Annotated in this window: 36 protein-coding genes, 6 pseudogenes and 1 riboswitch; of the genes and pseudogenes, 24 read left to right on the top strand and 18 right to left on the bottom strand. The window is 70.4% G+C overall.

Features of this window, described 5'->3' with window-relative positions:
- Positions 1-82: 82 nt before the first annotated feature.
- The 3 genes from ACFYWI_RS35195 to ACFYWI_RS35185 all read left to right on the top strand — a co-directional run bounded on the left by ACFYWI_RS35195 (position 83) and on the right by ACFYWI_RS35185 (position 2,080).
- Positions 83-1,273 carry a PP2C family protein-serine/threonine phosphatase gene (locus ACFYWI_RS35195; RefSeq protein ID WP_389239857.1) on the top strand — a complete coding sequence of 397 codons (1,191 nt, stop codon included), beginning with the start codon at positions 83-85 and terminating at the stop codon, positions 1,271-1,273.
- Positions 1,274-1,487: 214 nt separating this feature from the next.
- Positions 1,488-1,658, top strand: coding sequence for a hydrophobic protein (locus ACFYWI_RS35190; RefSeq protein WP_389239856.1), 171 nt, complete (start codon positions 1,488-1,490; stop codon positions 1,656-1,658).
- Between the two features lie 71 nt (positions 1,659-1,729).
- A complete protein-coding gene (locus tag ACFYWI_RS35185; RefSeq protein ID WP_389239855.1) occupies positions 1,730-2,080 on the top strand; it encodes a PRC-barrel domain containing protein in 351 nt (116 codons plus the stop codon).
- A 130-nt stretch (positions 2,081-2,210) separates the two neighbouring features.
- Here the strand turns inward: ACFYWI_RS35185 and ACFYWI_RS35180 are convergent, their stop codons facing one another.
- A complete protein-coding gene (locus ACFYWI_RS35180; RefSeq protein ID WP_389239854.1) occupies positions 2,211-2,717 on the bottom strand; it encodes a MarR family transcriptional regulator in 507 nt (168 codons plus the stop codon).
- A gap of 737 nt (positions 2,718-3,454) precedes the next feature.
- Here ACFYWI_RS35180 and ACFYWI_RS35175 point away from each other — a divergent pair.
- Entirely contained in the window at positions 3,455-3,811 is a 357-nt protein-coding gene (locus ACFYWI_RS35175; protein WP_389239853.1) for an ATP-binding protein, read from the top strand.
- A 181-nt stretch (positions 3,812-3,992) separates the two neighbouring features.
- Here ACFYWI_RS35175 and ACFYWI_RS35170 read toward each other — a convergent pair whose 3' ends face one another.
- On the bottom strand, positions 3,993-4,463 hold the full coding sequence (locus tag ACFYWI_RS35170; protein WP_389239852.1) for a MarR family winged helix-turn-helix transcriptional regulator: 471 nt from the start codon (positions 4,461-4,463) through the stop codon (positions 3,993-3,995).
- Between the two features lie 248 nt (positions 4,464-4,711).
- Here ACFYWI_RS35170 and lanKC point away from each other — a divergent pair, with 248 nt between their 5' ends.
- The 4 genes from lanKC (at position 4,712) to ACFYWI_RS35150 (ending at position 11,154) form a co-directional block, all read left to right on the top strand.
- Complete coding sequence (gene lanKC / locus ACFYWI_RS35165; RefSeq protein WP_389239851.1) at positions 4,712-7,309, top strand: class III lanthionine synthetase LanKC; 2,598 nt, start codon at positions 4,712-4,714, stop codon at positions 7,307-7,309.
- A 66-nt stretch (positions 7,310-7,375) separates the two neighbouring features.
- The gene (locus tag ACFYWI_RS35160) at positions 7,376-7,507 is read left to right on the top strand and encodes a SapB/AmfS family lanthipeptide (RefSeq protein ID WP_100111498.1); all 132 of its coding nucleotides are present in this window, start codon (positions 7,376-7,378) and stop codon (positions 7,505-7,507) included.
- 126 nt (positions 7,508-7,633) lie between these two features.
- Positions 7,634-9,397, top strand: coding sequence for an ABC transporter ATP-binding protein (locus tag ACFYWI_RS35155; protein WP_389239850.1), 1,764 nt, complete (start codon positions 7,634-7,636; stop codon positions 9,395-9,397).
- The gene (locus tag ACFYWI_RS35150) at positions 9,397-11,154 is read left to right on the top strand and encodes an ATP-binding cassette domain-containing protein (RefSeq protein ID WP_389239849.1); all 1,758 of its coding nucleotides are present in this window, start codon (positions 9,397-9,399) and stop codon (positions 11,152-11,154) included. The genes ACFYWI_RS35155 and ACFYWI_RS35150 overlap by 1 nt, the downstream gene beginning before the upstream one ends.
- A 10-nt stretch (positions 11,155-11,164) precedes the next feature.
- On the opposite strand, the gene ACFYWI_RS35145 is transcribed toward ACFYWI_RS35150, so the two are convergent.
- From ACFYWI_RS35145 to ACFYWI_RS35115, 7 genes are all read right to left on the bottom strand, one after another.
- Positions 11,165-11,752, bottom strand: coding sequence for a response regulator transcription factor (locus ACFYWI_RS35145; protein ID WP_389239848.1), 588 nt, complete (start codon positions 11,750-11,752; stop codon positions 11,165-11,167).
- A gap of 596 nt (positions 11,753-12,348) precedes the next feature.
- Positions 12,349-15,219, bottom strand: coding sequence for a condensation domain-containing protein (locus ACFYWI_RS35140; protein WP_389239847.1), 2,871 nt, complete (start codon positions 15,217-15,219; stop codon positions 12,349-12,351).
- Positions 15,209-17,020, bottom strand: coding sequence for an amino acid adenylation domain-containing protein (locus ACFYWI_RS35135; protein ID WP_389239846.1), 1,812 nt, complete (start codon positions 17,018-17,020; stop codon positions 15,209-15,211). Before ACFYWI_RS35135 ends, ACFYWI_RS35140 begins: the two co-directional genes overlap by 11 nt.
- Before the next feature lie 49 nt (positions 17,021-17,069).
- Positions 17,070-19,034 (bottom strand): non-ribosomal peptide synthetase, encoded by a 1,965-nt coding sequence (locus tag ACFYWI_RS35130; RefSeq protein WP_389239845.1) that lies wholly within the window; start codon positions 19,032-19,034, stop codon positions 17,070-17,072.
- Complete coding sequence (locus ACFYWI_RS35125) at positions 19,034-22,246, bottom strand: amino acid adenylation domain-containing protein (RefSeq protein ID WP_389239844.1); 3,213 nt, start codon at positions 22,244-22,246, stop codon at positions 19,034-19,036. Before ACFYWI_RS35125 ends, ACFYWI_RS35130 begins: the two co-directional genes overlap by 1 nt.
- A gap of 217 nt (positions 22,247-22,463) precedes the next feature.
- Positions 22,464-23,798, bottom strand: coding sequence for a condensation domain-containing protein (locus tag ACFYWI_RS35120; RefSeq protein WP_389239843.1), 1,335 nt, complete (start codon positions 23,796-23,798; stop codon positions 22,464-22,466).
- A gap of 118 nt (positions 23,799-23,916) precedes the next feature.
- Positions 23,917-25,242, bottom strand: coding sequence for an MFS transporter (locus ACFYWI_RS35115; protein WP_389239842.1), 1,326 nt, complete (start codon positions 25,240-25,242; stop codon positions 23,917-23,919).
- Between the two features lie 503 nt (positions 25,243-25,745).
- Positions 25,746-25,839: riboswitch (cobalamin riboswitch) on the top strand.
- Positions 25,840-26,041: 202 nt separating this feature from the next.
- Here ACFYWI_RS35115 and ACFYWI_RS35110 point away from each other — a divergent pair.
- The 7 genes and pseudogenes from ACFYWI_RS35110 to ACFYWI_RS35080 all read left to right on the top strand — a co-directional run bounded on the left by ACFYWI_RS35110 (position 26,042) and on the right by ACFYWI_RS35080 (position 35,974).
- Positions 26,042-26,553 (top strand): annotated as a pseudogene (locus ACFYWI_RS35110) (ABC transporter substrate-binding protein).
- Positions 26,554-27,016: 463 nt separating this feature from the next.
- Positions 27,017-27,901, top strand: coding sequence for a universal stress protein (locus tag ACFYWI_RS35105; RefSeq protein WP_389239840.1), 885 nt, complete (start codon positions 27,017-27,019; stop codon positions 27,899-27,901).
- 158 nt (positions 27,902-28,059) lie between these two features.
- Entirely contained in the window at positions 28,060-30,123 is a 2,064-nt protein-coding gene (gene tkt / locus ACFYWI_RS35100) for a transketolase (RefSeq protein WP_389239839.1), read from the top strand.
- A 76-nt stretch (positions 30,124-30,199) separates the two neighbouring features.
- A complete protein-coding gene (gene gnd, locus ACFYWI_RS35095; RefSeq protein ID WP_389239838.1) occupies positions 30,200-31,231 on the top strand; it encodes a phosphogluconate dehydrogenase (NAD(+)-dependent, decarboxylating) in 1,032 nt (343 codons plus the stop codon).
- A 3-nt stretch (positions 31,232-31,234) separates the two neighbouring features.
- Complete coding sequence (zwf, locus tag ACFYWI_RS35090) at positions 31,235-32,692, top strand: glucose-6-phosphate dehydrogenase (RefSeq protein WP_389239837.1); 1,458 nt, start codon at positions 31,235-31,237, stop codon at positions 32,690-32,692.
- Positions 32,693-32,849: 157 nt separating this feature from the next.
- The gene (locus tag ACFYWI_RS35085; protein WP_389239836.1) at positions 32,850-33,593 is read left to right on the top strand and encodes an HAD family hydrolase; all 744 of its coding nucleotides are present in this window, start codon (positions 32,850-32,852) and stop codon (positions 33,591-33,593) included.
- Positions 33,590-35,974: a glycoside hydrolase family 65 protein gene (locus tag ACFYWI_RS35080; protein ID WP_389239835.1), complete on the top strand. Its 2,385-nt coding sequence runs from the start codon at positions 33,590-33,592 to the stop codon at positions 35,972-35,974. Before ACFYWI_RS35085 ends, ACFYWI_RS35080 begins: the two co-directional genes overlap by 4 nt.
- A gap of 488 nt (positions 35,975-36,462) precedes the next feature.
- Here the strand turns inward: ACFYWI_RS35080 and katG are convergent, their stop codons facing one another.
- Entirely contained in the window at positions 36,463-38,652 is a 2,190-nt protein-coding gene (gene katG / locus ACFYWI_RS35075) for a catalase/peroxidase HPI (protein WP_389239834.1), read from the bottom strand.
- Between the two features lie 486 nt (positions 38,653-39,138).
- On the opposite strand from katG, the pseudogene ACFYWI_RS35070 reads away from it, so the two are divergent.
- Positions 39,139-39,395: pseudogene (locus ACFYWI_RS35070) on the top strand (transposase); the annotation flags it as partial.
- Here ACFYWI_RS35070 and ACFYWI_RS35065 read toward each other — a convergent pair.
- A pseudogene (locus ACFYWI_RS35065) lies at positions 39,391-39,550 on the bottom strand (acyltransferase papA2); the annotation flags it as partial. The pseudogenes ACFYWI_RS35070 and ACFYWI_RS35065 overlap by 5 nt on opposite strands.
- A 174-nt stretch (positions 39,551-39,724) precedes the next feature.
- Here ACFYWI_RS35065 and ACFYWI_RS35060 point away from each other — a divergent pair.
- A complete protein-coding gene (locus ACFYWI_RS35060) occupies positions 39,725-41,113 on the top strand; it encodes a hypothetical protein (RefSeq protein ID WP_389239833.1) in 1,389 nt (462 codons plus the stop codon).
- Here ACFYWI_RS35060 and ACFYWI_RS35055 read toward each other — a convergent pair.
- A complete protein-coding gene (locus ACFYWI_RS35055; RefSeq protein ID WP_389239832.1) occupies positions 41,103-41,522 on the bottom strand; it encodes a chaplin in 420 nt (139 codons plus the stop codon). The two genes, ACFYWI_RS35060 and ACFYWI_RS35055, sit on opposite strands and share 11 nt — an antisense overlap.
- Positions 41,523-41,723: 201 nt before the next feature.
- On the opposite strand from ACFYWI_RS35055, the pseudogene ACFYWI_RS35050 reads away from it, so the two are divergent.
- Together ACFYWI_RS35050 and ACFYWI_RS35045 are read left to right on the top strand one after the other, a co-directional pair.
- Positions 41,724-42,285: pseudogene (locus ACFYWI_RS35050) on the top strand (sigma-70 family RNA polymerase sigma factor); the annotation flags it as partial.
- 444 nt (positions 42,286-42,729) lie between these two features.
- On the top strand, positions 42,730-43,158 hold the full coding sequence (locus tag ACFYWI_RS35045) for a DUF6892 domain-containing protein (RefSeq protein ID WP_389239831.1): 429 nt from the start codon (positions 42,730-42,732) through the stop codon (positions 43,156-43,158).
- 417 nt (positions 43,159-43,575) lie between these two features.
- Here the strand turns inward: ACFYWI_RS35045 and ACFYWI_RS35040 are convergent, their stop codons facing one another.
- Positions 43,576-43,962, bottom strand: coding sequence for a VOC family protein (locus ACFYWI_RS35040; RefSeq protein WP_389239830.1), 387 nt, complete (start codon positions 43,960-43,962; stop codon positions 43,576-43,578).
- A 63-nt stretch (positions 43,963-44,025) separates the two neighbouring features.
- On the opposite strand from ACFYWI_RS35040, the gene ACFYWI_RS35035 reads away from it, so the two are divergent.
- Positions 44,026-44,991 (top strand): helix-turn-helix transcriptional regulator, encoded by a 966-nt coding sequence (locus ACFYWI_RS35035; protein ID WP_389239829.1) that lies wholly within the window; start codon positions 44,026-44,028, stop codon positions 44,989-44,991.
- Between the two features lie 312 nt (positions 44,992-45,303).
- Here ACFYWI_RS35035 and ACFYWI_RS35030 read toward each other — a convergent pair whose 3' ends face one another.
- Positions 45,304-45,957 (bottom strand): TetR/AcrR family transcriptional regulator, encoded by a 654-nt coding sequence (locus ACFYWI_RS35030; protein WP_389239828.1) that lies wholly within the window; start codon positions 45,955-45,957, stop codon positions 45,304-45,306.
- A 78-nt stretch (positions 45,958-46,035) separates the two neighbouring features.
- Between ACFYWI_RS35030 and ACFYWI_RS35025 the strand changes: the two genes are divergently transcribed.
- Positions 46,036-49,239: a carboxyl transferase domain-containing protein gene (locus tag ACFYWI_RS35025; protein WP_389239827.1), complete on the top strand. Its 3,204-nt coding sequence runs from the start codon at positions 46,036-46,038 to the stop codon at positions 49,237-49,239.
- Between the two features lie 67 nt (positions 49,240-49,306).
- On the opposite strand, the pseudogene ACFYWI_RS35020 reads toward ACFYWI_RS35025, so the two are convergent.
- Positions 49,307-49,531, bottom strand: a pseudogene (locus ACFYWI_RS35020) (transposase); the annotation flags it as partial.
- A gap of 914 nt (positions 49,532-50,445) precedes the next feature.
- On the opposite strand from ACFYWI_RS35020, the gene ACFYWI_RS35015 reads away from it, so the two are divergent.
- The 3 genes and pseudogenes from ACFYWI_RS35015 to ACFYWI_RS35005 form a co-directional block, all read left to right on the top strand.
- Positions 50,446-52,470, top strand: coding sequence for a protein kinase (locus ACFYWI_RS35015; protein ID WP_389239826.1), 2,025 nt, complete (start codon positions 50,446-50,448; stop codon positions 52,468-52,470).
- Between the two features lie 230 nt (positions 52,471-52,700).
- Positions 52,701-54,638 carry an FHA domain-containing protein gene (locus tag ACFYWI_RS35010; RefSeq protein WP_389239825.1) on the top strand — a complete coding sequence of 646 codons (1,938 nt, stop codon included), beginning with the start codon at positions 52,701-52,703 and terminating at the stop codon, positions 54,636-54,638.
- Positions 54,639-55,208: 570 nt separating this feature from the next.
- A pseudogene (locus ACFYWI_RS35005) lies at positions 55,209-55,616 on the top strand (sigma factor-like helix-turn-helix DNA-binding protein); the annotation flags it as partial.
- Between the two features lie 21 nt (positions 55,617-55,637).
- Here the strand turns inward: ACFYWI_RS35005 and ACFYWI_RS35000 are convergent.
- From ACFYWI_RS35000 to ACFYWI_RS34990, 3 genes are all read right to left on the bottom strand, one after another.
- Positions 55,638-56,033 (bottom strand): caspase family protein, encoded by a 396-nt coding sequence (locus ACFYWI_RS35000; protein WP_389239824.1) that lies wholly within the window; start codon positions 56,031-56,033, stop codon positions 55,638-55,640.
- Positions 56,034-56,289: 256 nt separating this feature from the next.
- Positions 56,290-56,844 carry a hypothetical protein gene (locus ACFYWI_RS34995; RefSeq protein WP_389239823.1) on the bottom strand — a complete coding sequence of 185 codons (555 nt, stop codon included), beginning with the start codon at positions 56,842-56,844 and terminating at the stop codon, positions 56,290-56,292.
- 215 nt (positions 56,845-57,059) lie between these two features.
- Positions 57,060-57,224 carry a hypothetical protein gene (locus tag ACFYWI_RS34990; RefSeq protein ID WP_389239822.1) on the bottom strand — a complete coding sequence of 55 codons (165 nt, stop codon included), beginning with the start codon at positions 57,222-57,224 and terminating at the stop codon, positions 57,060-57,062.
- Positions 57,225-57,671 lie beyond the last annotated feature (447 nt).

Here is a 57,671-nt window from a genome sequence, read left to right as displayed (position 1 = left end):
AAGCAGGCCGACTGCCGGCGTGGACCGGCGGTCCGTAGCCGCTGCCCCGCCGGTTGCCTGTCTACACGAGAAGCGGGAAGACGTGGACAAATTCGCTGCTGTGGAAAGGGCGCTGCGTACGGCCGCGCCCCACACCCTGCCGGGCATCGTGGCGGTCGCCCTCGCCGAGCACTACGGTGCGGAAAAGGTGGAGCTGAGGCTCGCCGACTACGGCATGCGCAGCCTCCAAGCAGTGGAATCCCCTCCCTTCGGTGCCGAACCGGTCCTCATCCACAACAGCCCGCAAGGCCGCGCCTTCGGGGCGCAGGAACCGGTGGTCACGAACGATCCCTCCGGCCGGTCGGTCGAGGTGCACCTTCCGGTCACGATTCGCGGCGATCGCATGGGCGTGCTGTCCGTGAGAATGCCGGAGAACGGCTATACCCAGGCAGTCCTGCCGGAGATGCAGCACATCTGCGAGGTCCTGGGCCACGAGATCCTGGTCGCCGAACGGGACACCGACCTCTATGTCCTCGCCCGGCGTGCCGCCCGGCTCACCCTCGCCGCGGAGATGCAGTGGCAGCTGCTGCCGGGCCGGTCCTGCTCCCGCCCCGAGTTCTCCCTGGGCGCGCACCTGGAACCGGCCTATGCGATCTTCGGCGACAACTTCGACTGGTCCGTCTCCGCCGACCACCTGACGCTCGCCGTCACCAACGGCATGGGGCAGGGCATCGAGGCCGCCCTGCTGACCAACCTCGCCGTGAACGCCCTGCGCAACGCCAGACGCGCCGGTCTCGACCTCGCGGGCCAGGCCGCCCTCGCCGACCAGGCGCTCTACGCCCAGTACCAGGGCAGGGCCCACGTCTCCGTACTGCTGCTGCGCTTTGACCTCGACACCGGTGACGTGGAAGCGGTCGACGCCGGCTCACCCCGCTTGTGGCGACTGCGTGACGGCACCGTCGACCCGGTCTCCTTCGACCAGCAGCTGCCCCTGGGCATGTTCGAGGACACCGTCTACACACCCCAGCACTTCACCGTGCGTCCCGGCGACCGGCTGCTCTTCGGCAGTGACGGGGTGTACGACGCCTCTTCTCCCGCCGGAGAGCGCTACGGCCAGCGGGCGTTGGCCCGATCGCTGACCGGTACGAGACTTCTCCCGCCGACCCAGGTCCCCGGTGCCGTGTTGCGTGAGCTCGCCGAATACCACGGGGAGACCCCGCTCGACGACGATGCACTGGTTGTCTGCCTCGACTGGAACGGACGGACGGCCTGCCTGGCAGGCAAGGAGCTCTGAATCGAACCGGCCGCGGTCATGTGCCGATATGGGCACCGTCCTGAAGGACGTTTCAGGCGGTAATGCGCCACGTGTGCCGCCGACCATTTCCGCGTGGTCGGCGGCACCGGCGTTTGCGGCGGCATGTATGCCCGGGGACTGTTCGGAGAAACAGTCACATTGCATGAGTGTCGCTTCCGGTGCGGGGCATACGGCGTTTCGGAGGTGATGAGAAATGGTTCCCCTGCTTCTCGTCCTATTGCTTGCCCTCATCCTTTTCGGGGCCGGATTCGCACTCAAGGCTCTGTGGTGGATCGCCGTCATCGTGCTCGTGATGTGGCTGCTGGGATTCGTGATTCGACCCGCGGCTTCCGGCGGCCGACGGGGCCGCTGGTACCGCTGGTAGAAATCCGGCCCTGCCCGAGAGCATGAGCCGAGTACCCGATATCTGCCCTTCGTCAAGGGAAAGGAATTCTCATGGACCCGAATCTCTGGGCCTACACCCCCGCCTCCGGCCGCACGACGGCTGCCGATCTGGTCGGCTACAAGGTCGAGGCGACCGACGGCAGCATCGGGAGGGTCGACAAGCACTCCGACGAAGTGGGCTCCGCGCACGTCGTGGTCGACACCGGCCCGTGGATCTTCGGCAAGCATGTCCTGCTGCCTGCCGGCATCATTTCCAGCATCGATGCCGCGGCCGAGACCATTCATGTCTCACGTACGAAGGACGAGATCAAGAAGGCTCCCGAGTTCGACAGGGGGCAGCACACCGACGACCCGGACTACCACGCGAGGCTCGGCGGCTATTACGGCGGCTTCATGGGCTGAGGCATCAATCCAGGGCGGGGGCGGAGCGGAAGACGGTTCCGCTCCGCCCCCGCCTCTTTCGTGACTCGGGCCGACCGGAGCGATGAAGCGGCTCAGCCCCCGGTGCGGCAGTTCCTGTCGACCGCCGACGTCAGGCGGACCGCACGTCCTTGGTGGAAGTCCGCCGCCATGGGACAGGGCCTGCTTCCTCCAGTGCACCCTGGAAGCTGGTGAGGCCCTTCAGCAGTGCTTTGCGGTCCGAGGGTGTCATTGCGGCGATCACTGCCTCCAGTGCCTCCTGGCGCTGGGACCTCAAGTCGTGCAGATATGCCTTGCCACGACTGGTCAGATGCAGTTCCAGCTCCCGTCGGCTGACCGGACTCGGCAGCCGCTGCACGAACCCGAGGGCCTCCAGCCGATCGCACAGCCGGCTCACCGACGGCGCTGCGGAGCCCAGCAGTTCGCCCAGGGTGCGGAGGTTGATTCCCTCCTCCCGGTCCAGGCTGTACAGCACGCGGAGCTGGGACGCCGACACAGGGCTTGAGGGCACCATGTCCTTCCCGCGCTCCCACAGCACCTCCAGGAGCTCGATGAGCTCCCCCGCCGCCCGAGCAGCCTCCTGCGGCCGGCGATGAGTGGAAGCGGGGTTCGCGTCCATATCTGGCGACACTCCGAATCGGACGTCCACGGCCGGTGGCGCCGGCCCTGTGCCGCGCTCCCCCTCCGTATCTCTCCGGAGAGCGGTACCGGTTCGGTGGAACGCGCTGTGCGCGGAGCTCCGGCCCGTGGCCTGCCGGACTCCCTCCGCGTCAACCTCGTGCACCACGTTGCTGCACCTGATGTGGACGTGCCCGATCGACTACGAACCACGGAATCTCCGCCTCATGGTTCGCTCTCCGGCCGTGAGCGGGCCGGTGACTGTGACGTCGAGCCTGGTTGTCACGGTCTTCTCCGCACAGCAACCATATCTTTCCACCGGTGATGGCTCCACGGTCACGGCGTACGTCCCCTGTGAAGGTTTGATGCCGCCCTCGCTCCCCGGGCCGTCCCCGGGGAGATCGCCGCGCACGGCGCCGGGTCCTGGAGCGGCGGACCGGTGGTCCGCCCGGGCTGGTGCCGATGCCGGGAGACACCGCGCCGCGGTCCCGCTGTGGGTCTGCCCTGGGCAGTGATCGGCTCGGAATTCGGCGCGTAGTTCCCCACGGTGATTGCGCCCCCGAGGAACAGGTGCTTCATGCTGCTGTCGGCCGTACCCGGCTTTGGTGTCACCCGGGAGAACAGGGGAACCAGAGCAAGCAGGCAGGCAGTACGCAGAGTACTCGGAGGCGATGCCGCACATGAGCCCGGTTTCCGAGGACGTGCGAAATCCATGGGGGAAATGGAGGAGGGTGCGTGATGATCATTACCTCGGCGGAAGCGGGTATCGGCGATGCTCGTCGCGCCACGTCGGAATTCGTCGGTCAGGCATGTTCGTACGCGGCCGTCGACGACGTGGTCCTGGTGGTGTCCGAGCTGGTCACCAATGCCGCCAAGCACACAGTCGGTTGGTGGCGGCTGAAGGTCCAGGTGCAACGGGAGCGACTGGTCGTGGACGTCGAGGACGCCAGCGGGACTCCACCCGTGTCCCGGACGCCCGACTTCGGGGCGGTCGGCGGACGGGGCTGGCACATCGTGCAGCATCTGGCCGGCAGCGTCGAGGTGCTGCAGAGCTCGGGGGGTAAGACGGTGCGCGCCAGTTGGTCCTGCCCGTAGCCGCCTGACAGAGGTGCCCCCGCCCGCCGGGTCCGGTCGGCCGGTGTGCACGGATACGCCGCCGCGCGCGTAGCTGTCGACTTCCCGTCCCGCTCGCCGGGTGGTCCAGGAGTGGCGGGAGGGCGCCTTACCGTGCCGGCCGACTGATGTCAGGCGCGTGGCAAGGCCGTGGCGGGCGGGTTCAAACCCGGGCCGGCTCCGCCTCGTCGAACGCCTTCCACAGGCCCTGGAGGCCTTTCAGCAGATCCTCGCGCCGCTGGGGCTGCATGGCGTCGAGCGCCGGCGTCAGGTCCAGCTCACGCCGCTCGCGCAGTTCCCTCAGGTAGGACTTCCCGCTGCTGGTCAGGTGCAGTTCCAGTTCCCTGCGGCTCACCGGGCTCGGACACCGTTCCACCAGCCCCACGGCAGTGAGCCGGTCGCACAGCCGGCTCACCGACGAAGGGGTGGAACCCAGCATCTCGCCGAGGGTACGGAGGTTGATGCCCTCCTCACGCTCGAGGGCGTACAGCACCCGCAGTTGAGAGGTCGAGACCGGCAATGACGCCGTGTCCCTGCAGCGCTCCCACACAACCTCCAGCACTTCGACGACGTCACACGCCGCCCGGGCGGCTTCGTAGGGGCAGCGCGGGGGTGAGGCGGGTTTCGTGTCCATGGCAGGCATACTCCGGGGCGGACTTACTCGTGTCGGGCAGCGGAGCGAGCAACACCGGCTGGTCGTGCGACACCCCCGGCAACCCTATCCCTCGGGCACTCGCGCGTGCCGCGGCACCGGGGTGGCTCCGGCCGCGCCGCACCTGTGCGCCACCCGTGGATTTCTTCATGGGTGGTTCATGACAATCGCGACTGTTGCGAGCACTCGCGCCGTGAAAACGTCTGAGCGTCACCGGCCGAAGGAGTGCGATGAACAAGGGGTACGCCGTCTTCTGCGACGCGAACCGGCAGTTCTACGATGCTCCGCACCGGTCGCACGAGGAAGGAAGCGGTTCCGCCGCTTTCTACCGGACCGTGAGGCGCGAGCTTCCGCAGGGCTGGCAGCGCCACCGGTCGGGCGACTGGCTGGCGTTCCGACCGCTCGACAGTGCACTGCCCAGCCAGGGATGGAAGATCCACGTGTCCGCCTGCCTGGACAACGCGGAGAAGGTGCTCGCCCGGGTCTGGGACTACTGCGTCCCTCGATCCATCGCCTTCAAGTGCATGCCGAGCCGCTACCTGCTGCACACCCGCAACGCCAAATACGCCGACCGCGCCGCCAGTGGGAAGTTCCTCACCGTCTACCCCGCCGACGACGACCAGTGCCGCACTGTTGCGGAAGACCTGGACCGTCTGCTCGGAGGCGAGCCCGGGCCGTACATACTCAGCGACTTGCGCTGGGGCGCGGGGCCGGTCCATGTGCGCTACGGCAGCTTCACGGAGCGGCACTGTTACGACGACCGGGGTGAGCTGTGCCCCGCGGTCGAGGACGACCATGGACGACTCGTTCCCGACCGGAGGGACCCGACGTTCCACGTCCCGGACTGGGTGACCCTCCCCGCGTTTCTCGAACCGCATCTGGCTGCCCGCTCCGCCACCACGCTCAACGACATCCCGTACCGGTTCGAGCGAGCCCTGCATTTCTCCAACGGCGGCGGCGTGTTCGTCGGCCGGGACCTGCGCACCGATGAGCAAGTGGTCCTGAAGGAGGCCCGGCCGCACGCGGGCCTGGCCGCGGACGAGGCCGACGCGGTGACCCGGCTGGAGCGCGAGAGGGATGCGCTGCGGCGGCTGTCCGGGCTCGGCTGCACCCCCGAGGTGCGTGACTGGTTCACCCTGGGCGACCACTCCTTCCTCGTCATGGAGTTCATCGAGGGCCGGCCGCTCAACAGCTTCTTCGCACACCGGCACCCGCTGATCGAAGCGGATCCCAGCCCGGAGAGGCTCGCCGAGTACACCGAGTGGGCCATGCGGGTGCACCGCCTGGTGGAGGAGGCCGTATCGGCGATCCACGCGCGGGGAGTGGCCTTCAACGATCTGCACCTTTTCAACATCATGCTGTCCGAGGACGAACGCTCGGTGGTGCTGCTGGACTTCGAGGCCGCCGCTGTCGATGACGTGAACCGGCGTCAGGTGATCGCCAACCCCGGGTTCGTCGCACCTGCCGACCGCAGGGGCTTCGACGTCGACCGGTACGCCCTGGCCTGCCTGCGCCTGGCCCTGTTCCTGCCCCTCACCAGTCTGTTCGCCGTGGACCGGGCGAAAGCCGCGCATGTGGCGGAGATCGCCGCCGAGCAGTTCCCGGTGCCCCGCGCCTTCCTCCGGGAAGCGGTCGACGAGATTCTGCGCGGCCATCGTGGCACGGAGACACCGGAAGGTCGGCCCCTTGGCGCGGTGGGCCCCTACTTACCCGTGGAGCTCGACGACTGGCCACGCAGCCGGGACTCCATGGTCCGGGCGATCCTGGCCTCCGCCTCTCCGGAACGGGAAGATCGTTTCTTCCCCGGAGACATAGCCCAGTTCGCGCCCGTGGGCGGCGCCTGCTTCGCCTACGGGGCGGCCGGCGTCCTCTATGCCCTGGCCGAGACCGGCGCCGAACCGGCTCCGGAGGCGCAGGAGTGGCTGCTGAGAGCCGCGAAGACGCCTGCTTCCGGCAGCCCACTCGGTTTCTACGACGGCCTGTCCGGCATCGCCTGGGTCCTGGACCGGCTCGGGCACCGCGAACGCGCCCTGGACCTGGTCGACACGATCACCTCCCAGAGCTGGGAGGACATGGCCCCCGACCTGCACAGCGGACTGGCCGGACTCGGCCTGGCCCTCGATTCCCTGGCCACTTCCACGGGCCAGAGTGCCCTTCGTGACCACGCGCTCCGGTGCGCCCGGCTCGTGGCCGACAAGGCCGGCGATCCCTCATCCGGGCCGGTCGGCGCCGGGGCCCCGCAGGCCGGACTCCTCCACGGAGCCACCGGAACGGCGCTGCTCCACCTGCGCCTGTACGAGGCGACCGGCGACCACGCCCTGCTGGACCTGGCCGCCGACGCACTGCGCCGGGACCTGGCCCGTTGTGTACGAGGCGTGGGAGGAGCCCTCCAGGTCGACGAGGGCTGGCGGACCATGCCCTACCTGGGCGCCGGCAGCGTCGGCATCGGCATGGTGCTCGACGACTACCTCGTCCACCGCGCCGACGAAGAGTTCGAGCAGGCCAGGGGCGAGATCGTGCAAGCGGCGCAGGCCAAGTTCTACGCCCAGCCCGGCCTGTTCCGCGGCGCCGCCGGCATGGTCCTGCACCTGAGCCGCACCACGACCGGAGGCCCGGGCACCCACGCCGCCGATCTGCGCCGTCAGATCGACTCACTCTCGTGGGGCGCGGTCCCCTACCAGGGGCATCTCGCCTTCGCCGGCGAGCAGATGATGCGCCTGTCCATGGACCTCAGCACCGGCACAGCCGGCTGCCTGCTCGCGCTGGGCAGCGCGCTGCACGACCAGCCCGTGCACCTGCCCTTCCTCCCGCCGCCAGAGCGGCCCTGATACCGGTCCCCCCGACTCGGGGGGACCTGAGCAAGATCCGTCCCCATGAAGGAGAGGAACACCACCATGGCACTTCTCGACCTGCAGACGATGGAAACCCCCAAGTCCGAGGCCACCGGCGAGCTCGCGACCGGCGGCAGCCGCGCGAGCCTGCTGCTCTGCGGTGACAGCAGCCTGAGCGTCACCACCTGTAACTGACGCGTGTTCACCACAGGACTTCGGCTCTGTGGTGACACCGGCGCAGCGGTCCCGGGCGAGCAGCTTCGCCCGGGACCGAGGCGTGACCGGCCCGCATCTCTTCGACGGAGGCGAGGACTGCACCCCATGGCCCCGACGCCCCGGCCCGCCCCGCCCCGGAACGCAGCGCAACTCCCACCGCTCGCCGACGCCTCCGGCGTGCTGGCCGGTGCGGCACGGCACAGCGCGAGCCGTATATTCGCCCTCTTCCTGTTCAGCGCGGCATCTGCCGCCGCGGCCGTCGCGCTGCCCGCCGCGCTCGGGCGCACACTCGACCTGCTGCTCGAAGACGCCGCGGGGGTGGAGCGGGCCCTCGTACTGTGCGCCGTCCTGGTCGCCGCCGAGGTCCTCTTCGACGCCCTGGAGGCGCTGGTCGGTGGCGCGACCAGCGCCCGCACCACCGCCTGGCTGCGCCGCTGCGGAGCCGACCACCTCCTCTCCCTCGCGCCGCACCGTGCCGCCGACCGCTTCACGCCGGGCGACCTGGTGACCCGGCTGACCGGCAACGCCGCCGAGGCGGGCACGGCGCCCACCACGGTGGCCATCGGTCTGGCCTCGGTCCTCGTCCCGGTCGGCGGTCTGATCTGTCTGGCGCTCATCGACCTCTGGCTGGTCGTTGTCTTCCTCGCCGGAACCCCCCTGCTGGCGCTGTTGTTGCGGGGCTTCGCCCGCGGGTCCTCCCACAGCGTCTCCCAGTACCAGCGCGTGCAGGCGGACATTGCCGGCCGCCTCCTCGAGGCCCTCGGCGGTGCGCGTACCGTCGCCGCGGCCGGGACCGCCGAGCGTGAACTCGCCCGCGTGCTGGCGCCGCTGTCCGAGCTGTCCGCGCAGGGGCGGCGCATGTGGCAGGTCTACGGACGCGCATCGGTCGGCAGCGGGATTCTGGTGCCCCTGCTGACCACGATGGTCCTGGCCGTCGGCGGGGTGCGGCTGGCCGGCGGAAGCCTGTCCGTGGGCGACCTGCTTGCGGCCTCCCGCTACGCCGCCCTCGCCGCCGGCCTGGGCGCGGTGGTCGGACAGCTCAACTCCCTCCTGCGCAGCCGCGCCGCGGCCCGCCGCATCGCCGACATGCTCGCCCTTCCCGCCGTACGCCACGGAGGGCGTCCACTGCCCGCCGACGGTCCCGGGCGCGTCGAGCTGCGATCGGTCACCGTCAGCCGGGGCGGTGCTCCCGTGCTTCGCGGGGTGGATCTGGTCGTGCCCGGTGGCACGACGATGGCCGTCGTCGGGCGCTCCGGCGCGGGCAAGTCCACTCTCGCCGCCATCGCCGGACGGCTGGCCGACCCGGACGACGGGGTGGTGCTGCTGGACGGCGTACCGCTGACCGAGGCCGATCCGTCGGAGCTGCGCCGGGAGATCGGCTATGCCTTCGAACGGCCGGTCCTGTTCGGCGAAACGGTCGGCGCAGCCATCGGGTTCGGACCGTACGAGCCCACAGCGGGCGAGATCGGGGCCTCCGCCCGGGCGGCAGGGGCCGACACGTTCGTCCGGCTTCTGCCCGGCGGGTACGCGGCGCCGCTGACCGACGCACCCCTGTCGGGCGGAGAACTGCAACGACTCGGGCTGGCCAGGGCCTTCGCCCACGCCGGCCGATTGCTGATCCTCGACGATGCCACCTCCAGCCTCGACAGCATCACCGAACTCCACGTCGGCCGGGCACTCGTACACGACGTCCGGACCGGTACCCGGCTGCTGATCGCTCACCGTGTCTCCTCGGCGGCGCGTGCCGACCTGGTCGCATGGGTCGAAGACGGCCGCGTCCGCGCGGTGGGCCCGCACACAAGCCTGTGGGAAGAGCCCGACTACCGCGCCGTGTTCGCGGACACCGTCCGGGACTCGGGCGGGAGTTGATGACGATGACGGGCTCACGGCTCCTTCCGCAGGCCTTGCGCTTCCTCGGCCGCCGCAAACGCGTGCTGCTGAAGCTCACTGGCTGGTCCCTGCTGGAATCGGCCCATACCTTCCTCGGCGGTTACGGCGTGGCGATGGCACTGGACCGGGGCTTTCTCGCCGGCCGTACCGGCACCGGGCTGGCGTGGCTGGCGATGGCCGCGCTGGCCGTCGTCATCGGCGGCCTGGCCACCGGCGGTGTCTTCCGAGGGCTGGCGGACCTCGTCGAACCACTGCGGGACGGCCTGGTGCGCCGGGTGGTGACACGCTCGCTGGACGAGGCATTGGCCGAACCGGCGCTCGCCGCTGACAGCGCGGTGGTCTCCCGGCTGACCAACCAGACGGAGATCGCACGGGACAGCTTCGCAGGGCTGGTGCTCGTGGCCCGGTCCTTCGTCTTCACCTCGGTCGGGGCGCTCTTCGGTCTTGCTGCGCTCGCTCCCGCCCTGCTGGTCGTTGTGGTGCCACCACTGGTGACAGGGCTGCTTCTCTTTCTGGCCACGCTGGCGCCGATGGCCGCCCGACAACGCGACTTCCTCTGTGCCGACGAGGCTCTGGCGGCACAGTTCGGATCGGTGGCTCAGGGGCTGCGCGATGTGGTCGCCTGCGGCGCCGGGGCACCGATGGCGGCACGGACCCACGTGCTGATCGAACAGGAGGCCAAGGCGGCACGGTCCCTGGCCCGGTGGGCGAGTGCCCGTTCCCTTTCACTCGGCGTGGCCGGACACCTTCCGGTGGTCCTGCTGCTGGTCGCCGCCCCCTGGCTGCGGCGTCAGGGCGTCACGGCGGGCGCTCTGCTCGGGGCGCTGACGTATCTGACGCAGGCTCTGCTGCCCGCCCTGCACCACCTGATGAGCACACTTGGCGCGGCCGGCACCAGGCTGCTCGTGGTCCTCGGCCGGCTGTCCCGCGTGCCGGGTCCTTGCTTGGCCGTACCGCTGCCCGCGGGCACCCCCGAGCGGCGGGCGCAGGCACCGGCACACCCGGACGTACCGCGGGTCGAACTGCGTGCGGTGACCTTCGCCTACGGCGCGGCGGCGCAGCCCGTGCTACGCGGCCTGGACGTGACGATCGAGCCCGGCGAGCACCTCGCCGTGGTGGGCCCCAGCGGCATCGGCAAGTCCACGCTGACCTGCCTGCTCGCCGGCCTGCTCGAACCGGACGAGGGCGAGGTGCGGCTCCACGGCCTGCCGGCGCATGTGCAAGCCGGTCGTGGAGCCGCCCCCTCCCGGCTGCGCGTGCTCATCCCGCAGCAGGCTTACGTCTTCACCGGCAGCCTGTACGAGAACCTGCTCTACCTGTGCCCGGACGGAGCTCCGCGGTCGGCGGTGGAAGCGTCGTCGGAGGCGGTCGGCCTCGGCACCCTCGTGCACCGGCTCGGCGGGTTCGACGCGCAGGTCGAACCCGCGGCCCTGTCGCACGGCGAAAGGCAGCTCATCGCGCTCGCGCGGGCGCATGTCTCGCCCGCGCCGCTCGTCATCCTTGACGAGGCCACCTGCCACCTCGATCCGGCGGCCGAGGCCCGGGCAGAACAGGCCTTCGCCGAGCGGCCCGGGACGCTGATCGTGGTTGCCCACCGGATCAGTTCGGCTCGGCGTGCCGACCGGATACTGGTGCTCGACGGCCTCACGGCCGCGTGCGGGAGCCATCAGGAACTGATCGACCGGTCCCCGCTGTACCGTGACCTGGTGGGACGCTGGCACGCCGAGAAGAACTGAGACTGCCCGCCTACACCCAACCCGCCCCGTTCGAAATGCGTACGGCGTCCGCCCAGTTACGGGCGTTGGTCTTGCGGATGATTGCGGACATGTAGTTCCGCACGGTTCCCTTGCTCAGTCGCAGGGTACCGGCGGTCTCAGGGACGGACGCGCCCTCCGCAGCGAGCGCCAGCACGCTCAGCTCACGTGGAGTCAGCTTCATATCGGCCGCCTGGACGAGGTCCGGAGCGAGCGAGGCGTCGACGTACCGCTTCCCGGCCGCCACAAGCCTGATCGCGTTCAGCAACAGGGTCGGCGACGCGTCCTTGTTCACGAAACCCAGCGCCCGGGCCTGGGCGGCACGGCGCAGCACGCCGGGCCGGCACGAGGTGGCCAGGACGAGCAGTTCGCATCTCTGTCCCGTTGGATGGTCCGGTAACCGGGAGGACCCGGGACAGTCCGCGTCCACCACGCAGAGGTCGGGCTGCAGCGAGTGAGCCTGGTCAGGGGCGCTCTCCCAGCAGGCGGACGACGCCTCGATGCCCTCAGCAGATTCCAGCAACGCGGTCAGGGCCGAACGCATAAGCCATGTGTCGTGCACCAGTAACACCCGGATCATGTTCGCCTCACTTCGACAGGAAGTACCGGAACGTGCGCCGCGCCAGGCCCACGCCTACCCGGCTCGAAGAGAGCGATGGCTCGGCTTTCGGCCAGCTGTAGGTTGCCGTTCGTCCGAGTGGCGGGACCGGCCTCCACCGGGCGACGTCGGCTTTCCCTCCGGTCCGAGGGCTTCCACCGCGTGGCCGGATTCGAAGGGCGGCTCAGGGTGCGGGGCACCGCGTCCGGTCTTCGCGGGTCCTCCGCGGTCGTCCGGTGCCGCCCCGCCACCTGGCCCCACGACGATTCACCGCCATCGCCGGTGATCCCGGGCTCCTGCCGGCGCAATCGTTGCCCGTGGGCGGCGTTCAGCTCCCCGGCGAGCAGGCACGCGGTCCGTCGGGCGCAAGGACGGGGTCGGCGCACAGCCGACCCCGGTGAGCCGGTACGTCCGTCGGCAGCCCGGTCGGAGGGGCCCGGTCGGCGGGCCGGGGCGGGAACGTCCGCCCGGACCCGGACGACAGGTCGTCGACCCGCGCCGCTGTCCACAGCTGTCCCGCACCGCCATGGTTGCGGCCCGTGCCGAAGGCCGATCGCGTGGCCCGCTGTCCTGGGCGCTCAGGCGCGGGAGGCGCCGACCATCGCGGCGAGTACGGAGTGCCAGTCCTCCCCGGGCTGTTCGCGCAGCGCGGTGGCCAGCCGGTCCGCGCGGTAGTGCCAGGGGTGGTCGAGGTCCGGATGCACCCGCTCGGCGAGCTGGATCTCGCTGTCGCCGGCGAGAAGCGTGCGCAGCTCGGCGGCGAGGTCCTGCCACGCGACGTGACCGCTCAGGGCGTTGGCCACGCCGTGGACGGCCGTGTCCAGACAGGCGGTCACAGCGCGGGCCAGGGCAGCCGCGTGGACCCACGGGGCGCCGTACCAGTCGCGCCCGGCGGTGCCCGGCCGTGGGACGATGATCGGCTCTCCGGCGAGAGCAGCCTGATAGAGCATGCCGGTCGCGCCCCAGCGCAACTGGTCGCGCAGCCGGTCGTGCGGACCCCACACGATGGGCGAGCGTACGACGCTGGCCCCGCCCCTGCCCCTGGTTCCGGCCGCCCGCAGCAGCAACTGTTCGCAGTCGAACTTCGCCTGTCCGTACGCGCTCAACGGCTGCTGGGAGGCCGACTCCTCGGCCACCCACTGCTCCGTGGGGCGGCCGTAGGCGTCCACACTGCTGACGAAGACGAACGGGCCGCTGTGCCAGGCACCGACCATGGCTTCCATCGCCGCTACGTCCACCTCGGGACGGGTGAAGGTGCAGGCGGCGTGGATCACCGCGTCCGCACTCTCCACGGCGGAGCGCAGGCCGTCCAGATCGGTCAGATCACCCTCGACGACGTCCACACCGTCCCCGGCCACCAGGTGTGCCGACTCGGGACGGACCAGTGCGAGTACCGGCCTTCCCTGAGCGGCGAGTTCGCGCAGGACGAACGCTCCGACGCCGCCCGTGCCGCCGGTCACCAGCACGGTGCCCTCGCGTGCCCGCCGGGTACGCGACGCCGGCGGGGCCGTCGAGGCGGCCGCTGCCGCCCGTTCCCTCTCACGCGCGTCGAGCAGCGCGGCGAGTGCGCGCGGTGTCCGGTTCTGCATCACATCGAGACCGGTCAGCGGCAGCTTGAGCCCGGTGCGCAAGCGCTCGGCGAGTTGCACGGCGATCAGGGAGTGGCCACCGAGGGCGAAGAAGTCGTCGTCCGGTGCGGGGGTCCGGCCCAGCAAAGCGGCGAAGGCCGCCGTCACCGCGTGCGCACGGTCCCCGTGCAGTGCGGAGGCTGATGGCGCGCCGGGCAGCCGGCCGGCGTCCAGTGCGCCGTCGGCGGTCCGCGGCATCGCGTCCAGCAGCGTCACAGCGGCCGGGACGAGCTCCCGGGCGAGCGCGGACCGGAGATGGGTGCGCAACTCGGCGGGCGAAGGGCCCCCGGTCTCCCGCAGGACGGCATAGGCGATCAGCGGTCCGGTCGCCGGCTTGCGCACTGACGCATCGCTCACCTGCGGATGCATCCGCAGCCGGATCTCGGCCGGATGGCAGTCGTCGTCGGCCGGGACCGCCCACGGCAGGCCGGGCAGCTGTGACAGTGTCAGCTCCGGGTCGACGGCGACCGCGGCCAGCAGGTCGGCGAAGGCGTCCGCCAGCTGGTCTCCCGCCTCCGTCGCCAGCGCTGCCTGCCCGTACTGGACCAGGCCGGCGGGCTCCTGGGTGTCCATGAGGCCGAACGACAGGTCGAACTTGGCCTCGCCGAGGCCGACGTCGATCTGCTCGGCGACCGTGCCGGGCAGCTGGAGCGCGGTGGGCTCCCGCAGGACGTCCGCAGTGACCCGTACCAGCGGCGTGCCGTCGGCGTCCCGCGCGGCGGCGCCGAGCCGCTCCAGGATCAGGTCGAAGGGAACGTCCCGGTGTTCCTGGGCCTCCAGCAGCGCGTCCCGCACCCGGTCCACAACCGTCCCGAACTCCGGGTCGCCGGCCAGGTCCACACGTACCGGAAGGGTATTGACGCACAGCCCGACGAGACCGCGCATGGCCGCCCCTTCGCGGTGGGTGCCGGCGCAACCGATGACCACATCGTCCTCGCCGGTGAGCCGATGCAGCGCGGCGAAGGCAGCGGCGAGGGACACCGTGAAGAGGGTGGCCCGGTGCCGCCTGCCCAGCTCGCGCAGTGCGGGTACCACCGAGGCGCCCAGCTTCGCGGTGCGGGTGACGGCCGGGCGCGTGCCCAGGCCGGCGGAAGGGGGCGCGGGCCGGGGCAGCCGCAGCGGTACGGCTCCGGCGAGCCGGCGCGCCCAGTGATCCAGACCTTCATCGAGGCGGCCGGCCGCCTCGTGCTCGCGGCGCGCGTGGTCCGTGTACTGCGGCGGCTCCGGCTGTTCGTGAGGGCGTCCGTCCACGGCAGCTGCGTACAGCTGCGTCAGTTCGTCTGCGACGGTCTCCAGCGATCCGCCGTCGACGGTGATGTGGTGGAAGGTCAGCAGCACGGTGTGGTCCTGGGGGCCGTGCCGCAGCACCAGGGCGCGCGGCACGGGACCCGCAGCCAGGTCGAACGGACGGCGCGCCTCCTCGGCGAGCCTCTGCACGCCGTCGCCGTCGACCTCCACCACCGGCACAGCGATGGTGTCGGGCGCGGGGAGCGTCTCCTGGTACGGCTCGTCGCCGCGCTGACCGTAACGGGTACGCAGGATGGCGTGGCGTCGTACGAGCGTGGTGAGTGCGACGGTGAAGGCGTCCACGTCGAACGGCCCGCGCAGCCGGGTGGCGAAGGGCACGCTGTAGAGGGAGCCGCCCTGGCCGAGGCGGTCCATCAGCCACATCCGGCGCTGGGCGTGGGAGAGCGGGGCGGGCCCCTGGTCGTGGACGGCGGTGGGGACCGTCGCGGCTGGACGGGTGCCGGCGCGGGCCCGGGCCCTGCGCAGCAGTTCCTCCTGCAGCGCGGCGGAGCTGGGGGTGCTGTCAGTGACCATCGGTGTCCTCCGGCGCGTCGGGATGGAGATCGCTGTGGTCGACCAGCAGGGCGCGCTCGACGAGCGCGGCCTGTCCGGCCACCGTGGGGGCGGCGAAGAAGTCGGGCAGGGACAGCTCCACTCCGAGCTCCTCCCGCAGGTCGTCCGTGACGACCAGGGCCAGCAGGGAGTGGCCGCCGTAGGCGAGGAAGTCGGCGTCCGGCCGGTTCACTTCGCAGCCCAGGCTGCGGCTCCACACCTCGGCGACGGCCTGCTGGATCGGGGTCAGCGCCTGGGTGGCGTCCTCGGCGGTGGCGGTGCCGTGAAGAGCGGTGAGCGCGCGCCGGTCCACCTTGCCGGAGACCGTCAGGGGCAGCCGCTCCACAAGGGTCAGCTCGTCGGGGACCAGATGGGCGGGCAGCTGTTCGGCGAGCCGCGCCCTCAGCGTCTCGGCACGGGGTACCGGTCCGGGTGCGGCTACGACGAAGGCGGCCAGGCGGGCGTCGTCCGCCGCGGGCCGGCGCACGGTCACGGCGGCGTCGTCCACCTCCGCCTGCTCGCGCAGGATGTGCTCGACCTCGCCCGGCTCGATGCGGAATCCGCGGACCTTGACCTGATCGTCGACGCGGCCGTGAAAGTCCAGCACTCCGTCCGGGCGCAGCGAGACCAGGTCGCCGGAGCGGTACAGGCGGCCCAGCGACGCATGGTCCACGAAGCGTTCGGCGGTCAGCTCCGGCCGTCCCGCGTATCCGCCTGCCAGACGGCTGCCTCCGATCCACAGTTCACCGTGCTCGCCCCGCGAGACCGGCTGCCCGGTCCCGTCCAGGACGTGTGTGACGGCACCGGCGATCGGGCGACCGATCGGCACCGGGCCGTCACAGTCCGCGTCGGTGACCCGGTGGGCCGTGGCGAAGGTCGTCGTCTCCGTCGGCCCGTAGCCATTGACCAACTCCAGCCAGGGGAACGCGCGCAGCACCGCCCGGGCGTGCTGGGCGGCCATCGCCTCGCCTCCCACCACCACCGTGCGGAGCACCGAGAACACCCGGGAGCGGCGGGCAGCCAGCTGGTGGAACAGCGCCGTGGTGAAGAACGCCACGGTGACGCCGTGCCGCTCCACCTGCTGGGCCAGATCCTCGAAGGAGGGCCGCTCGGCGGTGCACACCACCACGGCGGCTCCGTTGGCGAGGGCCGACCACACCTCGAAGGTCGAGGCGTCGAAGGTGGTCGGCGAGTGGAACAGCACCCGGTCGCGGGCGGTGACGGTGGCGTACCGCGGAGCGGTGACCAGTTGGGCGATGCCGCCGTGGGTGAGCGTCACGCCCTTGGGGAGGCCGGTGGACCCCGAGGTGAACAGGACGAGCGCCGTCGCGTCCGGGCCGGGCTCCACCGCGGGCAGCTCCGGGCCGATCAGCAGTGGGTCGTCGTGCAGCGCCACGGTGGCGCCCGTGAGGGCCGCGGATTCGAGCAGCTTGCTGTCGCCGACGGTCAGTGTCGCCCCGGCGGTGGCGAGCATCGCTTCGATACGCGGACGTGGGTGCGCCGGGTCGAGCGGCACGCATGCCGCGCCGACCCACCACAGCGCCATCTGCGCGACGAGGGTGCGGGCCGAGCGCGGCACCAGCAGCGCCACCCGGTCGCCGGGACGGACGCCATGGTCGTACAGGTGTGCGGCCAGAGTGCGGGCGGACGTGACCAGCTGCGCGTACGTCAGCGTGGTGTCGCCGTCCATCACGGCCAGGGCATGCGGGGTCCGCTCGGCGTGCCGCGCCACCAGGGCGGGCAGGCCGGAGTCGTACGCGGACGGTGTGCGGTCAGCCGGCACGGGGCTTTCCTTCCTGTGGTCGGGGGAGTGCGCCGGGACAGTCGCCATCTCAGGCCACCGCCGGACTGACGGCGGCGCAGCGCTTGTCGAGCACGGCGGCGACTGCCCGAAGGTCCGGCTGGCGAAGCAACTCCGGTGCGCGCAGACGCACTCCGGTCTCCTTCTCGATCACGGTCAGCAGGCGCGAGGCGACGAGCGAGGTTCCGCCGGCCTCGGTGAAGTTGTCGCTCAGTCCGGTACGGGGGCTGTCCAGCAGGTCGCGCACCACCCGCAGGACCAGTCGCTCGCTCTGCGTCGCGCCGTCGTGCGGATCGCCGTTGCCGGCAGTGGCGCTGCCGTTGGCGACCGGCTCCGCGGGGGCCGCAGCCTGCTTCAGCAGTTGGGCGCGGTCGACCTTGCCGTTGGCGTCGAGCGGGAAGGCGTCCAGGATCCGCACGGCCGAGGGCACGGCCTGCTCGGGAAGCCAGGCGCGCACCGCGGACAGCAGCTCCTCAGCGGTCGCTCCGTCGGATGCCAGGACGTACGCCACCAGGCGGGCGCTCGCGTCGGCGGAACGGGGCGCGGTGACGACCGCGCTGCGCACCGACGGGTTCTGTTCGAGCGCGGCCTCCACCTCGGCCGGTTCGATCCGTACCCCGCTGATCTTCACCTGATCGTCGAGACGGCCGAGGAACTCCAGCCTGCCGTCGTCCAGCATCCGCACCCGGTCCCCGGTGCGGTACACGCGCTCTGTCCGCCCCGCGTCGATCCCCGCGGGCGGGGCGGTGAACCGCCGCGCCGTCAGTTCCGGGTCCAGATAGCCGAGTGCCAGGCACGTGCCGCCGATGCACAGTTCGCCGGCCTCACCGCGGGCGACGACACGGCCGTCCGCTGCGGTGACGACGACCGTGGCGCCCGGGATCGGAGTTCCGATCGACGGAGCGGTCCCGTCGCGCGCGTCGTCCGTGGCGCGCAGGGCGTGGGTGGTGGTGACGACGGTGGCCTCGGCAGGCCCGTACGCGTTGTGCACCGTGGCGGTCACATCCGCACCGGGGTGCCGGCGCATCCGGTCGCCGCCGACGATGAGGTGACGCAGTTTCAGCTCCTGCGGCCAGGGCCGGTCCAGCACCGGTTCGGCCATCGGAGTGGCCACGACACACACCGTCACGGCGGCCTCGCGCCACCATGCGGTGAGTTCGGCCGGGTCCCAGCGAACAGCGTCCGGAGCGGGAACCAGAGCCGCGCCGGACGTCAGGCCGGCCCACAGCTCCATCACATGCGGGTCGAACGCGACGCCGATCAGCAGGGACTGCCGGTCTCCTGGCGCCAGGCCCGTATCGGCGCGGTACCAGTCCAGCAGGGCGGACAGAGCGGGTTCCGCGACGGCGACGGCCTTCGGCCGCCCGGTGGAGCCGGAGGTCAGCACGGCGTAGAAGGCTTCCTGCGGAGCCGGGCGCGCACTCGCCACGGGAGGGGCGAAGGCCGCGACGGCCTTCGGGGCGGCGTTCGTCCCCTCTCCCGGCAGCGGCAGCGCGATCTCTTCGGCGGCCTGATGGCGGGTGGGCAGCACGGCGGGGTCGCCGATCAGACAGACCACGGCGACGTCCTCGGTGACCGCGTCGATGCGGCGCTCACCGGGGCGGGGGCCCAGCGGGAGATAGACCGCGCCGATCCGGGCGAGGGCGATCGCGGTCACGACCAGCGCCGCCGAGCGGTCCAGGCAGACGCCGACCAGGTCGCCCGGGCGGACCCGGTCGCCCAGGGCGCGAAGGACGTCGTCGGCCGCCTCGTCCAGCTGACGGTAGCTCCAGGTACGGGTCCCGTCGACCACGGCAGGGGCCTCGGGACTGCGGCGTACCCATTCCTCGAAGCGGGAGAGCACACCGGCGGCGGTGGCTTCGGGATGGGGGGTGCCGTGGAGGACGCTCGGCAGGGCCCCCTCACGGCCGTCCATCAGCTGCTCGGCCATCGGCTCGGCAGACGGCCCGGCCATCGGCGCGGCCCCCCTCGGCGTGTCACTCGGCATGTCGGTCATCACGACTCCGTCGGCGTGGTCGTAGCGGTGTGGGGAGCAGCAGCAGCGGTCGGCGTGGCGAAAGCGCCAAGGGCACGCGCCTGGTCGGACAGGACCGGGTTCCGGAAGAGCAGCTGCATCGGCGGACGTCCGCCGATGCGGGGTTCCAGCCAGGCCGCCAGCCGCGCGGCGAGCAGCGAGTGCCCGCCGGTCCGGAAGAAGTGGGAGGCAGCGGTGAACCGACTGTGGCCCAGCACCTCGCGCCAGCCCTCGGCGAGCAGCGCCAGAGTTGGATCGGCGAATGCCGCGGGGGCGGTTTCGGCCGTGGCGCTCTCCTCGGCCCGTGCGGTGGGTTCGAGTGCGGCGGCCAGACGGGCCAGCGCCACTCGGTCCGGCTTGCCGCCGGCCAGTGTCGGCATGGAGTCCAGCAGCGCCCATCGGCCGGGTACGAGGGCACCCGGCAGACGGCGGCTCAGTTCGATGTGCATCGCCTGCTCGTCCCACGGCTGCTGTTCGCCGGAGTTCTCCAGGAAGCCGACCAGGCGCGGTCCACCGGCCGCTTCCCGGTCCAGTACGACGGCACAGGAACGTCCGCCGAGCACGGCCGATGCGGCGGCCTCCACCTCCTCCAGTTCGATGCGGTAGCCGCGCAGTTTGATCTGGTTGTCGCGGCGTCCCAGGAAGTGCAACAGGCCGTGGCGATCCCGGTAGCCGAGGTCGCCGGTGAGATAGACCCGTTCGCCGTTCAGTGCCTCGATCCGTACGAATCGCGCCGCGGTGGCCTCAGGGTTGCCGACGTACCCCTCGGCCAGACCGGCGCCGGCGATGGCCAGTTCACCGACCGCACCGGCAGGCAGGGGACGCAGCGCCGCGTCCAGGACGTGGATCCGCTCGCCGGGCAGTTCGGTGCCGAGGGGGATCTCCGCCCCGCCCGCGAGGTTCTCACGGCTGATCTCGTGCACGGTCGAGCTGATCGCCGCTTCGGTCACTCCGTAGACGTTGAACACGGTGGCGTCGGTGTCGGCGAGGAACCCGCGCATCGCGTCCGCCGGGATGCGCTCACCGCCGAGTACCACCAGCCTCGGCGCCCAGCGGCGCTCGCGCAGCACCGGCCGCAACTCCTCGCGGGTGGCGAGGAAGTAACTGGTCGGGAGGTTGGCGACGGTGACCCGGGCGGCCGCCAGCAGTTCGGCGAGTTCTGCTCCGGTGGGTACTTCCCGCTCCGGTACGACAAGACAGGCGCCGGCGTAGAGCGAGGGAAGGACCTCTTCCAGCGCCACGTCGAACGAGGGCTGGGCGAACAGCAACACCCGGTCACCGGCGGCCAGGCCGAACCGCTCGGCCGCGCCGGTCAGATGGTTCTCCAGGGCCGCCCGGCCCACCGCGACGGGCTTGGGTATGCCGGTCGAACCCGAGGTGTGGATGATGTACGCCGCGCCGGCCACCACATCGGCAGGTCGCGCGGCAGGGAAGGAGGGGGCATCGATCGTCGACGTCGGCAGGTGTGCGGGCAGCGTCGCTCCCGCGTCGGCGCAGGTGAGCACGAGCGCAGGGCCGAGCCGCCCGAGCAGCAGCTCCAGACGGGTGACCGGGTCGGACGGTGAGAGCGGGCAGTACACGGCTCCGGTCCGCAGACAGGCCAGCAGCGTCACCACCGACTCGGCGCCGCGCGGCAGTACGGCGGCGACCGGCTGACCGGCCCTCACACCGGCGTCCCGCATCCGCTGCGCGAGGGAGGTGACCTGCTCGTCGAGGTCGCCATAGGTGAGCCGGCGGGCCCCGATCAGCAGCGCGGGCAGCGAGGCGTCGTGGGCGGCGGCCGGGTCGAGTGCGTCCCGTCCCTGCGCGACGGCGTGCGGTTCGGGTGCGGGATCGACGGCCGTCGCCGGGAGGGCGAGGTCGGCGAGCACGGTGGCGGGAGCGTCCAGGTAGGCGCGCAGCAGATCCAGGAAGCGTTCGGCGAGCAGCTTCGCCACGTCCTCGCCGAAGAGATCGGCGTCGTAGTCCCAGACCAGCGTCATGCCGGGCGCCCCGTGCCGGGGGCCCACTCCACGCCGGTCGTCGGGCAGCAGGACGACGTCGAGGTCGAATCGGGTGGTGCCGGTGTTGAACCCTTCGAACAGGGTGATGTCCAGGCCTGGCACCTCGATCTCGGGCAGGGCCGCGTCGTGCGCGCTGAACATGACGCTGAACAGGGGGTTGTCCGCGCCGGAGGTGTGCAGGGCCAGTGCGCGGGTCGATTCCTGGACCGGCACCTCCTGATGCGGCAGAGCCCGGATGAGGGTGTCGGTCACCTCGTCCATGGTGTCCTCGGCCGGAGCCTTCGGGTCCAGGCGAAGCCGCAGCGGGATGGTGTTGACGAACATGCCCACGGCGTCCTCGAACCCCCGCGGGCGGTTGCCGACGGCGGTTCCGACAACCATCTGGGTGCGGCCGCTGTGCCGGCGCAGGAGTTCCGCGAAAAGCCCGAGCAACGTGGAGAACGGGGTCAGGCCGCGCTCGCGGGTGTGGGCGCGCAGCCGCTCTGTCAGATCCGCGCCGATCGACTGCCGCAGCTGTCCGCCGTGGTGCCTGCGCCGGGCGCCGGGCCGGGTCAGACCGGGCAACGGCATGTCGTGGGAGGCGCCGCGCAGTTCGTCGGCCCAGTACTCAAGGCTTGCCTTCCGGGCCATGGTTCGTATGTCGTCGGCCGGGGCGTCGGCCTGGGCACGCACATGGTCCACGTACGAGGGCGCGGGGTGCAGAGCGACCGGCTCACCGAGAACATGGGCGCGGTAGACGGTGAAGACATCGCCCAGCAGGATCGCGAAGGAGTGCCCGTCGTGGATCAGGTGGTGCTCGACGTGGATGAGCCGATGCTGGTCGTCGGCGAGCCGCGCCAGGGTCCAGCGCAGCAGCGGCGCCTCATAGGTGTCGAGCGGGGTCTCGGCCTCGGTGCGCAGCAGCTCGGCGAACGCGGCCTCCGGGTCGGCCTCCCCGGTCAGGTCCACGCTGCGCAGCCGGGGGGCACAGGCGTCGGCGGCCCGCTGGGCGGGCATCGCGCCGGGGACAGCCACGAGCTCCAGGCGGAGTCCGGGGTGACGGTCGAGGGCGGCGGCGAGTCCGCGGCGCAGGGCCTCGGTGTCCAGCGTCCCCCACAGGTCGAGTGAGGCGGTGAAGTTGTAGGCGCGGCTGCCGGGCTGCACTTGTTCGTGCAGCCAGACGATCTCCTGCGACGAGGAGAGGGGAAGCATGGGCGATCCCTGAGGTTGTCGGGTCGGGTTCTTCGGATGCGGGTCGGGGCACGGTTGTGCTCCCCACCCGGGGTTCGCAGGCCGGTCCGCGGATCGCGCGGTCCGGCCGTGCTCGGTGGCTTCGGGGCGGCTCTGTGGTTCTGTGGCTCGAGGGGTGTGCGGTGAGCCGGCCGTGTACGGCTCGGCGGTGTGCCGTCTCCGTGTACGACCTCGGCGTTCAGCCGACGGTGACGTCGGCTCGCTCCGGGGCGGCCAGGGCCGTGCAGAAAGCACCGAACCCGGCTTCGGCCGTGTGGTCGTCGAGCACGTGGCGGTCCCACACCATGCGGATGTGGAGTTCCGGCCCGTGCGTGACGGACACGGCGAACGGGGCCCGCACGTGCCGGCCGTCGATGTGGACCTCGCGGCCTGCCACGTCGCTCAGGCTCAGCGGTGGACGGCGACGGGCGTCGTCGACGGTCAGCAGGCCGTCCAGTCGGCCCGACCACAGGGACCCGGCCGACCGCGCGGCGTGCACGACTTCGTCGAAGGGGGCGTCCGCCCGGTCGAGGTCACCCCACCAGTCGGTGGCCGTCGCCTCCGCGCCGAAGGGGCCGCCGCCGCTCGGGCCGTCGGGGACGTCATCGGTCCCCGCGGGGAAGACCACGGTGTTGAGGAAGCAGCCGACCACCGGTGCCGCGGCGGCCGGGCGACCGCCCCACGGGTACCCGATCGGTGACACATGACCGGCTCCGTACAGGACGCGGGCCGTTGCCCGGCAGGCGTCGAGCAGCGCGGGGAACGGTGCGCCGGAGGCCGGAGCGGGCAGCCGCAGTTCGGCCGCGCCGGTGGGCAGCGTGCCGGAGGCGAGAGCCTGCTGCCCGGGCAGCGGAGCGCGTTCGCGCATCTCGCGCAGCCGCCCGCCCCAGTACTCCAGCGCGGCGGACGACCCCGCGTGCTGCTCGGCGTCGAGCTGCATCAGGACCGCTTCCCGGTAGGCGGCCAGTTCGGCGGCCGCGTCGATGGGCGCGAGTTCTCCGGGGCCGATCCCGTCGCGGTAGGCGCTGCTCAGCTCCTCGACGATGCGTGCCAGCGACTGGCCGTCGCAGGCGGTGTGCTCCAGTACGACGGCGAGCACCTCTTCCTCGGCGTCCGGTCCGTCCTCGGCCAGGTAGAGCCGCAGCGGCGAGCCCTGCGCGGTCCAGGCGCCCAGGGCTCGGCGCAGGGTGGTGGCCGCGTCTTCGCCGGGGGCGCGAACAACTCGTTCCACCGGTACGTCCGGCTCCGCCAGGCGAAGCACGGGGGTGCCGCGGAGTACCTCCGGGTGGGCGCGCAGCACCGGGTGCCGGGCGGCCAGGTGGTTCGCGGCCGCTCGCAGCCGTACCGGATCCACGGTGCCGCGGGGGAAGGCGAAGAACATCGGGACGATGTCCGGCCGTCCGGCGGGGTCCAGGGAACGCACCAGGACGAAGCGCCGCTGAGCTCCGGTGACGGGCAGCAGATCGATTTCCCCGTTGTCGGCGGCGATGCGTTGGTAGCGAGCCAGGTACTGGCCCGTGATGCTGAGGTGCACGTTGTCCTCTCTGTCGTGGCTGTCACGGCCGCGTGCCGGATGCCGCGCCACGACGCTCGGGCGGGACGGCAGCAAGAAATGCCCGGCAGGCAGGCCGGAGCTGGAAGAGGGGCTTCGATCAGCCGGCCGCGACGGGCTCGGGGTGGCCGCCGGTGTCGCGCGTGGCAGGGTCTTCCGGGTCCTGCGTGCCGACCGGCGCGGCCGGCAGATCGCGCATGCGGCGCAGGGGGGAGAGCAGCAACGGCAGCGGTACGACGAGGAAGCCGATCGCGCAGACCCAGAGCGCGGCGCGCGGATCGAAGGCGCCCGCGACGGCGCCGCCCACGACGGCGCCGAGCGGCAGGGTGCCCCACACGAGGAAGCGCAGTGTGGCGTTCATCCGGCCGAGCAGCCGGGGCGGGCAGAGCGTCTGACGGAAGCTGACCTGGGCGACGTTGTAGACAACGGCGCCGAAGGAGACCACGCCGGAGCCGATGGCGAACAGGGCGGCGCCGGCTCCCGGTCCGGACAGCGGCCACAACAGTGCGAACGGCCCGGTTGCCAGGGCGGAGAGCCAGATGATGCGGGCCTGCCCGAGGCGGCCGGCGAGCGTGGCGGCGCTCAGTGCACCGACGAGTCCGCCCACGGCGGACGCGGAGAGCATCAGACCGATGGCGACCGGCTGCAGGCCGATCGTCCGTACCAGGAAGACGGTCTGAGTGGCCATCAGCAGCGCGGCGAAGAAGTTGCCGAGGCCGGTCGTTGCGGCGATGACCCGTAGCAAGGGGTGGCCGAGCACGAACCGGAGGCCTTCTCCGATGTCCTTGCGCAGGGACGCGCCCGGAACCGGCTCGGGCCGGCTCTCGGGGGTCCGCTTCATGGCCAGCAGGAACAGCGCGGACACGGCATAGCCGATCGCGTCGGCCACGATCGCCAGATGGGCCCCGAGGACCTGCACGAGTCCGCCGCCGATCCCCGGGCCGGCGACGTGGGCCGATGAGCGGACCGTCTCCAAGGCGCCGTTGCCCGCCATCAGCCGCTCCTTGGGAAGCAGTTCGGGCAGGTAGCTCTGGTGGGCCACGTCGAAGAAGACGGTTGCCGCGCCGGTGACCAGGGCGACGACGTACAGCTGCGCCATCGTCAGTACGTCGGCGACTGCGGCCAGCGGGACACTCGCCATGGCCACGGCGCGCACCGTATCGGCCCGGATCATCAGCGGGAGCTTCCGCATCCGGTCGACCCAGGCGCCCGCAGGCAGCCCTATCAGGAGGAACGCGGCGGTCTCGGCGGCCGTGAGCAGTCCCACCTGGAACGCGGGTGCCTTCAGCACGAGAACCGCCACCAGCGGGAGCGCTACCAGAGTGACCTGGGCGCCGACTTGACCGGCAGCGGCGCCGGCGAGCAGGAGACGGAAGTCGCGCATGCGCAGCAGACCGCTGGATGCGACAGGGGATGACGGGGACATGAGCCAGACCTTCACCGCCAGGTCGATCAACAGTCAAAACGCAAAGAACACTTTCGGTCGTTTCTCTTGCGGTATCTCCATCAGGTCGGCAAATCTTCCGCCAGAACAGGGCAACTTCCGGATGAATGACACGCGTTGAGGTCTCCCGGCAAGAGGATCTGTACAACCCTCGCCCGGCGGGCCTTGGTCGTTCTCGTACGGGGAGTCACGAATCGCACCTCTGACCGAAAATAGCCGCCCGCTCACCCTTAGTGTCCGAGGTGCCGACTCCAGCCGCTATAGGCGCTTCGTCCATGCCAGTGAGCCGGCCTTCCGGGCGGGCCGCAGGGCATGGTCCGGAGAGGTTCGCCAAGTACCCCGTTTCGCCGCGAAGTCGAACCTGCCGCACCGGCGCCAGAGTTGTATCCGATCCGGCACGGGACCGGCGGCGCACGGAGCCGTGCGCCGCCGGCTTCCCCTGGTGGCGCACAGCCAGGAGCGCGCTAAGCTGCCAACGCCCCGCGGGGGAAGTCCGGTCGAAGTCCGGCGCTGACCCGCAACGGTAGGCGGAGTGACGAACCTGTACGCAGGCCCGGCGCCCCGTGAGCCCGATTACCCGCGGCGGTGAAGGCTCCTGACAACTCGCCGTGGACTGCGAGAGGTGCTGCGCCGATGCCCGCAGGATCTGGTTTTCGCGGGCTGGAACTACGGCTTCACTGAGGGGGAAGGCTTCACCCCCGCCGAGCTGGAGAGGGTCGGTATCGGCTCGTACGTGCTGACCGAGTCCTGCCGCAACGGGCGCGGCAAGGCTCGTGGCGTGATGCCGCCGCTCGAAGCGCTCTACGCCGATCTGCGGAATCTGGGGAAGCTCTTCGACGTCGAGGACCGCGCCGAAGCCCTTGTCGCGAAGTTCCGGAAGCAGGTGACCGAAGCGCAGGCGAAGGCCCCGAAGGGAGCCGACCGGCCCCGCGTCTTCCTCTACGACGGCGGCCGCGACAGGCCTCTACTTCAGGCGCGTACGCGGGGCCGCACGACATCATCACCAAGGCCGGCGGCGACCACGTCATGAAGGACCTCAACGACAGCTGGACGACCGTCGGTTGGGAGACCGTCGTCGAGCGGGACCCCGAAGTGATCGTGATCAACGACTACGGGGACACCGGCGCCGAGCAGAAGAGGAAGTTCCTGAAGTCCTACCCGCCGCTCGCGGATGTCTCGGCGATCAAGCACGACCGCATCGTCGTCCTCGACTACGCGGAGCTGGTGGAGAGCCCGCGCAACCCCGCAGCGATCGCCTCACTCGCCGCAGTTCTGCGCAACCTGCACCGGTGACGGAAGGCTGCAAGCCGGTGTCGTACTCATACCGCGGAGAGAACAAGTACGGCGTACACCGTCGAGGAATCCCTCCTCGTCGAGCCATGATTCCCAGGTCGCTGTTCCAGGAGGTGCGGTGAGGACTGTGTGCATCTGCGGGTCGGGCCACCGTGGCGACGGGACCTCACCGTCTTCCCCCGGGTCGCCCTGAACGGAGCGGCGGAGGTGTTCACCGGGATCCTGCGGAACTCCCTCCCGTCCGGGGCGGGGGCTCCGTTCTCGTCCGTACGGGACCGGCCGGCCGACCGCGCACGGACCACCGGTGCCTGCCGCCCGCGGAGGGCACGGTTCACTGTCTGTGATGCCCTGAATCGCGGCATTTCTGGTGTATGGGTAATTTTTTGATCAGGTGCCCTTTTGCTCGGATGCCCGTGACGGCCCTCGTGACGGCCCCCGCAAGAGCCCGAGGCAAGGAGAGAGCATGTCCCGACCCGTCGTTGTGGGAGTGGACGACTCCGAGGAGAGCCTGGCGGCAGTGGACTGGGCCGCGGACGAGGCCGCGGCGCGCGGTACCGGCCTCCGGCTGGTGAACGCCTCGCAGTGGCCGCAGCACCAGCTCCAGGCCGTGAAGCCGTCCCGCGAGACCCGGACCGACCGGGAGCAGAACCTGCTGGGCGCGATGGAGGAGCGCGTCCGGGCGCGCCAGTCGGGGGTCGCCATGGCCACGGAGGAGGTCGAGGATGCCCCCGCCAGGGCGCTGCTGGCCGCAGGCTCCGACGCGGACCTGCTCGTCCTGGGGTCGCCCGGACTCGGCACCGTCGGCGGCTTCATCATCGGCTCGGTGGGGCAGGAGGTCGTGGCGGAGGCGAAGCATCCGGTGGTGCTCGTACGGCCGGATTACGGCGACCGGGAGGCAAGCGCCGGCGCCCCCGGTGGCGACGGACGCCGAAAAGTGGTCCTCGGTCTGGACGTACGCGATGTGAAGGACGAACTTCTCGACTTCGCGTTCGACTTCGCTGCACGACACGCCGTCCCGTTGCACATCGTGCACACCTGGCACTTTCCGGGCCTTCACCACCATGCCGCGGCTGCCGGGCACGGCGGCCCCGACCCGGGGACCAAGGCGGAGCGGGAGTCGGCGCTGTCGGGCGCGGTGCGCCCCTACCGGGACAGGTTCCCGGGCGTGAAGGTGTCCGAGGAGACCGCTCCCGGGAGGGCGGCCGGCCACCTTGTCCAGGCCGCGTCCGATGCGGGACTTGTTGTCGTCGGTCGGCGCAGGGCGGCATCGGGCGCGCACATCGGTTCGGTCACCCACGCGGTGATCCACCACGCTCCCTGTCCCGTCGCCGTCGTTCCGCACGCCTGACACATGTCACCCGTCGCGGGTGAGGCGTCGCAGCGGGCGCTCCCGGCATCCTCCGAGCAGGATCGCCAACGCTGCGCGGCCCACCCGGCGCCGGACTGCCGTCGGCGGGCGCGCCGGGCGGCGGTCCGACCTGAGCCCACCGAGATCGGGGAACGCCCATGACCGACCTGGACACGCTGTCGGTGAACACCGTCCGCGGTCTCTGCATGGACGCCGTCCAGAAGGCCCAGTCCGGCCACCCGGGCACGCCCATGGGGATCGCACCCGTCGCCTACACCCTCTGGCAGCGGTTCCTGCGGTTCGATCCCCAGGACCCGATCTGGCCCAACCGCGACCGCTTCGTGCTCTCAGAGGGGCACGCCTCGACGCTGCTGTGGTCCCTGCTCCATCTGACGGGCGTCCGTGCCGTCGACCCGGACTACGAAGTGCTGGGACGGCCGGCGGTGACGCTCGACGACCTGAAGTCGTTCCGTCAGCTCGGCTCCCGCTGCCCCGGTCACCCCGAGTACCGCTGGACGAGCGGTGTCGAAGCCACGACGGGGCCGCTCGGCCAGGGGGTGGCGGACTCCGTCGGGATGGCGATGGCCGGCAGGTGGCTCGCCGCGCGGTACAACCGGGAGGACTTCCCCCTCTTCGACTTCGACGTGTACGCGCTCGCCGGGGACGGCTGCATGATGGAGGGCGTCGCCTCGGAAGCCGCCTCGCTCGCAGGGCATCAACGGCTGTCCCACCTGTGCTGGATCTACGACTCGAACCGGGTCACCATCGAGGACCACACCGGCATCACCTTCACCGAGGACGTCGCCGCACGCTTCCTCGCGTACGGCTGGAACGTGACCACCGTCGCCGACGCCAACGACCTCGACGCCGTCGCCCGCGCCTTCCACACCTTCCGGGCCGAGACCGAGCGCCCCACCCTGGTCCTGGTGCACAGCCACATCGGCTACGGCTCACCCGTCGAGGACTCACCGAAGGCCCACGGAGCACCGTTCGGACCGGACGGCGTCCGGGCGACCAAGCGCTTCCTCGGCATACCCGAGGACGAGCAGTTCTGGATTCCCGAGGAGGTCCGTGACGGGTTCGGCCAGGGCATCGGTGCGCGTGGTGCACAACTGCGCACCGCCTGGGAGAAACGGTTCGACGCATACCGCGCCGCCTGGCCCGAACTCGCCGACGAGCTGGAGCGCATGCAGCGCCGTGAACTCCCGGACGGATGGGACAGCAAGCTTCCCGACTTCCCCGCCGACCCCAAGGGCCTGGCCACCAGGGACTCCTCGGCCCAGGTGCTCAACGCCCTCGCGCAGGGCGTTCCCTGGCTCGTCGGCGGCTCCGCCGACCTCGCGCCGTCGACCAAGACCCGTCTCACCTTCGACGGCGCCGGAGACTTCCAGCCGGAGAGCCCGTCCGGGCGCAACCTCCACCTCGGCGTCCGGGAGCACGCCGCGGCGGCCGTCGCCAACGGTATGGCCCTGACCAAGCTGCGGCCGTACTGGTCGGGATTCCTCATCTTCTCCGACTACGCCAAGGCGGCCATCCGGCTGTCCGCGCTGATGGAGATCCCGGTCGTCCACATCTTCACGCACGACTCCATCGGCGTCGGCGAGGACGGACCCACCCACCAGCCGGTCGAACAGCTTGCGGGCCTGCGCGCGATGCCGGGCCTGCTCGTGTTCCGCCCCGGCGACGCGGGCGAAGTCGTCGAGACCTGGCGGCTGGTCGCCGGCCTGCGCCACGAGCCGGCGGCACTGGTCCTCTCCCGCCAGGCGCTGCCCACGCTCGACCGAACGAGGCTGGCCGCCGCCTCGGGTGTCGCACGCGGTGCCTATGTGCTGGCGGACCCGCCCTCCGGCGAGCCACAGGTGATCCTGCTCGCCACCGGATCCGAAGTGTCCCTGGCGCTGGCCGCCCGGGACGAACTCGCAGCCGACGGCATCGGGGCCCGGGTGGTCAGCATGCCGTGCTGGGAGCTGTTCGACCGTCAGCCGCGGGAGTACCGCGACGAGGTCCTGCCGCCGGTGGTGACCGCGCGGGTCGGCATCGAACAGGCATCGACGTTCGGCTGGGACCGCTACGTGGGAGACGGGGGCGCCCTGGTCGGCATGCACACCTACGGTGCCTCGGCGCCTCTGAAACAACTGCTCACGAAGTTCGGGTTCACCCCGCAGCGGGTGGCCGAGGTCGCACGGGAACTGGTGGAGTCCCGGCAGGAGGCGACGACTTGAGCCGGACCTCGGCCACGAGCCGTCCGCCAACGCCCTCATCCGTCATTACCGCGCTCTGAAGAACGGGAAGCCGGACATGACCACTGACACACCCATGCAGCTCGGCATGATCGGGCTCGGCCGGATGGGCGCCAATCTCGTGCGCCGGCTGATGCGTGACGGCCACCGATGCGTCGTCTACGACCTCGACCGGGAGGCCGTGCAGGAGCTGGAGAAGGAGGGGACGACGGCCGCCACCTCGCTCCATGACTTCGTCGACAAGCTGGAAAAGCCCAGGAACGTCTGGCTGATGCTCCCCGCCGGGGTGGTGCAGCCGACACTGGACCAGCTGGCCGCGCTGCTGGACCCCGATGACACCGTCGTCGACGGCGGCAACTCGTACTACCGGGACGACATAGCCCGGGCGAAGCAGCTCGCTCCCCGCGGAATCCACTACGTCGACTGCGGGACCTCGGGCGGCGTCTGGGGCCTCGAAAGGGGCTACTGCCTGATGATCGGAGGCGAGGACGACGCGGTGGCACGGCTGAACCCGATCTTCCGCACCATCGCCCCCGGCGCCGGGAGCGTCGAGCCCACCCCGGGCAGGACCCGCACCGACGGGACCTCGCCCGAGGGCTATCTGCACTGCGGCCCGAGCGGCGCGGGCCACTTCGTGAAGATGGTGCACAACGGAGTCGAGTACGGGATGATGGCCGCCGTCGCCGAGGGGCTCAGCATCATCAAGCACGCGGACGCGGGCCTGCGCCGCCGGGCCGTCGACGCCGAGACCGCCCCGCTGCGCGAGCCGGAGGCCTACCAGTACGAGATCGACGTCGCCGAGGTCGCCGAGGTGTGGCGCCGGGGCTCGGTCGTCAGTTCATGGCTTGTCGACCTGGTCGCCGACGCACTGGCGCGCTCGCCCGAGCTCGACACGTTCACCGGCCGCGTCTCGGACTCGGGGGAGGGTCGCTGGACGGTCCTGGCGGCGGTCGACGAGAGCGTGCCCGCCCCGGTCATCATGTCTGCGCTGACGCAGCGGTACGAATCGCGCGGGCTGGGCGAGTTCACCGACAAGCTGCTGTCCGCGATGCGCGGCGAGTTCGGCGGTCACGCCGAGAAGGCAGGGTGAACCGTGGTCGGCCCTTCCCAGCCGGAAAGCCGTCCCCCGGTCCCGGAGGACCACGTCATCGTGCTCTTCGGCGCGACCGGCGACCTGGCCCGGCGCAAGCTCCTGCCGGGGCTTTTCCACCTGGCCAAGGCGGGGCTGATGCCGCCCCGCTTCCGTGTCGTCGGCTCGGCGCCCTCCCAGGTCGCGCTCAGCGACGACGAATTCCGCAAGCGGGCACGGGAGGCGGTCGCCGAGTTCGGCAGGTCGAAGCCCGAGGGCAAGGCGTGGCAGGAGTTCGAGGACGCGCTGTCCTTCGGCGCGGCCGACCCCGACGCCCCCGAGCCGCTCCTGGAGGCCGTACGGGAGGCCGAGCGGGCCGTCGGCGGCACCCCCCGGCGGCTGTTCCACCTCGCCGTGCCGCCCAAGGCCTTCGGCTCCGTCGTGGAGCTGCTCGGCACGACCGGCCTCGCCGACAACGCCCGTGTCATCGTGGAGAAGCCCTTCGGCACGGACCTCCCCTCGGCCCAGGCCCTGAACGCGACGGTCCACGCGGTCTTCGACGAGTCCCGCGTCTTCCGCATCGACCACTTCCTCGGCAAGGAGTCCGTCGACAATATCCTCGCCCTCCGCTTCGCCAACGGCCTCCTCGAGCCCGTGTGGAACCGCGACCACATCAGCCATGTGCAGATCGACGTGCCGGAGAAGATCGGCATCGAGGGCCGCGCACAGTTCTTCGAAGGGACCGGCACCTTCCGGGACATGATCGTCACTCACCTCTTCCAGCTCATGGGGTTCGTGGCGATGGAACCCCCGACCGCCCTTGCGGCGAAGCCCCTGCGGGACGAGAAGGAGAAGGTCTTCGAGAGCATGCGGCCGCTGGATCCGGCACAGGTCGTCCGCGGCCAGTACGAGGGCTATCGCGACGAGCCGGGCGTCGACCCCCGGTCGGACACCGAGACCTTCGTCGCACTGCGCGTCGAACTCGACAACTGGCGGTGGGCCGGAGTGCCCTTCTACCTGCGCTCGGGCAAGGCGCTCGGCCAGGGGCGGCACGTCGTGACGCTCGGCTTCCGGGAACCGGCGCTTCGCATGTTCCCCCTGGCCGCGCAGAGCGGCACGGAATCCCGGAACAACGAACTGGTGATCGATTTCGATGACCCCGGCCGGATCGCCGCCCGTTTCCTGGTGAAGGAGCCAGGACCCGCCATGCGCCTGAGCGAGGCCGAGATGGTCTTCAACTACGCCGACTCCGTCAACTCGATGTACGCGCTGGAGGGATACGAGCGCCTCATCCTGGACGCGATGCTCGGGGACCAGTCCCTGTTCACCCGCTCCGACGGGATCGAGCGGCTCTGGGAGGCATCCGCCCCGCTGCTGGAGAACCCGCGGCCGGTCGAGCCCTACGCACCGGGCTCCTGGGGCCCCGAGTCGGTCGACCGGCTCATCGCGCCCTACCGGTGGAGCCTGCCGGACGCTCGCTGACACTCGCGAGCGGTCCCGTGCGGCGCGGGCGCGGTGCCCGCCCGCGCCCGCGGCTGCTCCGGATGACACCGGCACATCATCCCCACGGGCTACGCATGGCGCGGCGGGCGGCATCCGACGCCCCCGGCGACCGCCTCACCCTTCTAGCCTCGACGGCATGCTGGGGCTTCCGGATCACGTACGCACGTGCCTGTTCGACCTCGACGGCGTCCTCACGCGCACCGCGAAGGTGCACGCGGCGGCATGGAAGGAGATGTTCGACGACTACCTCCGCCGGCGCGCCGAACGTGAGGGCGTTCCCTTCGAGCCGTTCGACTCCGTGCACGACTACGACGAGTACGTGGACGGCCGGCCGCGCGAGGACGGGGTGCGCACGTTCCTCGCCTCGCGGGGGATCCGGCTGCCCGAGGGTGCGCCCGACGACGGGCCGGACAGGGAGACGGTGAACGGCCTGGGCACCCGTAAGAACGCGCTGGTGCTCCGTAAGATCCGTGAGGAGGGGGTGGAGGCCTACGAGGGCTCGGTGGCGTATGTGAGCGCCGCCAGGGACGCGGGTCTGCGGCGTGCCGTGGTCTCCTCGAGCGCCAACTGCCGCGATGTGCTGGCCGCGGCGGGCATCGAAGATCTCTTCGAGGAGCGCATCGACGGGATCGTCGCCAGGGAGCAGCGTTTGCGGGGCAAGCCGCAACCGGACACCTATCTGGCAGCCGCCCGTGCCCTGGGCGCCGAACCGGGTGCCGCGGCGGTCTTCGAGGACGCCCTGGCGGGCGTGGAGGCCGGCCGGGCAGGGGGGTTCGGCCTTGTCGTGGGCATCGACAGGGCTGGGCAGGCCGCGGAACTCCGGCGGCACGGCGCGGACATCGTGGTGAAGGATCTCGCCGAACTGCTGGAGTCACGATGATCAACCATCCCGGCTATGCGGTCGAACCGTGGTGCCTGCGCGAGACCGAGCTGAACCTCGACGTCCTCGCGCAGAGCGAGTCCGTGTTCGCGCTCGCCAACGGCCACATCGGATGGCGCGGCAATCTCGACGAGGGCGAACCGCACGGGCTTCCCGGCGCCTATCTCAACGGTGTCCACGAACTTCATCCGCTGCCGTACGCCGAGGCCGGCTACGGCTATCCGGAGTCCGGTCAGACGATGATCAACGTCACCGACGGGAAGATCATCCGGCTGCTGGTGGACGACCACCCCTACGACCTGCGGTACGGCGAACTCACGGCACACGAGCGGGTGCTGGACTTCCGTACAGGAGTCCTCCGCCGCACCGCGGAGTGGACCTCCCCGGCCGGCCGCGCCGTCCGCATCACCTCGTACCGGCTGGTGTCGTTCACCCAGCGCGCCATCGCGGCGATCGCGTACGAGGTGGAGCCGCTGGACGCCGGGGTCACCGTGGCCGTCCAGTCCGAGCTGGTCGCCAACGAGCAGATGCCGCACGACACCGGCGACCCGCGGGTCGCGGCCGCGGTCGAGTCCCCGCTCGAGGCGGAGGAGGACTTCGCCCAGGACACGCGGCTGCGCCTGGTGCACCGCACCAGGAGGAGCGGCCAGCGGGTCGCGGCCGCGGCCGAGCACATCGTCGAGGGCCCCGAGGGGACGGCCTGGTCGGCCGAGAGCGAGCCCGACGTCAGCAGGCTCACGGTCACCGCCGCCCTGGCGCCCGGCGAGCGGCTGCGGCTGGTGAAGTTCGTGGCGTACGGGTGGTCCGCGGAGAGGTCGCTGCCTGCCGTCCACGACCAGGTCGACGGCGCGGTCGCCGCCGCCCGCGGCACCGGCTGGGACGGGCTGCTCGCCGAGCAGCGGGCCTATCTGGACAGCTTCTGGTCCGGCGCGGACGTCGAGGTGGACGGGGACGCGGAGATCCAGCAGGCCGTGCGCTTCGGGCTGTTCCATGTGCTGCAGGCCGCGGCCCGCGGCGAGGAACGGGCGATCCCCGCCAAGGGGCTGACGGGGACGGGCTACGACGGGCACTCGTTCTGGGACGTGGAGTCCTTCGTCCTCCCGGTGCTCACCTACACGGCCCCCCAGTCCGTCGCCCCGGTCCTGCGCTGGCGGCACAGGACCCTGCCCGCGGCCCGGGACCGCGCCCATCAGCTGGGGCTGGCCGGAGCGGCGTTCCCGTGGCGGACCATCACCGGCGCGGAATGCTCGGCGTACTGGCCGGCGGGCACGGCCGCGTTTCATGTCAACGCCGACATCGCCGACGCCGTGCTGCGGTACGTGACCGCCACCGGCGACGAGGCGTTCGAGCGGGGGCCGGGACTGGAACTGCTGGTGCACACCGCGCGGCTCTGGCGCTCGCTCGGCCATCACGACGCGGAGGGCGTCTTCCATATCGACGGCGTCACGGGCCCCGACGAGTACAGCGCCATCGCCCGCGACAACCTCTACACCAACCTGATGGCGCGCCGGAATCTGGTGGCTGCCGCGGAGGCGGCGGTGCGCCACGTCGAACGCGCGGAGGAACTGGGGGTCGACGACGAGGAGACCGCCGCATGGCGGGACGCCGCCGCCCGGATCGCCGTGCCGTACAACGAGACGCTCGGTGTGCACGAGCAGTCGGCCGGGTTCACGGGCTTCCAGCGGTGGGACTTCGACAACACCTCCCCGGAGCAGTACCCGCTGATGCTGCATTTCCCGTACTTCGACCTCTACCGCAAACAGGTCGTGAAACAGGCGGACCTGGTCCTCGCCATGCTGACCTGCGGCGACGCCTTCACCGGAGAGGAGAAGGCCCGCAACTTCGCCTACTACGAGCAGCTGACCGTACGGGACTCCTCGCTGTCGGCGTGCTGCCAGGCCGTCATGGCCGCCGAGACGGGACACCTCCGGCTGGCCTATGCCTATCTGGGCGAGGCGGCCCTGATGGACCTGGAGAACCTGGAGCACAACACCCGCGACGGTCTGCACATCGCCTCCCTTGCGGGCACCTGGATGGCGCTGGTGCTCGGGCTCGGAGGAATGCGCCAGTGCGACGGTGAGAGCGGTGCGGGCGGTCTGGGGTTCGCCCCGCGGCTGCCCGAGCGTCTCTCCGGCCTTCGGTTCACCGTGCTGGTGCGGGGGCGCAGGCTGCATGTGGACATCCGCAGCTCCGCAGCCGTCTACACCCTGATGGAGGGGGACCCGCTGCAGATCCTCCACCACGGTGAGCCGCTCACCGTCACGGTGTCCCGGCCCGTGGAGCGTCCCCTGCCGCCGGTGCCCGTACAACCGGAACCGCAGCAGCCCAGGGGCCGTCGCCCTGCCGACCGCATGGGCGGCGCGGCGATGACCGGCGGGTAGGCGGTCGGCCGACCGGTCCAGGTCCGCAGCCAGGCGGTGGTCTCCCGGCGGAGTTGAGGGCGACGTACGGCTCGAAATCGAATCCTGGGCTTCCTCTGGCTCAGGTTCGTTGGTGTTACCGGCTGCCGTTCGGGTCGGGGCGGGACCGCGAACGGAAGGTGTCGCGGCCGGCGGCCACCGTGCCGGCCCCCGGGGCCAGCGGATGCCGGCGACCGGCAGCCAGTAGGAGGCGACGCTGCTGCGGCCACGAAGGTCCCGGCTGGAACAGGTCCAGTGAGCGCGCTGCGGCGCCGACATCTACAGCCTCGGGAGGCTGATTGGTTGAGCGATCACCGGCGAGATGCCGGCGATCAACGTGACCCTCTTCGATTGGTGCGTGGTTGCCCAAGTGGTCGTGGGTGGAGCCGTCACGGACCCCTCATCACTGCGCTGCCCGGATCCCGGGGATGTCCCGGTCGGCCGATGAGCGGCCGACCGGGACATGGGGCTCAGCGGAGGTCGAAACGATCGAGGTTCATCACCTTGTCCCACGCTGCCACGAAGTCACGCGCGAACTTCTCTCCCACGTCCTCGGACGCGTAGACCTCCGAGAGGGCTCGGAGCTGGGAGTGCGAACCGAAGACGAGGTCGACGGCGGTGGCGGTCCACTTGACCTCGCCCGTGGCACCATCCCGACCTTCGAACACGTCCTCGTCCGACGTCGACACCTTCCACTCCGTGCCCATGTCGAGCAGGTTGACGAAGAAGTCGTTGGTCAATGTCTCCGGCCGGATGGTGAAGACGCCGTGTGGGGATCGCCCCAAGCCGGTGTTCAGGGCCCGCATGCCGCCGATCAGAACCGTCATCTCGGGAGCGGTCAGGGTCAACAGGTTGGCGCGGTCCAGGAGGAGAGTCTCCGGCGACAGTTTCTCTCCCGCCCGGAGGTAGTTGCGGAACGCATCCGCCTTGGGTTCCAGCACGGCGAACGTCTCTACGTCCGTCTGCTCCTGCGAGGCGTCCGTGCGCCCCGGTGCGAACGGGACTGTGATGTCGTGCCCGGCATTCTTCGCGGCTTGCTCGACGGCCGCACACCCGCCCAGGACGATCAGGTCAGCGAGTGAAACCTTCGTTCCGCCGACCTGTGAGCGGTTGAAGTCCTGCTGGATCTGCTCAAGGGTCTGCAGCACCTCAGCCACCTCGGGCAGGTCGTTGACCTCCCAGCCCCTTTGCGGCGCGAGCCGAATCCGTGCCCCGTTGGCCCCGCCACGCTTGTCGGTGCTGCGGAAGCTCGCCGCCGACGCCCAGGCGGTGGTGACCAGCTGGGAGACGGACAGTCCCGAGGCGAGGATCGTGCCCCTGAGGGCTGCGATGTCCTCGTCCGTGACGAGTTCGTGATCGACCTCGGGGACAGGGTCCTGCCACAGCTGCGGCTCGGGAATCCACGGGCCGAGGTAACGGGAGAGGGGTCCCATGTCGCGGTGCAGCAGCTTGTACCACGCCTTGGCGAACGCTACCGCGAGCTTGTCCGGGTTCTCGTGGAAGCTCTTCGTGATCGGCCCGTAGACGGGGTCCATCTTCAGCGACAGGTCCGTCGTCAGCATCATGGGAGCGTGCCTCTTCGACGGATCGTGAGCATCAGGCACGGTGCCCTTGGCCGAGGGATCCGTGGGAGTCCACTGCTTCGCACCGGCGGGGCTCGTCGTCAGCTCCCAGTCGTACCTGAACAGGTTGTCCAGGTACCCGTTGTCCCACTTCGTCGGCTCGGAAGTCCATGCGCCCTCAAGCCCACTGGTGAGCGCGTCTGCGCCTTTGCCGCTGCCGTAAGCGTTCCTCCAGCCGAGGCCCTGCTGCTCGATGGGGCTGGCCTCGGGTTCGGGGCCGATGTACTCGGCATCGACCGCACCGTGACACTTGCCGAACGTGTGGCCGCCGACGATGAGCGCAACCGTCTCCTCATCATTCATCGCCATACGCGCGAACGTCTCGCGAATGTCCCTGGCGGCAGCCATCGGATCCGGGTTGCCGTTGGGCCCCTCCGGATTGACGTAGATCAGTCCCATCTGCACGGCACCGAAAGGACCGGCGAGTTTCCTGTCGCCGCTGTAGCGCTCATCTCCGAGCCATGTGTCCTCGAGCCCCCAGAAGATTTCCTCGGGTTCCCAGATGTCCTCTCGCCCGAAGCCGAACCCGAATGTCTTGAACCCCATAGATTCCATGGCACAGTTGCCGGCGAAGACCAGAAGGTCGGCCCAAGAAATTTTCCGGCCGTACTTTTGCTTGACCGGCCAGAGCAAACGGCGCGCCTTGTCGAGGCTCGCGTTGTCCGGCCAGCTGTTGAGGGGGGCAAAGCGCTGAGCGCCGGAACCGCCACCGCCCCGGCCATCGGCGATACGGTACGTTCCTGCGGCATGCCAACTCATCCGGATGAAGAGCGGCCCGTAGTGGCCGTAGTCGGCGGGCCACCAGTCCTGCGACGTCGTCATCACCTCGAAGACGTCCCGCTTCAGCGCGTCGAGGTCGACGGTCGTGAACTCTTCTGCGTAGTTGAAGTCCTCACCCATCGGATTGGGCCGAGGCGAGTGCTGGAGGAGAACTTGAAGGTCCAGCTGATTCGGCCACCAGTCCCGGTTCGTTTTGGGGCCGGTCGGCGCGGGGGCCGGGGAGGGGATTGCTGGGTTCTCGCTTTCGCTGCCGGACACGTCCGTCCTTCTTCCTGTCTAGATGTTTCCTTCTGTGGTGTCGAGCGCTGAGACCCGCGCCTCGTAGCCCGCTATGGCGCCCGCCGGCTGAACGCCTGCCAGGTTCGCGGCAGGCGATGTGGGGATAGCGGCCGACCCTTTCCTCGCGCATGACGCCGATGCTTGTGTCTGTGCCGGCGTCCGTATGGTCGCGCACCGCAGACCGCACCGCTACGAGAACACGCAGAGCACCCCTGGCAACAAGAACGCAAGAGCCCAAAGTCGTTTGGGCCTGGCTCTGGCTCAATGGTTGACGACTCTCCCGGCCTCTCAGTCATGTGAGAGGAGGTGGCCTTTTCTTATCATCATGCTCACCCCGCTGACGTGAGAAGCGGAAGCGGAAAGTAATGTGCTGGCCGGGCACATAAGAGTGCGTAACACGATCTTGTTGAGGTGTGCTGGTCGGGCGTGACCAGCACGACGATTGCGCCGTTCGTGAGTGGGAATTTGCCGTGGATCGTGGACGCCGAACTGTGGGCGCTGATCGAGCCGTTGCTGCCACCCTGGCCGCAGAAGGCTCCCGGCCCGAAGCCGGTGGATGACCGGCTGTGCCTGCAGGGCATCTTGTACGTGCTCTACAACAACGTCAGCTGGCAACTGCTGCCGCTGGAGCTGGGGTCGGCTCTGGGCAGACCTGCTGGCGCCGACTCGGGCGATGGCACGAGGCCGGCGTCTTGGAGAAGCTGCACCGCCTCCTCCTTGCAGGACGTCGAGATCGACCGGTCCCGGGATATCGAATGCTGTACCCAGCCACGTCGGTACGAACAAGCCGTTTTGGCGTACCGATCGCGCAGTTCGAACATGGGACTCCTTCCACGAGACGGCCGGGTCTGATCTCGCAACGCTGAATGTCGGTCATTCGCACGAGTCTCTCCGTCCTTCTCCAGGAGAAGCGGGACCGGGCGGCGGGCCAGGTGCACGACGATGGCGAAGACGCCCCCCAGCTGTCGCAGGACATGGAGTGAACCTCGTTGCTGGAACTCGCGTCGTGCATGACGGTGGCACTGCCAGATGACGACGAGGGAGTCATGGGTTGAAGATCGGTACAGATGTAACGGCCGACACCGGTCCCGGCGCGGAGGCCGAGGCGGGGCGCACCGACGGCCGTCCCTCACCGCCGTCGGCAGGGCGTCGTGTGCTCCGCTGGTCGCGTCGGCTGGTCGCGCTGCTGGTCAGCATCTGTGCCCTGCTGGGCGCGGTGCGGCTGGTCGTGCCCGCCACCGCGGGCACGGACGGCGAGCCGCCCGGGGTCCGGCGGCAGCTGGCGTTCCTGCGTGAGGCGCTGGACGACGGGGCCGGCGACGAGGCGCAGGGGATGTTTCCCGAGGGCTACTTCTTCCTGCACGCGCTCTACGGTCTGAGCTGGGTCGAGATCGGGATGCGCGAACCGGTCGGCGAGCGTTCCACGGCACTGCAAGAGGCACGGTGGGCGCTGGACCGGCTGGACTCTCCGTCCGGCCGTGCCCCGTTCAGCCCGAGCCTCACCCCGCGGTACGGCGTTTTCCACCGCGGCTGGAGCAACTGGCTGCGCGGCGGGGTGCTGAGCCTGCAACCGGCCGGGCAGCGCGATCCGGCCGAGGTACGGCGGTTCACTCGTGACTCGGCCGCGCTCGGCGCGGCTTTCGACGCCTCGCGGTCGCCGTATCTGGAGGCGTACCCCGGTCAGGCGTGGCCGGTCGACTCGACCGTGGCGATTGCATCGCTGCGGCTGCACGACACCCTGCTGCCCGACCGGTTCACCGAAACCGTCCAGCGGTGGCTGCGCGAGGTGCGCCGGCGGCTCGACCCGCGCACCGGACTGCTCCCGCACCGGGCCGCCCCGGACACCGGCGCCCCGATCGAGGTGGCCAGGGGCACCTCGCAGAGCCTCATCCAGCGCTTCCTGATCGACATCGACCCGGTCTTCGCCCGTCAGCAATACCTGCACTTCCGCAACCGGTACATCGCCTCGCCTCTCGGCCTCGGGCCGGCCGTGCGGGAGTACCCCGACGGCATGGACGGCCCGGCCGACGTCGACTCCGGCCCGCTCCCGCTCGGCGTGAGCCTGTCGGCGAGCGCGGTCACCATCGGCGCGGCCCAGGTCCACGGCGACGCCCCTCTCGCCGCCGCGCTGGCAGGCGTAAGCGAGCTAGCCGGCCTGCCGATCCACACCCCTTGGACCAAGCGGTACGCCTTCGGCCTGGTCCCGGTCGGTGACGCGTTCCTGGCATGGTCGAAGACCGCACGGCCGTGGGTGGCCAAGGCGCAGCCTCCGCCACCGTCGCAGATCTCGGAGTGGTGGCGCATCCCGCTGCTGTCGCTCCTGTCCGTGCTCGGCGCCGTGCCGTGGCTGCCCGTACTGTGCTCACGCCCACATCGATCCGGGGTCCGTCGTCGGCGCCGTGACCGACGACGGACCAGCGCGAATCTCGTCAGGAATTGACGCAGACGTTGCCTGCCGACGGGTTGAGCATGCCGATGATGTTGAGGGAGTTGCCGCACGCGTTGACCGGGGCATGGACCGGCACCTGGATGACGTTGCCCGAGAGCACTCCCGGCGAGTTCACCGCCACGCCCTGGGCCCATGAGCCGGCCGACGCGCTGTCGGTTGATTCCCCGTTGACACAGACATTGCCCGCTGACGGGTTGAGCATGCCGATGGTGTTGAGAGAGTTGCCGCACGCGTTGACCGGGGCATGGACCGGCGCCTGAACGACGTTGCCCGACAGTACTCCCGGGGAGTTTGCTGCCACGCCTTCGGCGCCGGCATCAGCCGACGCGCACGAGGCACCGCCGATCACTGCCACACCGACGGCCAGCGCCACCCCTGCGCTTTTGATGAGACGGAACATTCCTTACCTCCACAGTGCCTGATCCGCCGACCGCGGCTCTCACGTTCGGCACAGCCCGCAGCTGGGCTGTCACCACTGTTTCGGCACGACAACAAAAGACGATTGCACCAGAAACCGAAATTCCCCTAATCGGACCAGTCGGCGAGATGCCGTGCGCAAAGCCGTGTTGCGACAACCACTGGAATCCACCCCCCGGTTTGCGAGCCCCGGGCCGTCGAGGAACTCGTGCGCGCCTTGCACCGCGACATCTGGCGCTACGCCGCCTACCATCAGCGCCGACGTACAGGCCGCCGACAACCTCACACAGGAGACCGTCCTCCGGGCCCTGGGCAGTCTCCACCGGTTCGAAGGCCGTTCGTAGGCACGGACGTGGCTGCTCTCCATCGCACGGTGGTGGACAGCCTCCGCCACGCGGCCGCACGCCCCAAGGTGTCGAACCGGGACGACTGGCAGACGGTGGCCGAGCAGGCCCAGCCGAGAGTACCCGCCTTGAAGACGGGATAGCACTCGCCGAACTCCTGGCGACCATCCCCGCCGAACGGCGAGAAGCATTCGTCATCACCCAGCTCCTGGGCCTGCCCTACGCCGAAGTGGCCGAGGCCATGGGCTGCCCGATCGGCACCGTCCGCTCACGTGTGGCCGAGCCCGCACGTCACTGATCGCCCTCCTGACGGGCACCGACACCTCAGTCGACGATGAGACCCCCGCAGCTCCACGACGTTCAGCGGCGAAGCCGTCCCCCGCCATGGCGACCGTGGCCTGACGTTCCAGAGGTTCCGCCCCGTTACGCGGGGTGGAACCCGCTGCGCCGGGTCTGATCCTGGGGCGTCTGCCGCCTGTTGAAGGTGCCGCGCGTTAGACAGGTGTGGTGACGGAGCGTGGGCCGGAGGACGGCGGTGGGGAGGGGGCTCAGCCGGAGCTGTGCGACCTGTGCGACCTGTGCGGGCCGTGACCTGGGACAGCGCGAGGTGGTCTGCTGTGGTCCCGGACTCATCATCGATCACGGTCGAGCCCGAGCTCGATGGCAAGCGGTTGGTCGTCGGAAGTTCGCGCGTACACCTCGCTGAGCTGGTTGAGCAGTACGAACGTCGGGCGTTCGTGGAGGCCGAGCTGTGGGCCGGGAAGATCGGGCGGGTAAGGAGTACCCGGCAGGTCATGAGCGGACCGAGGCGGCGCTCGTGTCAGTGCTGTGATCTAGGTTGCCCCCATGGCCGAATTCAAGGACTTCAACTTCAAGCTCATCGTCGTCGAGCAGCTGATGTACACCGACGAGACGCTGACGCCTCGGTTTCACCTCGACGACCTCCTACAGGAGAAGGGGCTCGGCGACGATCCCTGGGAGTACGCCTACCAGCACGGGCTGGCGTACAAGGTGGTGCCGGAGGCCCGCAGCCACTTCGAGTCGCTGGAGATCAGCGACGAACTCCTGGCCACCGTCGAAGAGCTGGTCATGGACGGCGGAAACCAGGTGTACACGGAGTGCTCGCCGATCTGGGACGGCGAGGACGACCTGTACGACGTCGCCTCACTCGATGACCTGGAACTGCTCCCGAACCTCCGCCGGGTACTCGGCTCAGAGTTCCTGGACCCGGAGTTGCAGGACACCCTCCGCGCCCGCGGCATCATCGCCGACTAGCCAGGAGCCCGGCCACAGCAGGCACTGCCCACCTCCCAGGGCGCCGTCCGCCCCGTGGCCCCCCCGGGCGCCCGTACTTCGGTGCCCCGCAGCCGCCCCTTCGGGCTCCTGGCAAGCGGCCTTCACCCTCTCCGCGTTTTCCGTGTACGCCGTTCTGATGGGCCCTGATCCCCCTGCTCACATCACGCAGAGCAGGCCACCGCAGTCGCTGGACCGCTGGGGCACCGCCGCCTGCGGCTGGCTCTCTGCCTTCCTGGACAGCCCCGTCCACATCGCGGCCGCGCTCACCCCCTGGGCTGATCAGATAGATCTCACAACTCGCGAAGTCGCGCGGCCTCTTCACAGCTGTATGAGGATGACGGTGAGTTCGTCACCCTGCGTGGGTGCGCGGTCGTAGACATCGGTCGGCCGATGGTCTCAGCCCATCGTGGAGATGCAGAACGGGTGGCCTGCGGGGTCCAGCAAGACCCTCCGCTGATCGGGGTGTGGTTGAAACGGGGGCTCCACGGCGCCCAGTGCCAGCATCCGCGCCTGGGCGGCGTCCAGCTCGTCGACGCCCAGTTCGATGTGAGCCTGCTTACCCTGGGTCGGGTCCGGCCAGGTCGGACGCCGGTAGTCGGCCACCCGGATGAAGCCCAGTCCGGGTGAACCCTCCCGGCCGAGCAGGATGAAGTCGTCGCTGGAGTAGACGACGGGCAGGCCAAGCGCGTTGCCGTAGAAGCGGGCCAGCTCGGCGGGGTCCGAGCAGTCGAAGTCGACGGACAGCAAGCGGATCGCGGGTGCGGATGTGGGTTCGGTACTCATGGGGGAGACGCTATGACGGGACCAGGACAGTTCCGGTCCTGGTCATCGGGGACACTTCGGGATGTGATCAGCACATCCGCCCGCCTACTGCGACTGGTCTCGTTGCTGTCCACACGGCCGACGTGGACCTGCCGCGAGCTGGCTGAGCGGATGGCGATCACTGACCGCACGGTCCGACGGGACATCGCCCGGCTGCGGGAACTCGGCTATGGCATCGAGTCCGACCCCGGGCCGTGGGGCGGCTACCGCCTCAGCGGCGGCACCCGGGTGCCGCCGCTGCTCCTCGACGACGAGGAGGCGCTCGCCGTGGCCGTCGCACTGCGAGAGGCCGCGCTGAGCGGCGTCCTGGGTGGCGACCAGGCCGCGCTGTCGGCGCTGTCGAAACTACGGCAGGTCCTACCGCCTCGGATCGCGGACCGGCTGGGCGAGATGGACGCCACCTTCGCACACACTCCCAGGCCCGAGGGCCGTCAGATCTCGCCCGGCATGCTGCTGGAACTGGCCGCCGCTTGCCGCCGTGGTGAGCGCACCCGTCTGTCGTACCGAGACCATGCGGGGAAGGCCACTGTCCGGGACGTCGACCCCTACCGCCTGGTACACACGGGCCTCCGCTGGTACTTCGTTGCCCGGGACGTGGCCCGGAACCAGTGGCGGACGTTCCGGGCCGACCGGGTGGTACAAGTACAGCCGACCGGATATACGGTCGAACTCGTCGACCCGCCCGACCCGGCGCTCCTCGTCTCCCGAGGCATCGCGGGCGTCGTGTACCCGCTCTATGTGACAGTCCGGCTACCGCACCCCATGGACCAGGCGCTACGGCTGGTCCCGCCGACGATCGGCACCCATCACCCGGACGGCCCCGATGCCACCATCGTCGAAATCGGCGGCAACGACGCCGACCAGCTCGCCACATACCTCCTCAGCCTGGGCACCACGCTACGGGTCCTGTCACCGGACCGGGTACGGGAGGCGCTGCTGCGCCGCACCCGAGACCTGTTCGAGGACAACGGGGGCGGTCAGCCCCGGTAGGGGGCGTTGCGCCGGGTACGAGGACTCAGCCGCAACTGGTGTCAGAGGGTTACCCGGCTCCTTCGGACGGAGGTGATCAGTGGGCGCTCAGGACCGGTCCGGGCGGCGGGGCCGCAGCGGGCGGTAGCCGGGTCGAGCTTGGCGAGTTCGGTGTCGACTTCCACGGAAATCGTGCCGAAGAAATTCACGTTCTCCGAGTGGGCCGGGGAGACATGGGCCAACAGTTCGTCGTCGACCGCGCGGCCCTCGGCTCAAGTTCGCCCGCGCGATGGGTCACCGTCTCCGATTGCCCCTGACGGGCGCGCAGGTCGTTCAGGTACTCCTCGGTCCGGCTGGTTCGCATCGTGCAGTTCCTGTTCCGAGCAGGTGCAGATACATGGCCGTGACATCGCGGACGGCGGCGTCGTACTCCTTCGGTCGCTGGGCGACGAGACGGGCGAACTGGATGCTCATACCGCCCACGGCACGGGCGACGGAAAGCGGATCGGCGACGGGGGCGAGCCGGCCGTCGGCGCTGAGCCTGCGGATGTAGCGGGCGGCACGGTGGACGGGGCGTTCCTGGATCTCATCCCACAACTCCCTGACGTCACCGTCGGTCTGCGCCTGTTGCTCGAGCAGCCGCAGCAGTGGCAGGTGCCGGGCGTAGGCGGAGATGAAGGCGGCCGTGGACGCCTCGGCGACCGCGGCGGCGTTGTCCAGGTCGACGCCCGGCACGTCCTGGGCGGCGAGGAACGCGTCCCGTACGCGGACCGCCAGCACGCGGAAGATCTCCTCCTTCGAGGCGAAGTAGACGTAGAAGCTCGCCCGTGAGAACTCGGCCTCGGCCGTGATGTCGGCGATGGTCGCGAGCCCGTAGCCGCGGCGCGCGAAGACCGACTCCGCGGCGTCGAGGAGCTGGGTGCGCGCCGGTGCGTCGGTGCGGTCGCGTGCGGTTCTGGTCGCCCAGGGCTGTTGTCTGCGTGCCACGCGGCGAGCTTATTGACGTTGACGCCAATGTCAATGAGCATGGCGGCGCCGTCTCGTGTCGGATTTGCTGGAGGACTCATGGGTTCTGACGCCGTATTGGTCGCCAATCGCGGGGAGATCGCCGTACGGGTGCTGCGGGCCGCGGCGGAAGCGGGGATGCGGACGGTGGCCGTGTACGCCGAGGACGACGTGCAAGCGGCCCATGTGCGTCTCGCCGACGAGGCGCATCCGCTGCCCGGCACGGGGTCGGCCGCGTATCTGGACGGCGGCGCGGTGCTGGCAGCGGCCCGGAAAGCCGGGTGCGGGCTGCTGCACCCCGGCTACGGCTTCCTCAGCGAGGACGCGGACTTCGCGGCGCGCTGCGCGGGCGAGGGCATCGTGTTCGTCGGCCCCGACCCGGAGGTGATCGCCCTCTTCGGCGACAAGAGCCGCGCCAGGGCGCTGGCGCAACGGCTCAGGGTGCCGGTGCTCGCCGGGACCGACGGGCCGACGAGTCTGGCGGAGGCACGGGAGTTCCTGACCGGCCTCGGGCCCGGTGGTGCCGTGATGGTCAAGGCCGTCGGCGGAGGCGGCGGGCGCGGAATACGGGCGGTCCGGGGCGCCGACGAGCTGGAGGAGGCCTGGGAACGCTGCCGGTCGGAGGCCGAGCAGGGCTTCGGACGCGGCGAGTTGTACGTGGAGCGGCTGCTGGCGGGCGCCCGCCACATCGAGGTGCAGGTGCTCGGCGACACGACCGGCACCGTCACACATCTCTGGGAGCGCGACTGCAGCGCCCAGCAGCGCCACCAGAAGCTGATCGAGACCGCCCCGGCCCCAGCCTTGTGTGCGACGGTGCGCGATCGGCTGCTCGACAGCGCCCTCCGGATGGCGCGCGAGACCCGCTACACCGGGCTCGGCACCTTCGAATTCCTCGTCAACGGCGAGGAGTTCCACTTCATCGAAGCCAACCCGCGCCTCCAGGTGGAGCATACGGTCACCGAGGAGGTGACGGGTTTCGATCTGGTCGCCCTGCAACTCCACCTGTCGGCCGGTCGGACGCTGGCCTCGCTGGGCCTGGGCGGGACGCCGGCGCCGCCGCGCGGTTTCGCCGTCCAGGCACGCGTGTACGCCGAGGAGCCGGGCGCACTGAACCGGTTCGAGGTGCCGACGGGCCCTGGCGTGCGCGTGGACACGGCGACGCGGACCGGGGACACCACCGGCACGCGCTATGACCCGCTGCTCGCGAAGGTGATCGCCCGGGTCCCGGAGGGCTCGGCTTTCGCGGCGGCCTGCGAGCGGGCGCGGCGGGCCCTCGGTGAGTTCGTCGTCGAGGGCGTACGGACCGGGATCCCGCTGTTGAACGCGGTGCTTCGGGATCCGGAGTTCGTCGCGGGCGGCACGGACACCGGCTTTGTCGAGCAGTTGACCGAACAACTGGTCGGCGGGCAGATCGAAGGGCTGTCCGAAGGGCCGTCCGCGACGTCGGATGCCGTGACCGGTGCCGACGGCACGGTGGCGGCACCGATGAGCGGCACGGTCGTCTCCATCGCCGCGACGGCAGGGCAGCCGGTCGGCGCCGGCCGACAGCTGCTCGTGGTCGAAGCGATGAAGATGGAGCACGTCATACGTGCCGAGAGGGCCGGAACGGTACGCGCCGTGCTCGTGGCGGTGGGCGACACCGTCTCCCAAGGAAAGCCGCTGGTTCTGCTGGATCCCGCGGACGGCACCGGGACCGTGGAGGCGGACGCCGCGGCCGTGGATCTCGACGCCGTACGCCGCGATCTCGCGGAGGTACGGGCGCGGCACGCCCTCACATCGGACGACCACCGACCCGAGGCGGTCGCCAAGCGGCACCGGATCGGCCGGCGTACGGCCCGCGAGAACATCGCCGATCTGTGCGACGAGGGCAGTTTCACCGAGTTCGGGGCACTGGCCGTCGCGGCACAGCGCCAACGGCGCTCACTGCAGGACCTGATCGTCTCGACCCCGGCCGACGGCATGGTGACCGGCACGGGGAGGATCGCCGGATCCCCGGTCGTCGCCATGTCGTACGACTACACGGTCCTCGCGGGCACCCAGGGGCTGCAGAACCACCGCAAGACCGACCGGATGCTGAAGCTTGCGGCCGAGCGGCGGCTCCCCGTGGTGCTTTTCGCCGAGGGCGGCGGTGGCCGCCCCGGTGACACGGACACCACGTCCGTGGCAGGTCTAGATGTGATGACGTTCCATCAGATGGCGCGACTGAGCGGCTCGGTGCCGCTGCTCGGCATTGCGTCGGGCCGCTGCTTCGCGGGCAACGCGGCGCTGCTGGGCTGCTGCGACGTGGTGATCGCGACGCCGGAGGCAACCATCGGCATGGGCGGTCCCGCGATGATCGAGGGCGGCGGTCTCGGCGTGTACACGCCCGAGGAAGTCGGCCCGTTGTCGGTCCAGGTACCCAATGGCGTGGTGGACGTCGCCGTCGCGGACGAGGCGGAGGCGGTGCGTGTGGCCCGAACATATCTGTCCTACTTCCGTGGGACACAGGAGAGTTGGCAGGCCCCGGATCCGCGGCTGCTTCGCCATGCCGTGCCCGAGAACCGGCGCCGCGCCTACGACATCCGGCACGTCGTGGAGGGCTTCGCGGACATTGGTTCGGTGCTGGAGCTGCGGCAGGGTTTCGGCATCGGGGTCATCACGGCACTGATCCGGGTCGAAGGGCGCCCGATGGGGCTCCTCGCCAGCAACCCGGGCCATCTCGGCGGGGCGATCGACCGGGACGCCGCCGACAAGGCAGCCCGCTTCCTGAAGCTCTGTGACGCCTTCGGGCTGCCGATCGTCTCATTCTGTGATACGCCCGGTTTCATGGTGGGACCCGATGCCGAGCGGACCGCGACGGTACGCCACTTCGCCGGGCTCTTCTTGGCCGGCGCCCATCTACGCGTACCGCTGGTGTCGCTCATTCTCCGGAAGGCGTACGGGCTCGGTGCGATGGCCATGATGGGCGGTTCGACCCGCGTCCCGCTGGCCACTGCCTCCTGGCCGAGCGGCGAGCTGGGCGGCATGGGACTGGAAGGCGCGGTGCGCCTCGGTTACCGCAAGGAGCTCGCCGCGATCGAGGACGCGGAGGCACGGCAGCAAGCGTTCGAGGAGCGCGTCGCCGAGTTGTACGAGCACGGCAAAGCAGTGAACGCCGCTGCCGCACTGGAGATCGACGCGGTGATCGACCCGGCCGCTTCCCGGGAGTGGGTGCTGGCCGCTCTGGACGGGCACCGGGCGGCTGCCGCGGAGGCAGGCCGTGGGGGATTCGTGGACACCTGGTGAGGGGCGTCCCTCGCGTGTATCAGCCGAGGGATGCATCAGGCGCCATCACCGATAGAACTCAAGCACGGTCGAGCGGCCGGTTCTGCCATTCCGCCATTCCCTCCACCACCTTGTCGGTGATCGTGGAGATGGTCTGCTTGGACACCTCCGCCCCGTAGACCTCGGCCAGATGCGCGGAGATCTCCCCGTGGGGGAGGCCCTTCGCTGACAGGGAGAGCACCATTTCGTCCACGCCGGACAGGCGGCGCTGCCGCCGCGTGCGTGGTGCGGTACGAAAGCCGTCCGGGTCACGATGTCGCGTCCAGCGGACACCTGGTGCGGTGGACCGACGATGCCATCCGGCCGTCGCGTACCGCGCGGGATGCGATTTCGGCGACTCCCGCGGTGTCGAGGAGTCCCTCCACACCGCTGGGCGCCTCCTTGCGTCCAGCTCCGGGAACTCGGTACCGCGGGGCAGTACGACGTCGGCGCCGAGGTCCTTGACCAACGGCTCGTCCTTCGGTGCCGCGTCGGCGATCACTCGGTACCCGTCCGCCTTGGCCAGTCGGACGACGTAGCCGCCGACCGCACCGGCCGTTCCGCTGACCGCCACGGTGGCACCGGCAGGAAACTCCAGCAGGTCCAGCGCCATTACGGGCCGTCAGGAGGATCATCGGCAGTGTGGCGGCCTCGATGTCGGACGTACCGGCTGGCACGCGGACCACCGACTCGGAGGGGACGACGAGGTGTGTCCTCAATGTCTCCGGGCAGGTCGGCTGCGCCTTGGCCGCCTTGGCCGCCTTGGCGCCTGGTGGTCGCCGCGCTGCTGCTCCTCGCCATCACGGTCACCGAGCCTGCTGCTCGGACACGCTCCCGCGGCATCGACCGCTGCATTCGAACCTGCCAGGGGCCTCGAAAAGAAAGTCGACGTTATGACCACCGCGACGTCACAACTTCCCTACAGCGAGCGCCAAGACGAGCGCTTACCCAGGTCCGCACTTCACGAACATCAGGCGTTTGATCATACTGTCCAGGGGCTGAGTCCTTCTCGGTCAGCGGCGTGGTGCGTCGCCGGTTCTTCCGCGCCGTACACCGGTGTTGGAGGCGAAGTCCGGCGGGACGTCCGGCCGTGGCCGAACCGCAGGGACCCCGCCCCGGCAGGCAACGGATCGGACGGGGGCGTCGCCACTCCTCGGCCGTTCGCAAAGGACAAGGAGTACGGCCCTCATGCCACAACAGAACACAGCGTCGCCGGACGCGGGTGCCGAACGGCTGGTCGCCGGTCGCTACCGCTTGCTGTCCGTTCTCGGCGAGGGCGGTATGGGCACCGTGTGGCGCGCCCGCGACGAGGTACTGCACCGCGAGGTCGCCGTCAAGGAGGTACGCGCTCCCGTCGGACTGGCCGTAGCGCAGGTCGAGCGGATGTACGCTCGCTTGGAGCGGGAGGCCTGGGCGGCGGCGCGCATCAGTGCTCGCGGTGTGGTGACCGTCCACGACGTCGCCACCGACGACGGCCGACCCTGGATCGTCATGGAGTTCGTCCGCGGCCGGTCGCTGGCCGACGTGATCGGCTCCCAGGGTGCCCTCACGCCGCGGGAGGCCGCGCGCATAGGTGCCGAGGTGCTGGCCGCGCTGCGGGCGGCGCATGGCGCCGGAGTGCTGCACCGCGACGTGAAACCCGCCAACGTCCTGCTCGCAGACGACGGCAGGGTGGTGCTCACCGACTTCGGCATCGCCACCGTTGAGGGGGATTCCGCGCTGACGATGACCGGCGAGGTCGTCGGCTCTCCCGAGTATCTGGCGCCGGAGCGGGCACTGGGCCAGAACCCCGGCCCCGCGTCGGACCTGTGGTCCCTCGGAGCGTTGCTCTACACGGCCGTCCAGGGCCGTTCGCCCTTCCGCCGAACCACCCCACTGGGCACTCTGCGCGCCGTCGTCGACGACGAGTTGCCCCCGCCGCATCGGGCCGGGCCCCTCGCGTCCGTCATCGAAGGCCTGATGCGTAAGGACCCCGACGATCGGATGTCGGCCGAACAGGCCGAGCAGGAGCTGCGCCTGGCTGGTGCTGACGGCACATCAGGCGCCGACACGGCCACGCCGTCCGCCCCGCTGCCCGCAGCGGCCACTGAAGAGCTGCCCACCGCCGAGTCCCCGCTCGGGGAGACCGCAGCTACGGTCACGGCCACGGTCGGGGCGCCGACCGTGTTGGCGTCATCGCCTGTCCCGGAAGACGTTACGGACGCCAGGGACATGGCGGCGACAGTCGACGTCCCCACAGCACAGGAACCTGCGGCTTCCGGGGCGCCGGCGAACACCGTCTCCGCCCCCGCCCCACCGGAAGCGGGGACGACGGCCACGGTCGACGTACCCACGGCCGCGGCATACCCCAACGCCCCCATCGCCCAGGCACAGCCCCCGCTTCCCGGTGCCGTACCTGCGGCCACCGCCGAGACGGCCGCCGCGGCGGCCCGCTCATCCGTCGACGCCGCCTCCCCGCCCACCGCGGCCAGCCCCGCCGTCCCCGGCGTCCCCGCTTCTCCCGCCCCGCCGCGTCCCGCGCCGGGGGCCGCCTCGTCTTCGGGCATCGCCGAGCCGCCCACCGAACTGGCAGGCCCGGTATCAGGGCCCGAACCCACGGCCGTTTCTGCGGTGCTCGCCTCGCCGGGGGCGCTCGAGATCGAGGGCGCCGAAGCGTCCGGTCACCGCCCCACGAGGCGGAGACGGCGCGTCGGGTACCTGACCGCGGCGGGGGCTGTCGTGCTCGCGCTGCTCGTAGGCGGTCTGGGCTATGTGCTCGGCGGCGGCGACGGTGAGGGTCGCAAGGGCACTGGTTCGCCCACGGGGCAGGCGCAGGCCACTGCCTCCGGTGCGGCGAGCAGCGGGTCGGATCACACCGCCGAGCAGCCCGTCTCGGTCACCGTGACCGGGGGCGCGACCACGTACGTCGGAGACTGCCCCCCGGCGGACTCGCAGGCTCCCTGGTTCACCGCGACCTTCACGGTGTCCGAGTTGCCCTTCCAGTTCTCGTACCGGTGGGTCTCGACGAACGGGTCCGTGATCGACCGGCAGTGGCGGACGCTGGCCTTCCCGGAAGGCGGCCCCCGCACCCATAAGGAGACGGTGCGGCTGTCGACGTATGCGCAGACCGGAACGCTCCGCAGCCGGATGGCCGTGGAGATCCGCTCACCGTTCGAGGCGGTGTCCAACTCTGTGCCGTTCTCGGTGACATGTGCCTCGACGACGGGCGGCTAGTCAACCAGGCGTCAAGGTCGGCGCCGCGCAGCCGAGCCATTCCCGCGCATCGGCCATACTGCAACCAGTACGAGTTGGACCACTGCCGGGCCGACTCGGACATGACCGGTCAAGTGAGCCTCGCTGGACCGGAGTTTTGTGGGAGTGACGTACGACTCTCACCCTCGTGGCGGACCAACCGGAGGGTGCGGTTCCTCTACCCGCACCCGAGACTTTCGCAAGGAGTTTCTGTGTCGTCGGTCATCGTGGGACGCACGGGTCCCTTCGCCGGTCAGAGCGTGGTCCTGGGCAGCGCTCCGCTGCGATTCGGACGCAAGAGCGACAACGACGTGATCATCGTCAGCGTCAGCGCCTCCCGTCTGCACACCGAGATCGTGACGGAGGACGGCGCGTTCGTCCTCTACGACCGCAGCAAGAACGGAACCTTCGTCAACGACCAGCGCGTCACCCGTCACGTGCTCGTGCCCGGCGACTCCATACGCATCGGCGACGAGACCTTCCTGTTCGAGACGCAGGAGGCCGTGGAGACGGTCATGGACCTCTCCCAGCTCGACCTGCCCCGCGCCAATGCCTCGGCGAACCCGGGCGAGCTGCGGGTCACGGTGACCGGAGGAGGCCCGGTCGGCCTTGCCTTCGCCCTGCTGCTGGAGAACGCCCTGCCGGGGAAGGCGTCCATCACCGTCTACGACGGCCGGTGGATCAGAAACGGCTCCACCGTGGTCTGGAAGGACGAGACCCAGGGCAACGTCCGCCGCCAGCAGGTCGTCACCGTCCAGAGCCGTCAGTACCTCGCCCTCACCGAGGAGATGCAGTCGGCGCTGTTCGACGCGGGCGGATTCTCCGAGATGTGGCCCCTGGGACCGGACTCCGTGGACGGCCGCCCGCCCCGCAACATCCGGATCGCCTACATCGAGGACAAACTGCTGGAACTGGCCAACGCCAAGTCCGCGATCCGCCTGGTGCCGAAGCGATTCGATCCCTCGGAGCAGCAGCACCGGCTCTCCCAGGAACATGTCCTGGTGATCAGCGAGGGCGGCCGGTCGCGCACCCGAGAGCACTTCGGGGACCGTTTCGGCGCGGCCGACTCCACGATCTACTCCCTCGACGGGGAGCACCTTCAGGACCTGGTGCTGGGACTGCGGGTCAAGTCCCAGCTCTCGGACCCCATGAGCGTCCTGCTGACCGTGGCGCAGAACCGGTTCCTGCTCAACTCGCTGCGTGGCGAGGGGTTCCTCAACATGAGGCTGACCCGCGAGGAGGCCGGCAACGTGATCGGCATCGACCCGGTCCGGCAGGTCTTCGAGGAGTGCGTGGCGGCCCGGCCCTGCCTGATGAGCCGGCACGAGGACAACGAGTTCGTCTGCCCGACCCATGGGACCCTGTTCCTGCCCGCCCTGCTGCGCAGCTCGCCGCTGTGGAAGCAGATCCAGGAGGGCCTGAGGCTGTTCGGCGTCGCCGCGGACGATCTCAGCGCCATCACCTCGTTCCGGCTGGACATGGTGCAGCGCCCCCGGTTCACGGCCCAGCTCAGCCGCCCTACCGCCACGAGCCCCGGAACCTACGGCTTCCTGCTGGGCGACGCGGCCAACGCCATCCACTTCTGGCCGGGGCGGGGCCTCAACAGTGGCCTCGCCTCGGCTGTTTCCCTCTCCCGCTCCCTCAGCCGGGTCTGGCAGGGCCGTCCGCTGCGCGACGCCGACTTCATCCGGCACGAGGCGGCAATGTCCATGCTCCAGTACCGGCACAAGAGCCGGGCCTGGAACGCCATGGTCACCACCGACGAACGAGGCGTGACCCGCGCCATCAAGGACATCATCGCCGACAGCCTGGAAGGGGACCGGGTCGTTGCCGAACCCGACGCCGGGCGGTCCGATCTGGACCTCTTGCTGGACCGGATGCGCGCGATCCGCGAGCGCCTCGCCCCCCGCCTCCCCGGAATGCCCAGCGACGAGGAACTGCGCAGCCACCTGTCCACCCTCGCTCCGTCGACCCTGCGGGCCTTGCAGGAGAGCGGCGCCTGGGACACGCTGATCGTCGGCGGTGAGGAGGCCGACATCGACATCTTCTACCAGTCGGATGCCCCGGTCTTCGTCGGCCGCCCCATCGATCCGCGCATCGTCGGCCAGGCGGCAGGACCGCGGCAGCCGGGGGCTCTCGACCCGGCGTGATGCGGGCACTCCGCCCCTGAGGTCGAACGTTCACATGCTGTCCCGTTATCAGAAGAAGGGGGCCCGGCACAGCGGGGCCCCCTTCCACGGGATCAAGCACCCATTCCGGGATGAAAGATCGTGAGAAACCGATCTGTAAACCCCAGCAGCTGCCTCCATGGTGTTCACGAGGGCACACATACGATCGAGGCACGAGCGCGTGGAAAAAGAGCCTGGACGCAGCGGGGATCCGGGAACCGGAGTTGCGAAGGGACTACGACGCTCAGCGCCGGCTGGTGTCGCGCTTCCGTCGTACCTCGTACCTGGCAGCTCAGCTGCTGCTACCGCGGCCGATGCTGCCCCATGTGGTCGCGGCGACAGCCGTGATGCACCACGGGGACAACCTTCTGGACACCGGTCCGAAGACGCAGCGAGCCGCAAGGTGGGCGCAGATGCGTCAGGTGCTGGACACAGGAGTGAGCGGTGATCCGCTGCTCCGCACGCTGGCTCACACCATTGCAGCCCACCCGCGGCTTCGAAGGCCCGAGGGGGGCGGTTTGGGTGTGGTGGGGGCGGGGCAGCCGTTCATAGGCACGGACGTGGCTGCTCTCCATCGCGAGACGCACGGTCGTGGACCGCCTGCGCCACGCGGCCGCACGTCCCAGGCTGTCGGGCAGGGACGACTGGCAGGCGGTGGCCGAACAGTCCCAGCCCCGTGGACGGCATAGCCTCGCCGAACTCCTGGCGACCATCCCGGACGAACGGCGAAAGGCGTTCGTCATCACCCAGCTCCTCGGGCTTCCCTACGCCGAGGCAGCCGAGGCCATGGGCTGCCCGATCGGCACCGTCCGCTCACGCGTGGCCCGAGCCCGCACGTCACTGATCGCCCTCGTCACGGACACCGACACCCCGCTCGACGATGAGACCCCCGCAGCTCTGAACGACCGCCAACGACGTTCAGCGGCGAAGCCGTCCCCCGCCATGGCGACCGTGGCCTGACGTTCCAGAGGTTCCACCCCGTTACGCGGGGTGGAACCCGCTGCGCCGGACAGAAGTTGTTTCTGATCCTGGGGTGTAGTCGATGTCAGCGGGATCGGTGTCGGCGGTCAACAGCACATGCTCGTCGCCGTCGAGAACTTCGCCGTGCCCGGAGATGCAGACGGCTAGCAGATCATCCTCACGGCGATCTGGGGACTTGGAGAACGCCCGTAGCTGATCGGTGAGTTGGGCCTTGGTGGGGTTCAGGCCGAGGTCGGTCTCGTGCCGGTAGCCCAGCTCTCCGGTGAACAGCTCGATGATCTGGTCGCGGGCCTCGACCAGCGACGGCCGGTTCCACTCCGGGGATTTGGAGTAGTGGGCGATGGCTGTGGCGATCAGGAACCGGCGAGGGGGGGCCGTTATCCCCCGCGCCGCCATCGCGCGACGAACCGCTCACGCCAGCCCCGCCGCGATCGCCCGCCACACACGGCGTCCGTCAGGTACGCCGTCGCATCGTGCGCGTGCGGACCGTTGTGCACCCTGACCGAACGGACCGACTCACCGAACGCCGGCCGCAAGTCCTTTGCCAGCGCCACCACATCACCGTCGTCGGCAATGTTCGTCCACGTCCGATCCGGCCCCACAGCCCGCACCGCACCACCCAACCCGAGTGCTGGCTCCAACCCGTGCAGGATCACGTTCGGAATGCCGAAAGGCGAACCGATCGTGACCAGCGCCCGCACCCGTGCCCGGGTCGCGCGCACAGCGCCTCGTACGCCACCACCGACCCCAGCGAATGGGCCACCACCACGCGAGTGTCGCCCCCGATTGCCTCCAGCACCCGGCCACGGGCGCGCGCCCGTACGTTGGTGTCCACGAGGTACCGGTGCACCTGTTTGAGGTCGAACACCATGGCCCGCAGCGCGATGCCCGCGAAGAACCGAGACCCCGACAGCGCCCGCAGCGCCGCCTGCACTGACCGCGGCGTCGCCGCGAGCGTGTCCGCCCCGGGACGCGCCACCGCCGGATCGGTTTCAGATGCCGCGCGCCACCACTCAAGAAGCAGCTCTCGTTCGAAGCCCTCCTCGACATCGGCGGCGCCGAAGACCGGATCCCCCACGGCGAGCGGCTCCCCGGCCGGACGGAACAGATCCCCATCGAACGCCATCGCCATGTCCGGCTCCGGCACAGCCGCGTCCGCCCAGGCGCGGCGCAACCCGTCGGCAAGGGCAGGCTGCCACTCCTTCAAGAGGGAAAGCTCCCCCAGGAGTTACTTGCCATTGCCGTGCACTCCCACCACACGCGCCAAACCGCACCGCCCCGTACTCGCCCCGCCCGTAGCCAGAACTGTAGGTGGCGGCCACATCGAACGCCGACGTAGACACAACCCCCGCACACCGCACCCTTCAACGCGCCCGCCACGCCCGACGAGGACGCTGCTCTATAGGCAACACGCCCCGCTCGCTACCTTGCACGGCGAACCAGGAGCTCCAAGACCTTGCGGGCGTCGCTGCGACGGGTCGGCGTGGGAGCGAAGACGGCCGCGAGCGCGACGACCGCGAGAGTGCCGACAAAGACCATGCCGCTGGCCAGGGCGGCCGACATGCCTGCGTGGAGAAGGGAGTGCACAAGTACCTCCGGAAGGGAGTCAGCGCCGGGCCTTCCAGGCGCTGACTCCATGAGCCCGCAGGCACCGGGCATCCGGCGATCTTCTCGGATGCTTCCGGTAGTGGCTGACACCGTCCAGAACGTCAGCCTATCCTTGGCCGCAACGCCCGGATGAAACCGGATGAAACCGGATGGCGGCCGCGAGGGGGACACTTGGCCAGTGATAGCCCGCGAGCTGAACTCGCTGCGGATCTGAAAGAGCTTCAGCTCATGGTCGGGAAACCGAGCGTGCAGGAGATCGTGAAGCTCACCGCTGAGCTCGGACCGCGCTTCGCTATGGCACGCTCGACCGTGCAGGACAAGCTCACCGGGACTAGGAGTTGTCGTCAAAGTGTCACGCCCACATCAGCAGCGAGGCGAGGGTTACGGCTGCCTGGTAGGACTCGGCGGTTTTGTCGTAGCGGGTCG

The sequence above is a fragment of the Streptomyces sp. NPDC002889 genome, assembly GCF_042888425.1.
In the GTDB taxonomy this organism is placed as follows: Bacteria; Actinomycetota; Actinomycetes; order Streptomycetales; family Streptomycetaceae; genus Streptomyces.
The sequence above is the reverse complement of the archived record's forward strand: the minus strand, read 5'-3'. Positions and strand labels throughout refer to the sequence as shown.

Excerpts from the sequence above, each read along its gene's own strand:
- ACFYWI_RS35105 (WP_389239840.1), top strand. The coding sequence starts at position 27,017 with ATGTCCCGACCCGTCGTTGTGGGAGTGGACGACTCCGAGGAGAGCCTG.
- ACFYWI_RS35140 (WP_389239847.1), bottom strand. The coding sequence starts at position 15,219 with ATGGTCACTGACAGCACCCCCAGCTCCGCCGCGCTGCAGGAGGAACTG.
- ACFYWI_RS35015 (WP_389239826.1), top strand. The coding sequence starts at position 50,446 with ATGCCACAACAGAACACAGCGTCGCCGGACGCGGGTGCCGAACGGCTG.
- ACFYWI_RS35080 (WP_389239835.1), top strand. The coding sequence starts at position 33,590 with ATGATCAACCATCCCGGCTATGCGGTCGAACCGTGGTGCCTGCGCGAG.
- ACFYWI_RS35160 (WP_100111498.1), top strand. The coding sequence starts at position 7,376 with ATGGCACTTCTCGACCTGCAGACGATGGAAACCCCCAAGTCCGAGGCC.
- ACFYWI_RS35040 (WP_389239830.1), bottom strand. The coding sequence starts at position 43,962 with ATGAGTACCGAACCCACATCCGCACCCGCGATCCGCTTGCTGTCCGTC.
- ACFYWI_RS35145 (WP_389239848.1), bottom strand. The coding sequence starts at position 11,752 with ATGATCCGGGTGTTACTGGTGCACGACACATGGCTTATGCGTTCGGCC.
- ACFYWI_RS35000 (WP_389239824.1), bottom strand. The coding sequence starts at position 56,033 with ATGGCGGCGCGGGGGATAACGGCCCCCCCTCGCCGGTTCCTGATCGCC.
- ACFYWI_RS35170 (WP_389239852.1), bottom strand. The coding sequence starts at position 4,463 with ATGGACACGAAACCCGCCTCACCCCCGCGCTGCCCCTACGAAGCCGCC.
- ACFYWI_RS35085 (WP_389239836.1), top strand. The coding sequence starts at position 32,850 with ATGCTGGGGCTTCCGGATCACGTACGCACGTGCCTGTTCGACCTCGAC.
- ACFYWI_RS35150 (WP_389239849.1), top strand. The coding sequence starts at position 9,397 with ATGACGATGACGGGCTCACGGCTCCTTCCGCAGGCCTTGCGCTTCCTC.
- ACFYWI_RS35045 (WP_389239831.1), top strand. The coding sequence starts at position 42,730 with ATGGCCGAATTCAAGGACTTCAACTTCAAGCTCATCGTCGTCGAGCAG.
- ACFYWI_RS35115 (WP_389239842.1), bottom strand. The coding sequence starts at position 25,242 with ATGTCCCCGTCATCCCCTGTCGCATCCAGCGGTCTGCTGCGCATGCGC.
- lanKC (WP_389239851.1), top strand. The coding sequence starts at position 4,712 with ATGAACAAGGGGTACGCCGTCTTCTGCGACGCGAACCGGCAGTTCTAC.
- ACFYWI_RS35155 (WP_389239850.1), top strand. The coding sequence starts at position 7,634 with ATGGCCCCGACGCCCCGGCCCGCCCCGCCCCGGAACGCAGCGCAACTC.
- ACFYWI_RS35025 (WP_389239827.1), top strand. The coding sequence starts at position 46,036 with ATGGGTTCTGACGCCGTATTGGTCGCCAATCGCGGGGAGATCGCCGTA.
- ACFYWI_RS35125 (WP_389239844.1), bottom strand. The coding sequence starts at position 22,246 with ATGCTTCCCCTCTCCTCGTCGCAGGAGATCGTCTGGCTGCACGAACAA.
- ACFYWI_RS35130 (WP_389239845.1), bottom strand. The coding sequence starts at position 19,034 with ATGACCGACATGCCGAGTGACACGCCGAGGGGGGCCGCGCCGATGGCC.
- gnd (WP_389239838.1), top strand. The coding sequence starts at position 30,200 with ATGACCACTGACACACCCATGCAGCTCGGCATGATCGGGCTCGGCCGG.
- ACFYWI_RS35055 (WP_389239832.1), bottom strand. The coding sequence starts at position 41,522 with ATGTTCCGTCTCATCAAAAGCGCAGGGGTGGCGCTGGCCGTCGGTGTG.
- ACFYWI_RS35180 (WP_389239854.1), bottom strand. The coding sequence starts at position 2,717 with ATGGACGCGAACCCCGCTTCCACTCATCGCCGGCCGCAGGAGGCTGCT.
- ACFYWI_RS35185 (WP_389239855.1), top strand. The coding sequence starts at position 1,730 with ATGGACCCGAATCTCTGGGCCTACACCCCCGCCTCCGGCCGCACGACG.
- ACFYWI_RS35175 (WP_389239853.1), top strand. The coding sequence starts at position 3,455 with ATGATCATTACCTCGGCGGAAGCGGGTATCGGCGATGCTCGTCGCGCC.
- ACFYWI_RS35190 (WP_389239856.1), top strand. The coding sequence starts at position 1,488 with ATGGTTCCCCTGCTTCTCGTCCTATTGCTTGCCCTCATCCTTTTCGGG.
- tkt (WP_389239839.1), top strand. The coding sequence starts at position 28,060 with ATGACCGACCTGGACACGCTGTCGGTGAACACCGTCCGCGGTCTCTGC.